This is a genomic window from Rathayibacter sp. VKM Ac-2927 (assembly GCF_022815525.1).
Taxonomy (GTDB): domain Bacteria; phylum Actinomycetota; class Actinomycetes; order Actinomycetales; family Microbacteriaceae; genus Rathayibacter; species Rathayibacter festucae.
Genome location: NZ_JALGRT010000003.1, coordinates 1 through 56,189, shown reverse-complemented (window position 1 = coordinate 56,189; position 56,189 = coordinate 1). Strand labels below are relative to the sequence as shown.

Sequence of the window (56,189 nt, the reverse complement as noted above, 5' to 3'; positions counted from 1 at the left end):
CCTTCACGAGCGACTCGGGGACGTAGCGTCCGCCGAAGTCGCCGAAGTAGGGACCGAGTTCGTCTCGGAGTGCCATGGCAGTGCCGCCTATCGGTGGATCGTGATCAGTGCGCCAGGAAGCCGGCGAGGGTGGAGACGGGGTCGCCGCCGGTGACGAGGGACTCGCCGACGAGGACGACGTCCGCGCCGGAGCGGCGGTAGTGCGCGACGTCGTCGGCCGAGAGGACCGCCGACTCCGCGACCTTGACGGCGTCGGCCGGGAAGCGCTCGGAGAGCCGTCCGAAGAGGTCGCGGTCGAGCTCGAAGGTGGAGAGGTCACGGGCGTTGACGCCGATCAGGCGCGCGCCGAGGTCGGCGGCCCGCTCGAGCTCGTCGCCCGAGTGGGTCTCGACCAGCGGGGTCATCCCGAGCTCGAGGACGAGGGCGTGAAGCTCGGCCAGCACGGGCTGCTCGAGCGCGGCGACGATGAGCAGGACGAGGTCCGCTCCGGAGGCGCGCGCCTCGAGCACCTGGTAGGGCTCCGCGATGAAGTCCTTGCGCAGGACCGGGATCGACACCTTCGCGCGGACGGCCTCGAGGTCGGCGAGGGAGCCCTTGAAGCGGCGCTCCTCGGTGAGGACGCTGATCGCGCTCGCTCCCCCGAGCTCGTACTGCCCGGCGAGCAGCGCGGGGTCGGGGATCTCGGCGAGGGCGCCGCGGGACGGGCTGGACCGCTTGACCTCGGCGATGATCCTGACGCGCTCGGCCGGAGCCAGCGCGGCGAGGGCGTCGAGGGCGGGCGGGCGCTCGGCGGCACGCCGCTCGAGGGCGGCGAGCGGGACGGTCTCGCGACGCCGGGCCGCGTCGGCCAGGGCGCCGGCGGTCAGATCGCCGAGCACTCTACGCGCGCGCCTTCGGGTTGGCCTTCGCGCCGTCGACGCCGTAGCCCAGGCGGGCCAGGATCACGCCGACGAGGAGGCCGACCACGACGAGCCCGGCGGACAGCCAGACGACGAGGGGCAGGTCGAACCAGAAGGCGATCGTGCCGACCGTGAAGCCGACCAGCATGATGACGACGGCCGTCCACGCTGCGGGCGAGTGGCCGTGGTTGTCGTCGTCGTGCTCGGTGCTCATGGCTCTCCTCCTGGACGTGCGTGGGAACCAGAGCAGTCTAGCGGCTCGGGGCCGAAGGGCTCCGCCGCCGGGCGGGGTCTGCGGAGGGCGTGCTCAGCGGGCCGAGGTGGGGTCGTCGCCGCGGGACAGCTCGTCCCAGGAGACGACGGGATCGATGTCGCCGTCGTCTGTCTGCACGGTCGTCGCACCGTGGCCGTAGCCGTCGGCGGGCTCGAACCGGGAGGCGCGCTTCTTCTTCGCGCCGGGCCAGCGCCGGACCGTGACGAGCACGAGCACGCCGATGACCGCGGTCAGCACGCCGGCCACCAGCGCGACGACCGGCCAGGCGGTGACGGAGGACGAGGCGACGAGCGCGGCGACCGACTCCCGGCCCGCGATCGCGGTCGCATCGGTGACCAGCGACGAGCCGGAGCGCACGGGATCGGCGAGCGCGGTCGAGGCGGCCAGGACGACCGAGCCGCCGAGGACGATCTGCAGCAGCCCGAGGACGATGCGGAAGGCCGGCCCGGCGATGGCGAGCGCGGCCGCGAGAGCGAGCCCGGCGAGGGCCAGGGCCGACAGGGCCGGCGCGGCCACGGTGCCGACGACGGAGAGCGCCCGGCCGTCGCCGACGCCCGGGGTGAGCACGAGCGTCGCCCAGGGCTGGGTGGAGGCGGTGAGCTCGAGCGCGGCGAGCAGCACGATCCCGAGGATCGCGGAGTACTTGAGGCGCCGGCCGCTCACGCCTGCGGCCCGAGGTCCGTCACCGGGGCGAGCGGATCGACGTCGAAGCAGGAGTGCTCGCCGGTGTGGCAGGCGGCGCCGATCTGCTCGACCTGCACGAGCAGCGTGTCGGCGTCGCAGTCCAGCGCGGCCCCGCGGACGTACTGGGCGTGCCCGGAGGTGTCGCCCTTCCGCCAGTACTCCCGGCGGGAGCGCGACCAGAAGGTCACCCGGCCCTCGGTCAGCGTGCGGCGCAGCGCCTCGCGGTCCATCCAGCCGAGCATCAGAACCTCGCGCGTGTCGTGCTGCTGGATGACGGCGGGCAGGAGTCCGCTCGCGTCGAAGGTCGCGCGGTCGAGGACCGCGGTGAGGTCGTCGGTGCTCGTCGCGCCATCGGTCGTCGTCTCGGTGCTCATCGGCGGATCTCGATCCCGGAGTCGTCGAGGGCGCGCTTCACGTCGCCGATCGTCAGCTCGCGATTGTGGAAGACGGAGGCGGCGAGCACCGCGTCGGCGCCCGCCTCGATGGCGGGGGCGAAGTGCTCGACGGCGCCGGCGCCGCCCGAGGCGATCACCGGCACGGTGCTCAGCTCGCGCATCGCCGTGATCAGCGGCAGGTCGAAGCCCTGCTTGGTGCCGTCGGCGTCGATGGAGTTGACCAGCAGCTCGCCGGCACCGCGCTCGACGGCCTCGGCCGCCCAGGCGAGGGCGTCGAGCGTCGTCTCGCGGCGACCGCCGTGGGTGGTGACGACGAAGCCGGACGGCGTGGCGTCGCTCCGCTTGACGTCGAGCGAGAGCACGAGCACCTGCGCGCCGAAGACGTCGGCGATCTCGCCGATCAGCTCGGGGCGGGCGATCGCAGCGGAGTTGACGCCGACCTTGTCCGCGCCGTGCGCGAGCAGGCGCGAGACGTCCTCGACGGAGCGCACTCCCCCGCCGACGGTGAGCGGGATGAAGACCTGCTCGGCGGTCGCGCGGACGACCTCGTAGGTGGTGGAGCGGTCGTCGACGGTGGCCGTGACGTCGAGGAAGGTCAGCTCGTCGGCGCCCTGCTCGAAGTAGAGGCGGGCGAGCTCGACCGGGTCGCCGGCGTCGCGGAGGTTCTGGAAGTTGACGCCCTTGACGACGCGGCCGGCGGCCACGTCGAGGCACGGGATGACGCGGACGGCGAGACTCATCGCTCCCCCTCCTAGAGGCGTGCGGCGTGGATCGAGGTGACCAGGATCGCGCGGGCGCCGAGGTCGTACAGGCGGTCCATCACCTGGTTCATGTCGGCGCGCGGCACCATGACCCGTACGGCGACCCACTCGGGGTCGTGCAGCGGCGAGACGGTGGGCGACTCGAAGCCGGGCGCGAGCGCGGTGGCGGTCTCGAGCAGCGCGACGGGGCAGTCGTAGTCGAGCAGCACGTACTCGCGCGCCACGAGGACGCCCTGCAGGCGGCGCAGCAGGACCGGGATGCCCTCGGGCTCGCCCGCGCCGGAGACGAGGACGGCCGTGGACTTCAGGATGACGGGGCCGAAAATCTCCAGGCCCGCCTTCCGCAGCGTGGTGCCGGTCTCGACGACGTCGGCGATCACGTCGGCGACGCCGAGCTGGATGGCCGACTCGACCGCGCCGTCCAAGCGGATGAGGGTGACCTCGACGCCGTGCTCGCGCAGGAAGCGGCCGACGAGACCGGGGTAGCTGGTCGCGACGCGGAGGCCGTCGATCTGCTGCAGCTCGGTGTAGCGGCCGGCCGGACCGGCGAAGCGGAAGGTCGAGTCGGCGAAGCCGAGGCTGGCGATCTCGCGCGCCTCGGAGCCGGAGTCGATCAGCAGGTCGCGGCCGGTGACGCCGACGTCCAGCGCGCCGGAGCCGACGTAGGTGGCGATGTCGCGCGGGCGGAGATAGAAGAACTCGACGCCGTTGCGCTCGTCGACGACGTGCAGCTCCTTGGGATCGCGGCGGCCGGTGTAGCCGGCCTCGGCCAGCATCTGGCCGGCGGTCTCGGAGAGCGAGCCCTTGTTCGGGACGGCGACGCGCAGGAGCGCGGGCGGGGCGGCGGTGCCGGTGGTGTCAGGAGTGGTGGGGGTGGTCGTGGTCACGACGGGACGTCCTCTGGAGGTCGAGGGTGATTCGGTGAGCGGAGGCGCGACGGCGCCTCGGAGAGCGTGGGAGCGCGCGGCCACGTGGCGGCGGCGCACTCCGGCGATCGGGGGGACGCTCACAGATGTCGGTAGACGTCGGCCGTCGTCAGGCCCTTCGCGAGCATCAGCACCTGCAGGTGGTAGAGCAGCTGCGAGATCTCCTCGGCCGTGCGCTCGTCGCCCTCGTACTCGGCGGCCATCCACACCTCGGCGGCCTCCTCGACGATCTTCTTGCCGATGAAGTGCACACCGGCGTCGAGCTCGCGGACCGTGCCCGAACCCTCGGGACGCGCGGCGGCCTTCTCGCCCAGCTCAGCGAAGAGGTCGTCGAAAGTTTTCACCGGGGAAGTCTATACGCGGCGGCGGACCGGCGAGGGCGGCCGGGTCAGTGGCGGTGCAGGAGGGAGGACGCGGTGTCGCGGAGCGCGGCGATGGCCGCCTCCGGGTCGTCGGCGCCGAACACGGCGGAGCCGGCGACGAAGGTGTCGGCACCCGCCTCGGCGGCGATCTCGATCGTGCCGGGGGCGATGCCGCCGTCGACCTGGAGCCAGACGTCGAGGCCGATGCCGTCGACGACCTCGCGCAGCGCGTGCAGCTTCGGCATCGTCTCCGCCATGAAGGACTGGCCGCCGAAGCCGGGCTCGACCGTCATCACGAGCACCTGGTCGAACTCGGGCAGCAGGTCGAGGTAGTCGTCGACCGGCGTGCCGGGCTTGAGCGCGATGCCGGCGCGCGCGCCGATCTCACGGAGGCGGCGCGCCAGCGCGACGGCGTCGCGCGCGGCCTCGGCGTGGAAGGTGACGGAGTAGGCGCCCGTCTCGGCGTAGCCCGGCGCCCAGCGGTCGGGGTCGTCGATCATCAGGTGCACGTCGAGGGGGCGCGGCGACACCTCCTGGAGGCGCTGCACCATCGGCAGGCCGAAGGTGAGGTTCGGCACGAAGTGGTTGTCCATCACGTCGACGTGCACGAGATCGGCCCCGGCGATCCGCTGCAGCTCGGCCTCGAAGTTGACGAAGTCGGCGGACAGGATGCTGGGGTTGATCCGTGCGGGCATGCTCCCCAGCCTAGGCCGGGCGGCCGGGCCGTCAGGCCGGGCTGCGGCGCAGCAGCTGGATGAACATCGCGTCCGTCCCGTGCCGGTGCGGCCAGAGCTGCGCGTGCAGCGCGCCCTCGGCCAGCGGCAGCGGCTCGCGGGTGATGCCGCGGAGGACCGCCGGGGTGTCGACGAGCTCGAAGCCGCCGGGGTGGCGCTCCGCGGCGAGGGCGAGCACGCGCTTCGTCTCGCCGAGGTGCGGCGAGCAGGTCACGTAGGCGAGCAGTCCGCCGGGCGCGAGCGCGGCGAGGGCGGAGTCGAGCAGCTCGCCCTGCAGGGCGGCGAGCGGGGCGACGTCGTCGGCGGTCTTCCGCCAGCGCGCCTCCGGGCGGCGGCGGAGGGCGCCGAGTCCGGTGCACGGCGCGTCGAGGAGGACACGGTCGAAGGCCGCCGGTTGCTCCTCACCGAGGGTGCGGCCGTCACCGGTGCGGACCTCGACGGTCGGGTCGACCGCGGCGAGGGCCTGGCGGACCAGCCCCGCCCGCGCCGGGACGACCTCGTTGGCCAGCAGCGTCGCGCCGCCCGCGCGTGCCTCGGCGGCCAGCAGTGCCGCCTTGCCGCCGGGGCCGGCGCAGAGGTCGAGCCAGCGCTCGCCCGCGCGGACGGGCTCGGCGCGGGAGAGCGCGAGCGCGGCCAGCTGCGAGCCCTCGTCCTGGACGCGCACCCGGCCCTCGTGCACGGGCGCGATCGCCTCGGGGTCGCCTCCGGTGCTGACAAGGCCGACCGGCGAGTAGCGGTCGGGCGCGGCGTCGGGCAGCTCGGCGGGCTCCGCGAGGCCGGGCAGGGCGACGAGGTTCACCCGTGGCGCCGCGTTGTCGGCGGCGAGCAGGGCCTCGAGCTCGTCGGCGGCGCCCTCCGCGGTGAGGGCGCGGCGCAGGGCCTTGACGATCCAGACCGGGTGCGAGGTCGCCGCGGCGATCCGGTCGTCACCCGAGGTCGCCGCGTCCGCGACGCGCTGCTGCCACTCCTCGGCGCTCGAGCGGGTCACCGAGCGCAGCACCGCGTTCGCGAAGGCGACGGCGCCGCGGGAGGAGCCGCCCGCGACCAGCGCGACGCTCTCGTTGACGGCGGCGTGCGCGGCGACGCGGGTGCCGAGCAGCTGGTGCACGCCGAGCCGGAGCGCGTCGAGCACCGGGGCGTCGATGGTCTCGACGGCGCGGCCGGCGGCGAGGGCGATCACCCGGTCGTAGTAGCCGGAGAGGCGGAGAGTGCCGTAGCAGAGCTCGGTGGCCAGGCCCGCGTCGGCCGGCGAGAGCTCGGCGGCGCGGATCCGGGCGGGCAGCACGAGGTTGGCGTAGGCGTCGCCGCCGCTGACCGCGAGCAGGACGTCGTAGGCGACCTGGCGGGCCGGCGCGACGCGGGTGCGGACGCTCATGCGAGCACCGTGCTCTCGCGCAGGCCCCGGGCCCAGGCGGCGCCGGGCATCGCGGTCTTGCCGGCGGGCTGCACCGAGACCAGCTCGACCGCGCCGTCGCCCGTGCCGACCAGGGCGCGACCGGCGTCGAGGAGCACGGCGCCGGGCGCGAGGGGAGCGTCCGTGCGCGCCTCGTGGACGGCGAGCACCTTCAGCCGCGCGTCGCCGACCGTCGTGGACGCTCCGGGCTCGGGCGTGACCCCGCGGACGAGCGCGAGGATCCGCGCGGTCGGCAGGGACCAGTCGATCCGGCCGTCGGTCACGTCGAGCTTGGGGGCGAGCGTGACCTCGCCGGACTGCGGCACGGCGACCGCGGTGCCTGCGGCGAGCCCGTCGACGACCTCGCCGGTCAGGGCGGCCCCGCGCTCGGCGAGCACCTCGAGCAGCTCGCCGGCCGAGCGCCCGGCGACCTCCTCCTCGATCTCGGCGAAGACGTCGCCCGCGTCGAGCTCGGCCACCAGCTGGAAGACGGCCGCGCCGATCCGCTGCTCCCCCGCCATCAGCGCGCGCTGGACCGGTGCCGCGCCGCGCCAGCGCGGCAGCAGCGAGAAGTGCAGGTTGATCCAGCCGAGGCGCGGCACCGCCAGCAGCCGCGCGCGGACCAGGCCGCCGTAGGCCACGATCACGCCGAGGTCGGGCTCGAGGGCCCTGATCCGGTCGGTGACCTCCTCGTCGAGGCGGTTCGCCTTGAGCACCGGCAGGCCGAGCTCCTCGGCGACCGCGGCGACCGGCGACGCCGTGAGCACGCGCTTCCGGCCGACGGGCGCGTCGGCCCGGGTGACCACCGCGACGATCTCGTGCTCGGAGGCGGCGAGGGCGCGCAGGGTGGGGACGGCGGCGGCCGGCGTGCCGGCGAAGACGAGGCGCACGAGGAGCTCCTGAGCGTGGGGTCGAGCGGAGAACTGGTCCGGGAGGGACGGGTCTAGAGGATGTCGGGGTCGTCCAGCCGGACGCGCAGCTTCGGCGCCGGCCGGAAGCGGCCCGGCGTGGTGGGCGGCCGGCGGCGGCGGGTCGCGTTGCGGATCACGGCGGACCGGAGGCGGGCGGCGACCTCCGCCCCGCGAGCGTAGTCGAAGCGCACGATCGCCCGGACGGAGCCGTCCTCGAGCCCGACCGGGCCGAGCACCTCGTGCCGGTCGGCCTCGTCGAGCGCGTCGAGCGCCTCCGTCACCGCGTGCGCGTCGCCGCTGACGGTCGCGAGCCGGACGGCGGGCGGGAAGCGCAGCTCGCGCCGCTCGAACAGCTCGGCGCGGAGGTACTCGTCCTGGCGCCAGGTCGCGAGGGCCGTCGCGAGCCGCCCGGCGACGCCGACCAGCAGCACCGGCGCGCCGGGGCGGGCCAGAGCGGCCGCGTTCGACCAGGTGCGCAGGGCGTCGTCGGCGACGCGCAGGCTCTCCCGCGCGAGCATCCGCTCGCCGTCGAGCAGCAGCACGGCGTGGTAGCCGCCGTCGGCCCGGGGCTCGCCGCCGCGGGTGGCGACGACGAGCGCGGGCGTCCCGGGCACGGTGAGGATCGGGTGGGCGCCGTCCGCGACGACGACCTTGACGCCCGGGAACGCGCGGCCGAGCTCCTCCGCCGTCCGTCCCGCGCCGAGGCTCACCAGGCGCAGCGCCGTCGCCTCGCAGACCGAGCAGTGCCAGTCGGCGGCGATCAGGCCGCACCAGCCGCAGCTCGGCCGCGCGCCGGCGGAGTGCACGGCGAGCGGGCCCTGGCAGCGGTTGCAGCGTGCCACGGTGCGGCAGCGTGCGCAGGCGACCACCGGCGCGTAGCCGGGGCGGGCTACCTGGACGAGCACGGGACCCGAGTCGAGGGCGATCCGCGCCTGCCGCCAGGCGGTCGACGGGATGCGCGCGGCCTGGTCGTGCTCGTCGGCGGCCGTCTGCTGCGCGGTCGGCACGACGTGCGGGCGGCGGGAGGGCCGCGGCTGCACCGGGGCGGCGAAGCCCAGGCCGACCAGCCGCTCCACCTCGACCGTGCGGGTGTTGCCGAGCAGGACCAGCCCGGCGCCGCTCTGCTCCTGCCGGACCAGCGCGACGTCGCGGGCGTGCGCGTAGGGCGCGAGCGGCTCGGCGAAGAGCGGATCGCCGTCGTCCCAGAGCGCGATCAGGCCGAGCGCCGACGAGGGCGCGTAGAGCACGGAGCGGTTGCCGACGATGACCCGCGGCCCGGGAGTGAGGCAGCGCAGGAACGCGGCGTAGCGGCCGGCGCCCTTCTGCCGGGCGTCGAGGCGGACGACCGCGTCCTCGGGGACGTGCTCGGCGAGGGCCTGCTCGAGCTGCTCCTGATCGCGGTAGTCCGGCACCGCCAGGATCGCGTCGCGCCCGGCCGCCAGCACGGTGCGGGCGAGCTCGGCGAGCGTCACCGCCCAGCCGCCGACCCAGGCACCGGAGGCGAGCTGCACCGGCGCAGGCACGGCGTTCACCGCGAGACGCCCGCCGTCGAGGAGGCCGTCGAAGGTCTCCGCGGGATAGCCGGTCACCGCGCCGGGCCCGGTGCCGTCCGCGTCCGGCTCGGCCGGGGTGGGGTCCGCGACCGGCTCGGCCGGGGTGGGGTCCGCGACCGGCTCGGCCGGGCCGGCGTCCGCGTCCGCCTCGGCGAGGGCCGCGAGGTGCGCCCGCTCGACACGCACGTGGCGCCGCGGCACGGCGAGGCGCAGCACGTCGCTCGCTCCCCCGGCGGCGCGGTCGGCGACCCGCCGGGCGAGGGTCCAGACCTCCGGGGTCAGCACGACGAGCGGCGAGACGAGCTCCTCGAGCTCGCTCAGCGCGCCCGCGTGCTCGGAGCCCTCGCCGACCTCGACGACGAACGCGTCCGCGATCCGCCCGCCGGTGCGCAACGGGACGCGGACCCGGACACCCGGCCGCACGCCGTCGCGGAGCGCCTCGGGGACGGCGTAGTCGAGCAGCCGGTCGAGCTGCGGGAGCGGCGAGTCGAGGAGCACGCGCGCGACGCGCCCCTCGGGACCGGTCACCGCCTCCCCCGCCGCGTCGGCGCCTACGAGAGACCCGCGGCGGAGCGGAGGTCGTCGACGCGGTCGAGGCGCTCCCAGGTGAAGTCGGGCAGCTCACGGCCGAAGTGCCCGTAGACCGAGGTCTGCGAGTAGATCGGGCGGAGAAGGTCGAGCGCGTGGATGATCGCGGCGGGACGGAGGTCGAAGACCGAGCGGATCGCCTCGGTGATCTGCTCGTCGGGCAGCGTGCCGGTGCCGAACGTCTCGACGTAGAGGCCGACCGGGGCGGCCTTGCCGATCGCGTAGGCGACCTGCACCTCCATCCGGCGGGCGAGACCCGCGGCGACCGCGTTCTTCGCGACCCAGCGCATGGCGTAGGCGGCCGAGCGGTCGACCTTCGACGGGTCCTTGCCCGAGAAGGCGCCGCCGCCGTGGCGCGCGGCTCCGCCGTAGGTGTCGACGATGATCTTGCGGCCGGTGAGCCCGGCGTCGCCCTGCGGGCCGCCGATCTCGAAGCGGCCGGAGGGGTTGATCAGCAGGCGCACGCCGGAGGAGTCGAGGTCGACGCGCTCGAGCACGGGGCGGATCACGTGCTCCTCGATGTCCGCGTGGATCGTGGCGGTGCTCACGTGCTCGGCGTGCTGGGTGGAGAGCACGACCGTGTCGATCGTCGCCGGCGTCGTGCCGTCGTAGCCGATGGTGACCTGCGTCTTGCCGTCGGGCCGGAGGTAGTCCAGCTCGCCGGTCTTGCGGACCTCGGCGAGGCGCTCCGCGAGGCGGTGCGAGAGCCAGCTCGGCAGCGGCATGTACTCGGGGGTCTCGTCGGTGGCGAAGCCGAACATCAGGCCCTGGTCGCCCGCGCCCTGGCGGTCGAACGCGTCCTCGTCGGAGGCGTCGCCGCGCACCTCGAGGGCGGTGTCGACGCCCGCGGCGATCTCGGGCGACTGCTGCCCGATCGAGACGGAGACGCCGCAGGAGCGGCCGTCGAAGCCCTTGAGCGAGGAGTCGTAGCCGATCTCGACGATGGTGTCGCGGACGATCGCGGGGATCTCGACGTAGCCGGAGGTGGAGACCTCGCCGGCGACGTGCACGAGCCCCGTGGTGACGAGCGTCTCGACGGCGACCCGGCTGCGCGGGTCCTCGCGGAGGAGCGCATCGAGGATGCGGTCCGAGATCTGATCGCAGATCTTGTCCGGGTGACCCTCGGTCACGGACTCGGAGGTGAACAGGCGGAGGGGGCCGGAGGTCATGTCGAGCGTCTCATTCCGTAGGGCGCGGCAGCCGGAGCTGTCTCGATCCGGTGCAGTCCCGCACCGGGCTCGCCCTATCACCGGGGGCGGACCGGGCCAGGGTGACGCCCTAGCGCGCGACCACGTCGAGGACGCGATCGGCGACCGACGCCTTGCTGCCGGAAGCCTCGATCACTATATCTCCGGCCGGATCGAGGACCACCACGGTGTTGCTGTCGCTCTGGAAGCCCTCGGCCCAGCCGACCCTGTTGAGGACGAGCAGGTCGCAGCCCTTGCGGACGATCTTGGCGCGGCCGAGCGCGAGCATCGCGTCCCGGTCGGGCTCGGTCTCGGCGGCGAAGCCGACGATCAGCTGCCCGTCGGTCTTCGCGGCGGAGATCTCGGCGAGGATGTCGGGGTTCTTCACGAGCTCGAGGACGAGGCGGTCGCCCTGCTGCTCCTTCTTGATCTTGGCCTCGGAGACGTCGGCCGGACGGTAGTCGGCGACGGCCGCGGCCATGATCACGATGTCGGCGTCGCGGGCGGCGGCGAGCGCGGCCTCGCGCAGCTCCTGGGCGGTCCCGACGGGGACCACCGTGACGCCCTGCGGCGCCTCGATGTCGAGGTTCGCGGCGAGGAGGGTGACCCTCGCTCCGCGCGCGGCCGCGGCGAGCGCGAGCGCGACGCCCTGCCGGCCGCTGGAGCGGTTGCCGACGAAGCGGACCGGGTCGAGCGGCTCGCGGGTGCCGCCGGCGGTGACGAGGACGCGCAGGCCCTCGAGGTCGCGCCGGGCGGCGGTGGCCCGCGCGTGGACGGCGAGGGCCTCGGCGACGATCGTCGCGGGCTCCTCCATCCGGCCCGGGCCAGAGTCGGCGCCGGTGAGCTGGCCGACGGCCGGGCCGACGAGGTGGACGCCGCGGGAGCGGAGCGTCGCGACGTTCGCGACCGTCGCCGCGTTCGCCCACATCTCGGTGTGCATCGCCGGAGCGACCACGACCGGAGCGGTGCTGGCGAGCACGGTGTTGCCGAGCAGGTCGTCGGCGAGGCCGGTCGCCAGCTTGGCCAGGGTGTGCGCTGTCGCCGGAGCGATCACGATCAGGTCGGCCGCCTGGCCGATCGCCACGTGCCGCACCTCGGCGACGCCCTCGTAGAGCTCGGTGTGCACCGCGTTCCGCGAGATCGCCTCGAGCGTCGGCTTCCCGACGAAGCGCAGCGCCGCCTCGGTGGCCACGACGTGGACGTCGTGGCCCTCGAGGACCAGCGCGCGGACGACTCCGACCGCCTTGTAGGCGGCGATGCCGCCGGTGATCCCGACGACGACGTTCAGCCGTGCGGCCCGTCTCGATGACCGCATGTCGCGGAGCGCCCCCGGTCGGGACTACTCGTCGAGGGGCTCGGCGACCGGACGGGCGACGAGCTTGTCCTCGTTGATCTCGTGCAGCGCGACGGAGAGCGGCTTGTCGTCGATGGTGGAGTCGACCAGCGGGCCGACGTTGTCGAACAGGCTGCCCTCGTGCAGGTCGGCGTAGTAGTCGTTGATCTGGCGCGCGCGCTTGGAGGCGAAGATGACGAGCGCGTACTTCGAGTCGACCTTCGAGAGCAGCTCGTCGATGGGCGGGTCGATGATGCCGAGGTTGTTGGCCATGGTGTCTCCTAGCGTGGCGCGAAGCGCCGATCTGCGGCTCCGGAGCGGCACGGCGCGCGATCACCGGGGAGGGCGATCGGGGCAAGGCCCGGAGGTGGTCGGTGGTCTCGGTCTCAGCGACCCGGATCGGCGGGCGTGCTGTCGGAGCGAGGCGACATCAATTCTACGACCTCGCGGGCCGCTTCGGGCACGGTGCTGTTGACGACGCAGAAATCGAACTCGTCCTGCGCGGCCAGCTCGACCTTTGCGGTGGCCAGTCGGCGCTCCTGCTCCTCCGCGCTCTCGGTGCCGCGGCCGACCAGGCGGCGCACCAGCTCCTCCCAGCTCGGAGGCAGCAGGAAGACGAGCCGGGCGTCGCCCATCCGCTCGCGGACCTGCCGCGCGCCCTGGATGTCGATCTCGAGCATGACCTGGCGACCGGCGGCGAGGGCCGCGTCGATCGGGCCGCGGGGCGTGCCGTAGCGGTAGGCGTTGTGCACCGTCGCGTACTCGAGGAACTCCCCCGCCTCGACCATGCGGTCGAACTCGGCGTCGTCGACGAAGTAGTAGCTGACGCCCTCGATCTCGCCGGGGCGCGGGGCACGCGTGGTCGCCGAGACGGACAGCAGGACGTCGGGGTAGTTCTCGCGGATGTAGCCGGAGACGGTGCCCTTGCCGACCGCGGTCGGACCGGCCAGCACGACGAGCCGGTTGCGCTCGCCGCGGCGCTGGCGCGACTCGCGCTCCTCCAGGAACGCGCCGAGGCCCTCGACCTGACGACGGCCGAGGCCGCCCAGGCGCTTGGACGGCGCGATGCCGAGCTGCTCCATCACCCGGGGCGTCTTCACTACGCCGAGGGCGGGGACGGCGCGCAGCAGCTCGCTGACGCGCATCCGCCCCTCGACGCCGGTCGGGTCCTCCTGCGCGGCGGCGAGCACGGCCGTCGCGAGCCGGTCGCCGGCGGCGACGCCCTTCTTCACCTGGGCGCGGGCGCGGCGCGCGGCGATCGCGGCCTCCGAGGCGGCGCGGCGGTCGACGGCGGGCGGTGCAGGACGGCGCGCGCCGGACGGCGCCTCGGCGGCGGGGTCGATCGGGCTGACGGCTTCAGCGGACAAGGGTCTCCTGGAGGTGTGCGGCTCGGCGGTCGATCTCGGCGGCGATCCCGTCCGGGCCGGCGCCGAGGACACTGCGCGATTCGCTCACGATCGTCGAGGCGGCCAGCGCTCCGAACAGCCGCGACGCGTCCGCGGTGTCGGCGCCCTGGTGGCCGAAGCCGGGCGCCAGCACCGGCAGTGCGGGGCGGAGCGGAGTGCCCGTGCCGATGCCGTAGTCGCCGAGCGCGACCGTGGCCCCGAGCACGACGCCGACCGAGCCGATCGACGAGCGCGCGTGTCCCGCGTTCCAGGATGCCACGTCGGCCAGCACCGCGCGCGCCACGGTCGAGCCGGCGGCGGGCCCGTCCTGCAGCAGCGCGCGCTGCACCGGCCGCGCCTCGGCGTTGGAGGTAGCGGCGAGGACGAAGACGCCCTTGCCCGACTCCTCGGCCAGCGCGAGCATGCCCTCGAGCGAGCCGACGCCCTGGTAGGCGGCGGCCGTCATCGCGTCGGCCTCGAGCGGCGAGCCCGGCCGGAGCCAGGCCTCGGCGTAGGCCGTGACGCTCGTGCCGATGTCGCCGCGCTTCGCGTCCGCGATGACCAGCAGGCCCGCGGCGCGCGCGTCGGCGAGGACGCGCTCGAGCGCCGCGTAGCCCGCGGAGCCGTGCCGCTCGAAGAACGCGACCTGCGGCTTGACCAGGCCGACCCGGCCGGCCGAGGCCTCGACGACCCGCCGGCCGAAGGACTCCAGGCCCGCCGCGCTGTCGTCCAGGCCCCAGGAGTCGAGCAGGAACGCGTGCGGATCGATCCCGACGCAGAGCTGCCCGAACGCGTCGAACGCGGCCTCGAGCCGGGCGCCGAAGGACTCGGCGCCCGGCTGCGCGACGGCGTCCGTCACGCGGTGCGCTCCGCCCGGCGGACCGCGTAGTCCTGCAGGCTCGTCACCTCGAACGGCTCGGCGGCGGCGTCGAGCGAGGCGACGGCCGCGGCGAGCTGGGCGATGGTGGTGAACAGCGGCTTGTCCGCGGCGACCGCGGCGGCGCGGATCTCGTAGCCGTCGGCACGGGAGGCCCCGCCGCTCGGCGTGTTGATCACGACGTCGACCTGGTCGCGGTTGACCAGCTCCACGATCGAGGGCGCGTCGTCGACGGCCTCCTCGCTGTACTTGCGGACGACCCGGGCCTGGATGCCGTTGCGGTTGAGCACCTCGGCCGTGCCCTCGGTGGCGAGGATCTCGAAGCCGAGCTGGCGCAGGCGCAACGCAGGCAGCACGATCGAGCGCTTGTCGCGATCGGCGACCGAGATGAACACGGTGCCGCTGGCGGGCATCCCGCCGTAGGCCGCCTCCTGGCTCTTCGCGAACGCCCGGGGGAAGTCGCGGTCGATGCCCATGACCTCGCCGGTCGAGCGCATCTCGGGGCCGAGCAGCGAGTCGACGATCTTGCCCTCCTTGGTGCGGAAGCGCTTGAACGGCAGGACCGCCTCCTTCACCGCGATCGGCGAGTCCATCGGCACGTCGGAGCCGTCGCGCTCGGGCAGCAGGCCCTCGGCCTTGAGCTCGGCGATGGTCTCGCCGACCATCAGGCGCGAGGCGGCCTTCGCGAGCGGGATGCCGAGCGCCTTCGAGACGAACGGCACGGTGCGCGAGGCGCGCGGGTTCGCCTCGAGGACGTAGAGCACGCCCTGGCCGATCGCGAACTGCACGTTGAGCAGGCCGCGGACGCCGACGCCCTCGGCGATGGCGAGGGTCGCCTCGCGGACCTTGTCGATCTGCTGGCGGCCCAGGGTGACCGGCGGCAGCGTGCAGGCCGAGTCGCCGGAGTGGATGCCGGCCTCCTCGATGTGCTCCATCACGCCGCCGATGTAGAGCTGCTCGCCGTCGTAGAGCGCGTCGACGTCGATCTCGATCGCGTCGTCGAGGAAGCGGTCGACGAGCAGCGGGTGCGTCGCGTCGATGATCCCCTCGTCGGCCATCCGGGCGAAGTAGTCCTCGAGCTGCGGGGAGCCGTAGACGATCTCCATGCCGCGGCCGCCGAGGACGAACGACGGGCGGACGAGAACGGGGTAGCCGATCTCCACCGCGACCTCGAGGGCGCCCCCGAGGTCGGTCGCCGTGCCGTTGCGCGGGGCGAGCAGGCCGGCCTCGTCGAGGATCCGGGAGAACGCGCCGCGCTCCTCCGCGAGGTCGATGTTGGCGGGCGTGGTGCCGAGGATCGGCACGCCCTCGGCCTCGAGGCCGGCGGCGAGACCGAGCGCGGTCTGGCCGCCCAGCTGCACGACGACGCCGACGAGCTCGCCGGACTGCGACTCCGCGTGGATGACCTCGAGCACGTCCTCGAGCGTCAGCGGCTCGAAGTACAGGCGGTCGGAGGTGTCGTAGTCGGTCGAGACCGTCTCCGGGTTGCAGTTGATCATGATCGTCTCGAACCCGGCGGCCGAGAGCGCGAACGACGCGTGCACGCAGGAGTAGTCGAACTCGACGCCCTGGCCGATGCGGTTCGGGCCGGAGCCGAGGATGACGACCTTGCGGCGGTCGGCCGCGACGACCTCGGTCTCCTCGTCGTAGGAGGAGTAGTGGTACGGCGTCAGCGCCGGGAACTCGCCGGCGCAGGTGTCGACCGTCTTGTAGACCGGGCGGACGGCGAGGTCGTAGCGGGTGCGGCGCACCTCGGCCTCGTCGAGACCGCGCAGCTGGGCGATCTGCACGTCGGAGAAGCCGTGGTCCTTCGCCAGGCGCAGGACGCCGGCGTCGAGGCCGTCGTGCTCGCGCACCAGCTCCGCGATCTCGTTGATCAGCACGATCTGGTCGAGGAACCACGGGTCGATCTTGGTCGCCTCGAAGGCCTGCTCGACGCTCGCGCCCAGGCGCAGTGCCTGCTGCACGGTGACGATGCGGCCGTCGGTCGGGGTCTTCGCGATCTCGAGCAGCTCCTCGACCGAGCGCGTCTGATCGCCCCAGTGGAAGGAGGAGCCGCGCTTCTCGAGCGAGCGGAGCGCCTTCTGCAGCGCCTGCGCGTAGTTGCGGCCGATCGCCATCGCCTCGCCGACCGACTTCATGGTCGTGGTCAGCGTCTTGTCGGCGGCCGGGAACTTCTCGAAGGCGAAGCGCGGCACCTTGACCACGACGTAGTCGAGGGTCGGCTCGAAGCTCGCCGGGGTCACCTTGGTGATGTCGTTCGGGATCTCGTCGAGGCGGTAGCCGATCGCGAGCTTCGCGGCGATCTTGGCGATCGGGAAGCCGGTCGCCTTCGAGGCCAGCGCCGACGAGCGCGAGACGCGCGGGTTCATCTCGATCACGATGATCCGGCCGTCGGCGGGGTCGATCGCGAACTGGATGTTGCAGCCGCCGGTGTCCACGCCCACGTCGCGGATGATCCGGATGCCGATGTCGCGCAGCTTCTGGTACTCGCGGTCGGTCAGGGTCAGCGCCGGAGCGACCGTGATCGAGTCGCCGGTGTGCACGCCGACGGGGTCGACGTTCTCGATCGAGCAGACGACGACCGTGTTGTCGGCCGTGTCGCGCATCAGCTCGAGCTCGTACTCCTTCCAGCCGAGGATCGACTCCTCGAGGAGCACCTCGGTGGTCGGGCTCTGGTGCAGGCCGTCGCCGACCATCCGCACGAGCTCGTCGACCGAGTGCGCGAAGCCGGAGCCGAGACCGCCCATGGTGAAGGAGGGCCGGATGACCAGCGGGTAGCCGAGGTCCTCGGCGAAGCCGATCGCCTCCTCGACGGTGTGCGCGATGTACGACTTGGCGACGTCGGCACCCGCGTCCAGCACGAGCTGCTTGAAGATCTGGCGGTCCTCGCCGCGGTTGATCGCCTCGAAGCTCGCGCCGATCAGCTCGACGTCGTACTTCTCCAGGATTCCGAGGTCGTGCAGCTGGATCGCGGCGTTGAGCGCGGTCTGGCCGCCGAGGGTCGGCAGGATCGCGTCGGGGCGCTCCTTGGCGATGATCGCCTCGATCGCCTTCGGGGTGATCGGCTCGACGTAGGTCGCGTCGGCGAAGTCCGGGTCGGTCATGATCGTCGCCGGGTTGGAGTTGACGAGGATGACGCGGACGCCCTCCTCGCGCAGCACGCGGCAGGCCTGAGTGCCCGAGTAGTCGAACTCGACCGCCTGGCCGATCACGATCGGGCCGGAGCCGATGACGAGGACGCTTCTGATGTCTTCCCTGCGGGGCATTACTTCTGCTCTCCGGTGGTCGAGGCGGTGGTGTCGGTCGAGGTGGTGGAGTCTGCGGTGGCGGGCTCGGCGCCGCCCTGCTCGGCCGTGCGCTGCACGACCATGGCGCGGAAGCGGTCGAAGAGGTGGTTCGAGTCGTGCGGGCCGGCCGCCGCCTCCGGGTGGTACTGGACCGAGAACGCGGGGATGTCGAGGCAGCGCAGGCCCTCGACGACCGAGTCGTTGAGGCTGTAGTGGCTGACCTCGACACGGCCGAAGCCCTCGGGCGAGTCGAGCTCGCCGTCGATCGGCGCGTCGACCGCGAAGCCGTGGTTCTGCGAGGTGATCTCCACCCGGCCGGTCAGCTTGTCGAGGACCGGCTGGTTGATCCCGCGGTGGCCGAACGGCAGCTTGTAGGTGCCGAAGCCGAGCGCGCGGCCGAGCAGCTGGTTGCCGAAGCAGATGCCGAAGAACGGCAGGTCGGCGCGGAGCGTGGTGCGCAGCAGGTCGACGTGGCGGTCGGAGGCCTCCGGGTCGCCGGGCCCGTTCGAGAAGAACAGCGCGGAGGGGTCGAGCGCGAGCACCTGCTCGGCGGTCGTCGACTCGGGCAGGACGTGCACGTCGAAGCCGCGCTCGGAGAGGTAGTTGACCGTCGAGGTCTTCACGCCCAGGTCGATCACGGCGACCGAGCCGACGCGCTCGCCCTGCGCGGGCACGGTGTAGCGCTCCTCGGTGGAGACGGAGGACGAGAGGTTCAGCCCCGCCATCTGCGCGCCGCCGAGCACCAGGGCGAGCTGCTCCTCCTCGGGGAGGGCGAGGTCCTCGCCGGAGAAGACGCCGGAGCGCATCGAGCCGAGCGAGCGGATGTGCCGGGTGATCGCGCGGGTGTCGACCCCGGAGATGCCGACGATGCCGTCCTTCTCCAGGTCGTCGTCGAGCGAGCGCTGCGAGCGGAAGTTCGAGACCACACGGGAGGGGTCGCGGACGACGTAGCCGGCGACCCAGATGCGGCGCGACTCCTCGTCCTCGTCGTTCATCCCGGTGTTGCCGATGTGCGGGGCGGTCTGCACGACGATCTGACCCGCGTAGGACGGGTCGGTCAGCGTCTCCTGGTAGCCGGTCATGCCGGTCGCGAAGACGATCTCACCGAGCGTGCGGCCGCGTGCGCCGTAGGCCTGACCCGAGAATCGTCGCCCGTCCTCGAGGACGAGGACGGCGGTGGGTTCGGTGCTGAGGCGTGTGGTTGGCACGGACTAGGAGCCCTTCTGGATCGAGTCGGAGCCGCCGTCGGCGGTTCCGGGGTGGGAGGGGGAGGAATCGGGGCCGGCGAGCCGCTGGAGCTCGTCGACCAGTCGTCGTCGGAGCGCCGGATCGGCCACGCGGAGGTAGCTGTCCACGATCTCCTCGCCGCGCGGCGACCAGGAGAGCACGAGCAGCCCGCCCTCCTCGACCGCGCGGTCGATGGCGTAGGAGCCCTCTCCGGCACCGCGGAGGAGCGCCGCGGGGATCACGGTCTCGCGCTCGCCGACCGGGGCGATCACCACGCCGCGCTCGTGCAGGCGGAGCGTCGCCCGGCCGCGGAAGCCGAGGCCCGGCAGCACCACGCGCTCGAGCGGCTGCTCGAAGCGGGTGGTCGCGACGTAGGGCAGCTCGACCGCCTCGCGCTCGGCGCCGAGCGACGCGGCGGGCACGGCCTCGGGGGCGAGCGCGGCGGAGCGGCGCCGGCGCGCGCGCCAGGACAGCGCCATGCCGATGAAGACGAGGGTGACGGCCGCGGCGATGACGATCGCGATGGCGGTCCTATCCACGGGCGCCCCTCGCTGCCGCGGCGACGGTCGCCGCGTCGACGAGCTCGCCGTCGAGGACGGTCGGGACGCCGCGGTGCAGCGTCGCGACGACGCGGCCCGGCAGCTCCCGGCCGAGGTACGGCGAGTTGGTGCTGCGCCCGCGCAGGTCGCCGGTGGAGAAGCGGCGGCGGACCTCGGGGTCGTAGAGGACGACGTTGGCCGCGGCGCCGACGGCGAGGCCGTGCTGGTAGCCGTCGAGCCGGCCGATCCGCGCGGGGGCGGAGGAGAGCACGCGGGCGACGTCCGTCCAGCTCAGCCGGCCGTCCTCGACGACCGCGGCGTGCACGACGCTCAGAGCGCTCTCGAGGCCGACCATGCCGAAGGCGGCGGCGTCCCACTCGCAGTCCTTCGCCTCGACCGGGTGCGGGGCGTGGTCGGTGGCGACGATGTCGATGGTGCCGTCGGCGAGGGCCTCGCGGAGGGCGAGCACGTCCTCGTCGCGGCGCAGCGGCGGGTTGACCTTGTAGCGGGCGTCGTAGCCCGGGGCGCCGTCGACCCCCGCGATCAGCTGCTCGGAGAGCAGCAGGTGGTGCGGGGTGACCTCGGCCGTCACGTCGATGCCGCGGGCCTTGGCCCAGCGGATCACGTCGACGGAGCCGGCGGTCGAGACGTGGCAGACGTGCAGGCGCGAGCCGACGTGCTCGGCCAGCAGCACGTCGCGGGCGATGATCGCCTCCTCCGCCACGGCCGGCCAGCCCTGCAGCCCGAGGGCGCTGGAGACGGCGCCCTCGTTCATCTGCGCGCCGACGGTGAGCCGCGGCTCCTGCGCGTGCTGGGCGACGACCCCGTCGAAGGCCTTCACGTACTCGAGCGCGCGGCGCATCAGCAGCGCGTCCGAGACGCACTTGCCGTCGTCCGAGAAGACCCGCACCGCGGCACGGCTGCGGGCCATCGCGCCGAGCTCGGCGAGCGACTCCCCCGCGAGGCCGACGGTGACGGCGCCGATCGGGCGGACGGTGGCGTAGCCCGCGTCCTCGCCCAAGCTCTGCACCTGCTCGACGACGCCGGCCGTGTCCTGCACCGGCGAGGTGTTCGCCATCGCGAAGACCGCGGTGAAGCCGCCCGCCGCCGCGGCGCGCGTGCCGGTCAGCACGGTCTCGCTCTGCTCGAAGCCGGGCTCGCGGAGGTGGGTGTGCAGGTCGACGAGACCCGGCAGCGCCAGGAGCCCGTCGGCGTCGATCACGCGCGCGCCGCTCGAGTCGACGTCGGTGCCGATCTCGACGATCGTCCCGCCGTCGATCAGGACGTCGGCCGTCGTCGCGTCGGCGAGCGTCGCTCCCGAGAGGAGGATCCTCGTACCGGTCATCACAGGACCTCCCTTTCACCGGACAGCAGCAGGTACAGCGCCGCCATCCGCACGGACACCCCGTTCGCGACCTGCTCGAGCACCGTGGAGCGGCTCGAATCGGCGGCGGCCGAGGAGATCTCGACGCCCCTGTTCATGGGTCCGGGGTGCATCACGATGGTATCCGGGCCGAGGCGGGCGAGCCGCTCGTCGTCCAGGCCCCAGATGCGCGCGTACTCGCGGCCGTTGGGGAAGAAGCCGCTCGACATCCGCTCCAGCTGGATGCGCAGCAGCATCACCACGTCGGGCAGCCCGGAGTCGATCGCGTCGTCGAGGTCGAAGCGGATCGTGGCCGGCCAGTCGAGCGTGTCGACGGGGACGAGCGTGGGCGGGGCGACGAGGGTGACCTCCGCGCCGAGCGCGGTCAGCAGCCAGACGTTGGAGCGGGCGACCCGCGAGTGCAGGATGTCGCCGACGATCGTGACGGCGACGCCGTCGAGGCTCTTGCCGCGGGAGGCGGCGGCGCCGTGCAGCCGGCGGCGGATGGTGAAGGCGTCGAGCAGCGCCTGGGTGGGGTGCTCGTGCGTGCCGTCGCCGGCGTTGAGGATGGCGGCGTCGATCCAGCCGCTGGCCGCGAGCACGGCCGGGGCGCCGGAGGCGTGGTGGCGGATGACGACGCCGTCCGCGCCCATCGCCGCGAGGGTCTGCGCGGTGTCCTTGAGGCTCTCGCCCTTGGAGACGCTGGAGCCCTTCGCGCTGAAGTTGATCACGTCGGCCGAGAGCCGCTTCGCCGCGGCCTCGAACGAGATGCGGGTGCGGGTGGAGTCCTCGAAGAAGAGGTTGACCACGGTCTTGCCGCGCAGGGTCGGCAGCTTCTTGACCTCGCGGTTCTGCACGTCCGACATGTCCTCGGCGATGTCGAGGAGGCCGATCGCGGTGGCGCGGTCGAGGTCGCGGGTGGAGAGCAGGTGCCTCATTGGGGGCCTCCGTCCGGTGCGGACTCGATCGCGACGAGGTCCTCGCCGTCGGTCTCGACCAGGCGGACGTTGATCCGCTCGCTGAGGCTGCTGGGCAGGTTCTTGCCGACGAAGTCCGCGCGGATCGGCAGCTCGCGGTGTCCGCGGTCGACCAGGGCGGCGAGACGGACGGCCCGGGGGCGGCCGATGTCGCTCAGCGCGTCGAGGGCCGCGCGGATGGTGCGGCCGGAGAAGAGCACGTCGTCAACCAGGACGACGGTGCGGCCGTCGATGCTCGCCGGGACCGCGGTGCGCGCGGGCGTCCGCGTCGGGTGGTGGGCGAGGTCGTCGCGGTACATCGTCACGTCGAGCGAGCCGGAGAACACCGGGTCGGCCCCGGGCTCGATCCTGGCGATCGTCTCGGCGATCCGCCGCGCGAGCGCGACTCCGCGGGTCGGGATCCCGAGGATCACCAGCGACTCCGCGCCGCGATTCGACTCGAGGATCTCGTGAGCGATACGCGTCAGAGCGCGCGTGATGTCAGCGCTGCTGAGCACGATTCGTACCGTCACACCGACCTCCTTCCCCGTCTCTCTGGACGGCCTTAAAGGAAATGCCTCCCCGAGTATAGGGGTCCGCCTGCCGCGGACGTGGAGCGGCGCAGGCGCCGAGCCCTTCCCCGATCATGCTGATCGAGCGGTGAGGCGAAGAACGCAGCGGCGGCCCTTCATGCTGGTCGAGTAGCCCCGCAGGGGCGTATCGAGACCCACCGTCCTCAGGGGGGGCCGATCCGCAGACTCACGTCCTGACGGTGGTGGATCTCGATACGCCCGCTCCGCGGGCTACTCGATCAGCATGCAAAGGGGCCGCCGTGGCGGCGACCTCCATGCTGGTCGAGTAGCGCCGCAGGCGCGTATCGAGACCCGCGGGCGTCAGGCCGTCGCGTGCGACTCGGCGACGGAGGCGAGCAGGCCGTTGATGAAGCCGGCCGAGTCGTCGGTCGAGAGCAGGGTCGCCGCCTCGACGGCCTCGGAGATCGCGACGCCGTCCGGGACCGCGTCGTTGTGCAGGATCTCCCACACGCCGATGCGGAGGATCGCGCGGTCGACGAGCGGCATGCGCGAGAGCGTCCAGCCCTTGGCGAGCTGCGCGATCAGCGCGTCGATCTCGTCGGCGTTGTCGATGACGCCGTCGACGATCTCGCGGGCGTAGAGCCAGGAGGCCTCACGCGCCGGCTCGTTGGCCGCGCGCTCCGCCTCGGAGCGCAGCGATTCCGAGAAGGAGATCTGCCGCACGTCGGCGTTGTAGATGATGTCGAGGGCGCGCTTGCGCGCCTTCGTCCGAGCGCTCACAGAAGGCCCGGCTCAGCTGACGCGGCCGAGGTAGTCGCCCGTGCGGGTGTCGACCTTGACCTTGGTGCCCTGCTCGAGGAAGAGCGGGACCTGGATCTGGTAGCCGGTCTCGACGGTCGCGGGCTTGGTGCCGCCGGTCGAGCGGTCGCCCTGCAGGCCCGGCTCGGTGTAGGTGATCTCCAGCACGACGGAGGCGGGGAGCTCGACGTAGAGCGGGTCGCCGTCGTGCAGGGCGAGGGTGAGGTTCTGGTTCTCGAGCATGAAGTTCGCGGCCTCGCCGACGACGGCCTCGGGGACGGTGATCTGGTCGTAGTCCGAGGTGTCCATGAAGACGAAGTCCGCGCCGTCGCGGTAGAGGTACTGGAAGTCGCGACGGTCGACGTTGGCCGTGTCGATCTTGGCGCCGGCGTTGAAGGTCTTGTCGACGACCTTGCCCGTCAGCACGTTCTTCATCTTGGTGCGCACGAACGCGCCGCCCTTGCCCGGCTTCACGTGCTGGAAGTCGATGACGTTCCAGAGCTGACCGTCGATGCTGAGGACGGTGCCGTTCTTGATGTCGGTGGTAGAGGCCATGCGAAGGGGGATCCGTTTCGTGGAAGTCTGCTGATCGGCCGATCCGGCCAACCCATCGAGTGTAGTCGGTCCGGCCCGCGAGCGGCCGGGCCGCCTCCCCCGGCCGGGCGATGCGTCGTCGGAGCACCCGGAGCAGACTGGAGGGACGCCCACGACCGAGGAGGTCGCATGACCCTCAGCACCGCTCACTCCGGGATCGTCTCCGCGGCGGCCCGCTCGGACTTCTTCGCACCGACGCTCCCGGGCCAGAACATCGTTCCGCCGTGGTTCGCGGTCGTCTTCGCGATCGTGCCGATCGTCATCGTCGCGGTGATCGTCCTGATCATCGTGCTGATCGTCCGCAATGTGCGTCGCGGCCGCCGGCTCGGCGTCGACCCGACCACGATGCAGACGGACATGGCCGCCCGCTACCTCCGCCACGGCATCGGCCCGGCGGGCTCCTCGCTCACCGATCGCCTGGCCGAGCTCGACCGGCTGCGCGCCGCCGGAACGATCAGCGCGGAGGAGCACGCCCGTGCCCGCGAGGCCGCGCTCACCGGCGACCGCGGGCCGGACGACCGGCAGGGCTGACCCCGCCAGTTGCCGCTACGCGCCGATCTCCTGGTACGCCGCGAACAGCAGCGACGTCTCCGGCCCCTGCAGGATGCTCGGGCGAGCGAGGTCGTCGAGCACCACGAAGCGGAGCATGCCCGCGCGCGACTTCTTGTCGCGCTGCATCGCGGCGAGCAGCGTCTCCCAGCGGCCGAGCGGGTAGCTCGTCGGCAGCGTCAGCGACTCGAGGACGCTGCGCTGGCGATCGACGACGGCGTCGCTGAGCGAGCCGGTGAGCCGGGACAGCTCCGCCGCGAACATCATGCCGACCGAGACCGCCGCGCCGTGCCGCCACTGGTAGCGCTCGGCGTGCTCGACCGCGTGGCCGAGGGTGTGCCCGTAGTTGAGGATCTCGCGCAGACCTTTCTCGGTGAAGTCCTCGCTCACCACACGCGCCTTGATGCCGATCGACAGCTCGACCAGGCTGCGGAACTCCTCCGACGTCGGGTCGGTCGCGAGGTCCACGTCCGACTCGATGATGTCGAGGATCCGCGGCTCGGCGATCATGCCGTACTTCACGATCTCGCCGAAGCCGGCCAGGATCTCGTTGCGCGGCAGGCTCGTCAGCACGTCGAGGTCGGCGACGACGGCGCGCGGCGCGTGGAAGGCGCCGACGAGGTTCTTGCCCTCGGCGGTGTTGATGCCGGTCTTGCCGCCGACGGCCGCGTCGACCATGCCGAGCACCGTGGTCGGCACCTGCACGAGGTCGACCCCGCGGAGCCAGGTCGCGGCGACGAAGCCGGCCAGGTCGGTGATCGCGCCGCCGCCGAAGCCGACGACCGCGTCGGTCCGGGTGAAGTCGGACTGACCCATCACCTGCCAGCAGAAGGCGGCGACCTCGACGCGCTTGGCGGCCTCGGCGTCGGGCACCTCGGCGAGCAGCACCTCGTAGCGGTCGAGGAGGCTCTCCCGGATCTCGGCGGCGAGGACCGCGAGGGTCGGCGGGTGCACGATCAGCACCTTGGCCGCTCGCGGGCCGATCGCGTCGGCGAGGCCGTCGAGGAGGCCGCGGCCGACCGTGATGTCGTAGCCGTTCTCTCCGGTGACGGTGAGGGCGGTGGCGCCGTCGTTCATGCTCTTCTTCCGGTCGGGCGGCCGGTGGGGGCCGCCGGTTCTGTGGTGCTGGTGGCTTCGGTGGTGCCGGTGGACTCGGTGGTGCCGGCAGCGGGCGCGCCGACGGCCGCCTCGCGCTCGCGCACCCAGGCGGTCACCTCGGCTGCCAGGGTCGTGATCGGGCGGCGCGAGGAGTCGACGACGGTGTCGGCGAGCGACTCGTAGACGGCGCGTCGCGACTCGAAGATGCGCGTCCAGTCCGCGACGCCGCCGCGCACCAGCGGGCGGCCGGAGCCGAGCCGGTCGCGCACGGCCTCGGCGGTCGTGGTCAGCAGTACGACGGGGACGCCGGCCAGGTCGGCGCGCGTGCCCTCGTCGAGCACCGCTCCCCCGCCCAGACTCAGCACGACGCCGCGGCGGACGGCCTGCTCGACGACGCGGCGCTCCTCCACGCGGAAGGAGGCCTCGCCGTGGAGGTCGAAGTACGCGGCGATCGGACCGTGCCGGCGCACGAACTCCGCGTCGGAGTCGACGAACTCGGCCGCGAGGGCCTTCGCGACCCGCTTGCCGATCGTCGTCTTGCCGGCCCCCATCGGGCCGATCAGGACGACGCGGGCGCGGGCCGCGCCGGTATCGTGACCCGCCATCAGCGGGCCCGCCCAGGTAGGTGCTCGGGCATCAGACGAGACCGAGCGCCGGATCGCTGGCGGCGAGCGTGCGCAGCTCCTCCGGGATCGCGTCGAGGTAGCCCTGCAGATTGCGGCGGGTCTCGGTGACGCTGTCGCCGCCGAACTTCTCCAGCACGGCGTTCGCGAGCACCAGCGCGACCATCGCCTCCGCGACGACGCCCGAGGCGGGCACCGCGCAGACGTCCGAGCGCTGGTGGTGCGCGCCCGCAGCCTTGCCGGTCGCGACGTCGACCGTGCGCAGCGCGTGCGGGACGGTGGCGATCGGCTTCATGCCGGCGCGGACCCGCAGGACGGTGCCCGTGCTCATGCCGCCCTCGGTGCCGCCGGCGCGATCGCTCGAGCGGCCGATGCCGCCCTCGGCGACGAACAGCTCGTCGTGGGCCTCGGAGCCGCGGCGGGTGGTGGTCAGGAAGCCGTCGCCGACCTCGACGCCCTTGATCGCCTGGATGCCCATCAGCGCGGCAGCCAGCTGCGCGTCGAGCCGGCGGTCCCAGTGCACGTAGGAGCCGAGTCCCGGCGGGAGGTCGTAGGCGAGGACCTCGACGACGCCGCCGAGGGTGTCGCCGTCCTCGTGCGCGCGGTCGACCTCGGCCACCATCAGGGCGCTGGTCGCCGCGTCGTGGCAGCGCAGCGGATCGGCGTCCAGCGCGTCGACGTCGGCGGGGGTCGGCAGGGCCGAACCCTCCGGCACGCGGACCGGGCCGATGGCGAGGGTGTGGCTCACGAGGGTGATGCCGAGCTCGCCGAGGAAGCGGCGGGCGACGGCGCCGAGCGCGACACGAGCGGCCGTCTCACGGGCCGACGCGCGCTCGAGGACGTTGCGCGACTCCTCGAAGCCGTACTTCTGCATGCCGACCAGGTCGGCGTGACCCGGGCGCGGGCGGGTGAGCGCGGCGCCGCGCCCCTTGGGCAGCGTCTCGGGATCGCGCGGCTCGGCCGCCATCACGTCGACCCAGCGCGCCCACTCGGTGTTGCCGATGCGCAGCGCGATCGGGCCGCCCGTCGTGCCGCCGTGGCGGATGCCGGACGAGACGTTCAGCTCGTCCTGCTCGAACTTCATCCGGGCGCCGCGACCGTAGCCGAGCTTGCGCCGGGCGAGGTCGGCGCGGACGTCGTCGAGGGAGACGGGGACACCCGCCGGCAGTCCTTCGAGGACGGCGACGAGTTCGGGGCCGTGGGATTCCCCGGCCGTGAGCCAACGGAGCATCCTCCGATTCTCGCACACGCGCCCGACCGGACTCGCGCCCCGCGGGCTCAGGCGGTGGAGTCGGCCGGCAGCGTCGCGCGCATCGCCGCGAGCACCGCGTCCTCGTCCGGCAGCGGCACGGCCGGGTCGCCGCCGGCGAACACCCGCACCTGCAGCAGCGCCTGGTGCAGGAGCATCCCCAGCCCCGACACGACGGGCGAGCCGGCCGCGCCCCAGCGCAGCGCGAGCGGACTCGGCCAGGGCGAGTAGGCCACGTCGAAGAGCGTCGAGGCCGCGACCACCGCATCCGGCACGGCCAGCTCGGCCGACGCGCCGCCCGGCAGCGTCGAGACGAGCAGCGGCGCCGCGTCCGCACCGTCCCAGTCCGAGAACGGGCGGACGTCGAGGGCGACGCCGACGGCGGCGGCGATCGCGGCCAGCGGCGCGGCCTTCTCCGGCGAGCGGAGTGTGACGGTGACCCGCGCCGCGCCCAGCTCGGCCGCCGCGGCGAGGGCGGAGGCGGCGGTCGCCCCTCCCCCGAGGATCTCGACGCGCTCGGCCGAGTGCACGCCGGCCTCGCCGAGCGCCCGGACGATCCCGGCCACGTCGGTGTTGAAGCCGCGCAGGCGGGGTGCGTCGGCGGAGCGGTCGAGCAGCACCGTGTTGACGGCGCCGGTCGCCCGCGCGACCAGGTCCTCCTCGTCGAGCAGCGGCCGCACCGCGTGCTTGAGCGGCATCGTCAGCGACAGGCCGTGCCAGAGCGCGACCGGATCGGCGACGACGGCGGCGAGCGTCGCCTCCGTCGCCTCGACCGCCGTGTAGCTCCAGTCGAGCCCGAGCACCCGGTAGGCCGCCGCGTGCAGCTCGGGCGAGCGCGAGTGCGCGATCGGCGAGCCGAGGACCGCCAGCCGGCGCCCGCCCGGCGCAGGCTCCGCGGTCACTGGTACTCCGGGTGGTCCCGCATCCACGCCTGCCACTGCGCCACCGCGGCGTTGTGCTCCGCATCGGTGGTCGAGTACACCGTCTCGCCGGTCTCGAGGTTCACCGTGACGAAGTAGAGCCAGGTGCCGTCCGCGGGCTGCAGCACCGCCTGGATGGCGACGTCGCCCGGGTTCGAGATCGGCGCGGGCGGCAGGCCGTCGCGCTGGTAGGTGTTGTAGACGTTGCTCGCGTCGTTGCGCTCCGCGTCGGTCGTGGTCACCCGGTCGGTCGCCCCGGTGCCGTAGGCGACGGTCGCGTCCGACTGCAGGCGCCAGCCTTGGTCGAGGCGGTTCTGGAAGACGCGCGCGACCTTCGGGAAGTCGTCCGCGACGCGGGCCTCGCGCTGCACGAGCGAGGCGAAGACGACGGTCCGGTAGCGGTTCTCGACCGGAACGCCCGCCGCGTCGAGCGACTGGTACATCCGGTTCACGAGCGTCTGCAGGATGTCGTGCGCCGAGGTGCCCGGGTCGATGTCGTAGGTCGCCGGGAAGAGGAAGCCCTCGAGGCTCGTCGCCTCGGCGGGAAGCCCGTAGGAGCCCCAGTCCGCGGCCGCGGCCTCGAGGTCGGCGAGGGCGACGCCCGAGCCGTCCGCGATCAGCGGCAGCGCGCCCTTGAGCGAGGTGCCCTCCGGGATGACGAAGGTGTTCGCGAGCCTCGTCGAGTCCGAGTCGAGCAGCGCCGACAGCGCCGCCTTCGCGCTCATCTCCGCCTTCAGCGAGTAGGCACCGGGCTGGAAGACGGGCTCGGGGTTCTCCGCGAGGAGCAGCTCGTAGAATGGCGTGTACGACTTGATGACGCCGTCCGCGACGAGGTTCTCGGCGATGGTGCTGCCGCCGTCGCCCTGGTGGATGGTGAAGACCACCTCGCTGGTGCCGGTGCCGGTGAAGTCGGTCGGCTCCGGCTCCGCGAACAGCGCGCGGACCGGCTCGACGAAGATCGTCACCGCGATCGCGACCAGGGCCACGAAGACGCCGAAGGCGAGGAGCCCGCCGATCAGCCCGCGACGGCTGCGTCGCGGCCTGTTCTCGCGCTTCGCGCGGCGGCGGCGGGTGGAGGGGGCGGCGTCGGGGTGCGCGGCGGCGACGGCTTCTCCGCGGTCGCGCGGGGCGCCGACCTCGGGGCCGGCGAACAGGTGGTCGATCGAGTCGGGCGCCGTCGGCTCCGTCTCAGAAGCGGGGTGCTGCTCCGGGTCGTGCGGGAGCTGACTCTGCTGATCGGCCTCCGCGGCGCGGGCGGCGCGGCGGCTCGGGGGGACGTCGGTCACGGCTGGGTCGTCCTTCGTTCGGTTCGAGCGCGGATCCGGCGGGGGTACCGGACGAGCGCTCGGAATCGATGGCGTGCTGCAGGATCACCACGGCGGCGACCTGGTCGATCACGGCGCGGGAGCCGCGGGTGCTGCGTCCCGAGCGGTGCAGCGCGCTCTGGGCGCTCACCGTCGAGAGCCGCTCGTCCACGAGCCGCACCGGGGCGGTCGGGACGGCGGAGGCGAGGCGCGCCGCGAAGGCGCGAGCGTCGTCCGTCGAGGCCGTCTCGGCGCCCGACAGCGACAGCGGGAGGCCGACGACGATCGCCGACGCGCCGAACTCGGCGGCGAGGGCCGCGATCCGGGCGACGTCGGCGCCGTCCGGCGCCTCCGCGACGCGCGCGACGGTCTCCACCGGCACGGCGAGGAGGCCGTCGGCGTCGCAGCACGCGACACCGATGCGGGAACGGCCCACATCGATGCCGAGCCGGACGCCGAACCTCTCCATCTAGCGCGTCGCCTCCTCGACGACGGCGTCGAGCGCCGCGCCGATGGCGGACACGTCCGAGCCGCCGCCCTGGGCGAGGTCGTCCTTGCCGCCTCCGCCGCCGCCGAGGACACCGGCCGCGCGACGGGCGAGAACGCCCGCCTTCCGGCCGAGCTCGCGGGCGGCGGGGGTGGTCGCCACGATCACGGCGGGCTTGCCGGCGACGTCGGCCGCGAGGGCGACGACCGCCGCGTCCTGGCCGAGGCGCTCGCGCACCGAGATGACGAGCGAGCGGAGCTCGTCGCCCGAGCCGGCCGTGCCGACGTTCTCGGCGACGATCGTCACGCCGTTGATCGAGCGCTTCGTCGCGGCGATCGCGGGGACCCGCTCGGCGAGGGCGCGGGCCTCGAAGGTCGCGATCCGCTTCTCGGCGGCCTTGAGGCTCGCAACGAGCTCGGCGATCCGGTCGGGCAGCTGCTCGCGCGGGGTCTTGAGCGAGGACGAGATGGTGCTGACCAGGGCGCGCTCGGCGACGAGCTCCCTCAGCGCCTCGCGGCCGACGAGCGACTCGACGCGGCGGTTGGTCGAGCCGACCGAGGACTCGCTGATCAGGCTGATCAGCCCGATCTCCGCGGAGGTGCCGACGTGGGTGCCGGCGCACAGCTCGCGCGACCAGGGGCCGCCGATGTCGACGACGCGGACGACCTCGCCGTACTTCTCGCCGAAGAGCGCCATCGCGCCGAGCGCCTTGGCCTCGTCGAGCGGGAGCTCGCGGGTGACGACCTCGAGGTTGTCGCGGATCGCGCCGTTGGCGATGTCCTCGATCTCGCTGCGGGTCTCGAGCGAGAGCGCCTGGTTCCAGGAGAAGTCGAGGCGCAGGTAGCCGGCCTTGTTGAACGAGCCGGACTGGTGCGCCTGCGAGCCGAGGACCTGGCGGAGCGCCGCGTGGATGAGGTGGGTGCCGGAGTGCGCCTGACGCGCACCGCGGCGCCAGTCGCGGTCGACGACGGAGGTGGCGGCGTCGCCGACCCCGACCTCGCCGCTGGCGACCTGGATCTTGTGGCTGATCAGGCCCTTGACGGGCTTCTGCACGTCGAGGACCTCGAGGTCGAAGCCGTTGCCGACGATGCGGCCGGCGTCGGCCTCCTGCCCGCCCGACTCCGCGTACAGCGAGGTCGCCTCGAGGATCACCTCGGCGATGTCGCCGGCGACCGCCTTCTGGACCGCGTGGCCGCCGACGATGAGGCCGAGGATCCGGGACTCCGTGTCGAGGACGTCGTAGCCCGTGAAGAGCGTCTCGCCCTTGGCGCGGAAGTCGGCGTAGACCGAGAGGTCGGCCAGGGCGTTCTTCTTCGACTTCGCGTCGGCCTTCGCGCGGGTGCGCTGCGCCGTCATCAGGGAGTCGAACGCCTCGCGGTCGACACTGAGGCCCGACTCCTCGGCGATCTCGAGGGTGAGGTCGATCGGGAAGCCGAAGGTGTCGTGCAGGAGGAAGGCGGTGTCGCCGGGCAGGGTCGCCGCCTCGGCCTTCTTGGTCTTCAGCACCGCGAGGTCGAGGATCTCGGTGCCGGCCGCGAGCGTGCGCAGGAACGCCTCCTCCTCGCCGTAGGCACTGGTCGACAGGCGCTCGAACTCGGTGGAGACCTCGGGGTAGGCCGAGGCCATCGCGTCGCGCGAGGCGGTGAACAGCTCGGGGAACGTCGCGGTGTCGACTCCGAGCAGGCGCATCGCGCGCACGGTGCGGCGCATCAGGCGGCGCAGGATGTAGCCGCGGCCCTCGTTGGACGGCGTCACGCCGTCGGAGAGCAGCATCAGCGAGGAGCGGACGTGGTCGGCGATGACGCGCATCCGCACGTCGTCCTCGTGCACGGCGCCGTAGCGGCGGCCCGAGAGCTCGGCGGCGCGGTCGAGCACCGGGCGCACCTGGTCGATCTCGTACATGTTCTCGACGCCCTGCTTGAGGAACGCGACGCGCTCGAGACCCATGCCGGTGTCGATGTTCTTGCTCGGCAGCTCGCCGAGGATGTCGAAGTCGACCTTGCTCGTGCCTTGCCCGCGCAGGTACTGCATGAAGACGAGGTTCCAGATCTCGACGTAGCGGTCGTCGTCGGTGGCCGGGCCGCCCTCGATGCCGTAGGCGGGCCCGCGGTCGAAGAAGATCTCCGAGCAGGGCCCGGCGGGGCCGGGCTGGCCGGTCGACCAGTAGTTGGTGTCCTTGTCGAGGCGCTGGATCCGCTCGTCGGGCAGTCCGGCGATCTTCTTCCAGAGCGCGATGGCCTCATCGTCGTCCTTGTAGACGGTGACCCAGAGGTCCTTCTCGTCGAAGCCGAGGTTGCCGTCGCTCTCACTGCCGGTGAGGAGCTCCCAGGCGTAGCCGATCGCCCCCTCCTTGAAGTAGTCGCCGAAGGAGAAGTTGCCGTTCATCTGGAAGAACGTGCCGTGGCGAGGGGTCTTGCCGACCTCCTCGATGTCGTTCGTGCGGATGCACTTCTGCACGCTCGTCGCGCGGTCGAACGGCGCGGGGACGACCCCGGTGAGGTAGGGCACGAAGGGCACCATGCCGGCGACGGTGAAGAGGAGGCTCGGGTCGTCGCTGACCAGGGAGGCGGAGGGGACCACGGTGTGCCCGCGGCTTCCGAAGAAGTCGAGCCAGCGGTTGCGGATGTCTGCGGTCTGCATGGGTTCCGTTACGTTTCGGTCGACCTGGTCGACGCGGGTGTCTGTCGGGTGGTGCGGTTCCAGCGGGTGGTGCGGGTCTGTCGGGTGCGCCGGGACGGGCAGGGCGTCAGCCCTCGCCGATGGCGGCCTTGAGCTCGGCCTCGCGCTGGTGGTAGCCCTCGGAGACGGCGTCGCCGAGCTCCTTCGCCGTGCGGTTGAGGTCCTCGAAAAGACGAGCACCCGCCTCGGTGCGCGCGACCTGGTGCGCGACCGCGAATCCGAGACCGATCCCGATGACGATCAGCACGATGTTCTTCACAGCGATTCCTCCCACAGCGTTTCCTGCTCACGGCAGCCGGCCCGAGGGCGCGGCGACCCCCTCGATTGTAGGGCGCGGGCAGGGGGCTACCTGGAGGACGACCTGCGGGTGCGCCGAGAGCGGCGCGCGGCGCCGCGTCCGACCGCGGCACCCGCCTTGTCGGCGGTGCGGCCGGCGACGAGGACGGCGCGGACTCCTGCGGTGAAGCCGGCGAGCTTGATCAGCGGTCCGCCGATCGTCGCGGCGGTCAGGGCGACGAGCGCGTTGACGTTGCCGGTGACCTCGGCCACGTCCTTCGTGATGGTGTCGACGCGAGCCAGCTGCTGGTTCGCCTCGCGCAGCGTCGACGCCGATTCGTCGAGGATCGGGGTCAGGCCGTCGCTGGCCTGCTTGATGGCCTCGCTCGTGCTGTCGAAGACCCGACCGAGCTTCCAGAGCGGGATCGCGGCGACGGCGACGAGGATCGCGAACACCCCCGCGGCGATGAGCCCTGCGATGTCTCCACCGGACACGATGACCTCCGTTTCGGCGCCGCCGGATGCGGCACCCCAGCCTACCGACGGCGCACGGCGGCCCTGGTCCGGCCGGAGGCGGCACCGGCACGCCTTCGGCACGTGAGAACGGCCCCGGCACGCCGGAACACCCGGAATCCGCGAGCCGGAGCTCGGATCGCGAGCCGGACCGACCTGGCTGCACGGCGGCGGCTGCGCGCCGAGGAGGCCCGGGAACGAGGAAAGGCCCCGGCAGGAGCCGGGGCCTTTCCAACGGGGGTGCGCTGACTAGCGAGCCGCGTAGTACTCGACGACGAGCTGGACTTCGCAGGTCACGGGGACCTCGGCGCGCTTCGGGCGGCGCAGGAGCGTCGCCTGGAGCTTGTCGATCTCGACCTCGAGGTAGCCCGGGGTCTTGGGGAGGACGTCGACGTGTCCGCCGGCGGCCGCGACCTGGAAGGGCTCGGTGCCCTCGGAGCGGGTCTTGACGTGGATGACCTGGCCCGGCTTCACGCGGAAGGAGGGACGGTCGACCGTCTGGCCGTCCACCATGATGTGGCGGTGGGTGACGAACTGGCGGGCCTGCGCCGTGGTGCGGGCGAAGCCCGAGCGCAGGACGAGGGCGTCGAGGCGCATCTCGAGGAGCTCGACCAGGTTCTCACCGGTCAGGCCCTGGGTGCGGCGCGCCTCCTGGAAGGCGATGCGCAGCTGCTTCTCGCGGATGCCGTACTGGGCTCGCAGACGCTGCTTCTCTCGCAGGCGGACCGCGTAGTCGGAGTCGGCCTTGCGCTTCGAGCGGCCGTGCTCACCGGGAGCGTAGGGACGCTTCTCGAGGTAGCGGGCGGCCTTCGGGGTCAGGGGGATGCCGAGGGCGCGCGAGAGGCGCGTCTTCGAACGGGTACGTGAGGTGGTCGACACTGTGGTCCTTCCAGGGTCTGAGAGGTTCGGTCGCAGTCCTCGTCCGCCGGCTCCGGGAGGAGGGCGGGCGCCGAGGTCGTGTCCCCCCGCGGGTGCGGGAGGCAGGGTGACCGCGGTGGCGGACTGCGCGATTCAGAGGGATGCGCTGCTCCGCTCGGCTACAGAGCGGTGGGCAACCTCGCAAGACTACCAGGCGCGGGAGCCCGCGTCACGCGCGGTTCCGGGTCCGCCGTCCCCGACCGTCAGCCGCGGCCTCGGATGATCCGGAGAAGCTTCGCCAGCCGGGCCGACACGTCGCGCTCGTTGCCGTGCTCGGTCGGCGCGTAGTAGCGCGCGCCGCGGAGCTCGTCCGGCAGGTACTGCTGCTCGAGGACGCCGAGCTCGGCGTCGTGCGGGTAGCGGTAGCCCTTGCCGTGGCCGAGCCGCTTGGCGCCCGGGTAGTGCGCGTCGCGCAGGTGCGGCGGCACCCGGCCGGCCTTGCCCGCGCGGACATCGGCGATCGCCCTGTCGATGGCCGTGTAGGAGGCGTTCGACTTCGGGGCGGTGGCGAGGTGGACGACGGCCTGCGCGAGCGGGATGCGCCCCTCCGGCATGCCGATGAACTGGACGGCGTCGGCGGCGGCGATCGCGACGACGAGCGCCTGCGGGTCGGCCATCCCGATGTCCTCGGAGGCCGAGACGATGATCCGGCGGGCGATGAAGCGCGGGTCCTCCCCCGCCTCGATCATCCGGGCCAGGTAGTGCAGCGCCGCGTCGACGTCCGAGCCGCGGATCGACTTGATGAACGCGCTGATGACGTCGTAGTGCTCGTCGCCGTTGCGGTCGTAGCGCAGCAGCGCGCGGTCGACGGCGCGGGCGACCACCTCCACCGTGATCAGCGGGAGCTCGGGCTCCTCGACGACGGCGGGCTCGGCGGAGACGCCCTCGTCCTCGTCCTCCTCCTCCTCGCTCTCGCCCGCGGTCGCCCGCGCGACGCGATCCGCCTCGCGCGCCTCCGACCTCGCGGAGGTGGCGGCGGCCTCGAGCGCCGTGAGCGCGCGTCGGGCGTCCCCGGAGGCCAGCCGGACGATGCTCGCGCGGGCCTCGTCGTCGAGCCGCACCGAGTCGCGGAGCCCGCGCTCGTCGTGCAGCGCGCGGTCGACGAGCAGCCCGAGGTCCTCGTCGTCGAGGGTGTTCAGCGTGAGCAGCAGGGAGCGCGAGAGCAGCGGGGCGATCACCGAGAAGGACGGGTTCTCGGTCGTCGCCGCGATGAGGATCACCCAGCCGTTCTCGACGCCGGGCAGCAGCGCGTCCTGCTGCGCCTTGGTGAAGCGGTGGATCTCGTCGAGGAAGAGGACGGTCGACGTGCCGTAGAGGTCGCGGGTGGAGAGCGCCTCCTCCATCACCTGGCGGACGTCCTTCACGCCGGCCGTGACGGCGGAGAGCTCGACGAAGCGCCGGCCACTGGAGTGCGCGACGGCCTGGGCGAGCGTCGTCTTGCCGGTGCCGGGCGGGCCCCAGAGGATGACGGAGACGGCTCCGCGCTCACCCGTGGTGTCGGCCGCGAGGGCCACCAGCGGCGAACCGGGCGTCAGCAGGTGCCGCTGCCCCGCGACCTCCTCAAGGCTGCGGGGACGCATGCGCACGGCGAGCGGCGTCGCCCCGGAGCGGAGTCCGGCCTGCTGCATGGTCATCGCACCAGCGTAACGACGGCCTCCGACAGTCGGCCCCGGCGCCCGCCCGGCACCCGGCGTCGCGGCGTCCGGCGAGGGCGCGGCGATTCTCGTAGGCTCGACGCGCTCCGCGCTCGCGCGGGGCCGCGCCGGACGCAGGCGCGACGCACGACGGCGGAGGAACACGTGGCCCAGGGCAGGACGAACGATCGCGAGGCGCGCACCCGACTGAGGGCCTACCAGGCGCGGCAGACCCTGCACCGCACGCGCGCCAAGCGCCGGGTCCGCGACAACGTGATCGCGGCCGTCGCGGGCGTCGTCGTGATCGCCCTCGCGGTCGTCGCGCAGCTCCTCTACTTCTCCGGCGGCCCGGGCACCCCGGTCGCCGAGCCGACGTCCTCCGAGAGCGCGACCCCCACGCCGACCCCCGAGGCGACCGGCCAGAACACCGGGGACGTCCCCTCCGCCGACATCGCCGAGGGCCGCGACTGGACCGGCACGATGTCGATCAACAGCGACGAGCTGGGGATCACCCTGGCCGGCGCCGCCGCCCCGCAGGCCGTCTCCTCCTTCCTCTCCCTGTCGCAGTCCGGCTTCTACGACGGCGTCTCCTGCCACCGGCTCACCACCGAGGGCCTCTACGTCCTGCAGTGCGGGGACCCGAACGGCGACGGCACCGGCGGCCCCGGCTACAGCTACGGACCCGTCGAGAACGCGCCCGCCGACGGCGTCTACCCGGCCGGCACGATCGCGATGGCCCGCCAGGGCGGCAACGGCTACAGCCAGGGCAGCCAGTTCTTCGTCGTCTATCAGGACACCCAGCTCCCCGAGGACGCCGCGGGCGGCTACACGGTGGTCGGCCAGGTGACCTCGGGTCTCGATGCGCTGATCGCCGACGTGGTCGCGAAGGGCACGGCGGACGGCTCCGGCGACGGCGCTCCCGCCGAGCCGGTCGCGATCGGCGGCATCTCGCTGCAGTAGCCCTCGCGCGCGCCGCCGACGAGCGGCGCGCGCGACCCGCGGGACCGCGGACGAACGGGGGCGCGGGGAGTGCAATAGGCTTGTCGTCACTGCCCGTTCGCGGCTGAGCGCGGTCGTCGGCCTCCGGCTGTCGAGCACCGAGGCCGAGGGGCGGGACGACAGCGAAAGGCGGCACCCGATGCTGACTCCAGACGGCGACATCGACACCGTGTCCACCCCCGGCACCGTGTCACCCGACGACAGCGCGTCCTCCGAGACGACGGACGCTCCCGAGAGCACCGGCGCCCCCGAGGGCGCCGACGCCCCGGCCGAGACGGACGCTCCCGAGACGGGAGAGGGCTCCCCCGAGACGGCGACGCCCGGATCCGAGACGGCGACGCCCGACGAGGTGGCGGCCCCCGAGGAGGCAGCGGCCTCGGACGAGACGGCGCCCTCCGAGGGCGAGACAACGACCTCGGACGAGACGGCGACCTCCGGCGAGGCAGCGACCGCCGATGAGACGACGGCTCCCGAGAACGCGGCGCCTCCCGTCGTCCCGACGGCTCCCCGCCCGCAGGCGGGCGCCCGGCAGCCGTGGGGCCGCGTGGCCGACGACGGCACGGTCTACGTCCGCGTCGGCGACGAGGAGCGCGAGGTGGGCCAGTACCCCGACGCGACTCCCGAGGAGGCCCTCGCCTACTACGAGCGCAAGTACACCGAGCTCGCCGGGCAGGTCTCCCTGCTCGAGCAGCGGGCCAAGCGCGGCGCTCCGGCGAACGACGTGTCGCGCGGAGTGCAGACGCTCACCGCGGCCATCTCGCAGGCGCACGCCGTCGGCGACCTCGACGCCCTGCAGGCCCGCGTCAGCGCGCTCAGCGGTTCCGTCGAGGATCTGACCGAGCAGCAGGCCGCCGAGACGAAGGCCGCCCTCAGCGACGCGATCGCTCACCGCGAGGCGATCGTCGCCGAGGCCGAGGCGCTGGCCGCCGTCGACCCGGCGAAGACGCAGTGGAAGCAGGCCAGCGCCGCGATCGACGACCTCTTCGCCCGCTGGCAGAGCCACCAGCAGCAGGGTCCGCGCCTCCCCAAGAACGACGCCAACGAGCTGTGGCGCCGCTTCCGCGGAGCGCGCACGACGATCGAGCAGAACCGCAAGGCGTTCTTCGCCGACCTCGACTCGGCGCACCGCGAGGCCAAGCAGGCCAAGCAGTCGCTGATCGATCAGGCCGACGCCCTGGTCTCACGCGGTGCCGAGGCGATCCCGGAGTACCGGGCCCTCCTCGAGCGCTGGCGGGTGGCCGGTCGCGCGGGCAAGCGGTTCGACGACGCCCTCTGGGCGCGCTTCAAGGCCGCCGGCGACGCGATCTACGGCGCGAAGGCCGAGGTCGTCGCGCAGGAGAGCGTCGAGTACACCGAGAACCTCGACCTCAAGCTCGCCCTCCTCGAGGAGGCGGAGCCGCTCCTGCAGGAGCAGGACCGCGAGAAGGCCAAGCGCGTGCTGCTCTCCGTGCAGGAGCGCTGGGACGCCGTCGGCCGCGTGCCGCGCGAGCAGGTGCGCACCGTCGAGGACCGCCTCCGCAAGGTCGAGGCGCACGTGCGCAAGCTCGACGAGGAGCACTGGAACCGCAGCAACCCCGAGCGCAAGGCGCGCTCGGAGGGCCTCGCCTCGCAGCTTACCGCCGCGATCCAGAAGCTGCAGGACGAGCTCGACGAGGCGAAGGCCCGCGGTGACCGCGCCGCCATCGCCCAGGCGCAGGAGGCCCTCGACGCCCGCAAGGTGTGGCTGGACGCCCTGGGCTGATCCCGGCCGGCATGCACGCTGGTCGAGTAGCCGCCGGAGGCGGGGTGTGGAGACCCACTCCTCGGACGATGTGGATCTCGATACGCCCGTTGCGCGGGCTACTCGATCAGCATGAGCACGCGTCCGTGACCGGCATGCTGGTCGAGTAGCCGCCGGAGGCGGGGTGTCGAGAACCGCCCCTCGGACGACGTGGATCTCGATACGCCCGCTGCGCGGGCTACTCGATCAGCATGAGCACGCGTCCGTGACCTGCATGCTGGTCGAGTAGCCGCCGGAGGCGGCGTATCGAGACCCGCCTGTCGCCGGCGGGAACCGCACGGCGATGGTTCTCGCGGATCCGTCCACAGATGTGCTGCGGCTGTCCCGCGGGGACGGCGGCTCGGCCAGCATGGGCGGATGACGCGCCTCCTCCCCTCCGTGCTGCTCCCGGGGCAGCTGCCGCTCGCGGAGCTCTGCGCCGCCCGTCTCGACGGCGAGGTCGTCGCGCTCGACGAGGGCTTCCTCCTCGCCGATCTGCCGGTCGGCCCGGCCGAGCGCGGCGCGGCGCTGCGGGCGGTCGTCCCGGCGAAGGCGGTGGCCGACCGGCTGTCGGCGGCCTGGGTGCACGGCGCGATGCCCGCCGCTCCCCCGGTGCACAGCGCCTCCATCGACCGACGGAACCGGCTGCACCCGCCGATGCTCGCGCGGGTGCGCTTCCACGAGGTGCGGCTCACCGACGAGGACGTCGTGCTCCTCGGCGGCTGCTCCGTCACGACCCCCGAGCGGACCCTGATCGATCTGGCGCGCACCCGCAGCACCTGCGACGACGACCTCCTGCGCAGCCTGGCGGCCGCCACCGGCGTCTCGCTCGAGCGGGTGCTCGAGCGATTGGACAGCGGCCCTCCCGTCTCGAGCCGCCGGATCGCCCTGCTCCGCCTGACCGCGGCGCTCGGCTGACCCGGCCCTGAGCCCGGGTACTGCGCCGGCGGCGCCGGGCGATCAGCCCGCGTTCACCCGGTAGACGTCGTAGACCGCGTCGATCCTGCGGACGGCGTTGAGCACCCGGTCGAGGTGAGTCGTGTCGCCCATCTCGAACACGAACCGGCTGATCGCCAGTCGGTCGCTGGAGGTGGAGACCGTGGCCGACAGGATGTTCACGTGGTGCTCGGAGAGCACGCGCGTGACGTCGCTGAGCAGGCCGGACCGGTCGAGCGCCTCGACCTGGATCTGCACCAGGAAGATGCTCTTCGAGGACGGCGCCCACTCGACGTCGACGATCCGCTCCGGCTCCTTGAGCAGCTCCTGCACGTTGTGGCAGTTGGCCTGGTGCACCGAGACGCCGGCGCCACGGGTGACGAAGCCGACGATCTGATCGCCCGGAACCGGGGTGCAGCACTTCGCCAGCTTGACCAGGATGTCCGGTGCGCCCTTGACCAGGACACCGGACTCGCTGCTGCGACTCCGCGGACGCGGGGAGCGCGGGAGGGTGACCTCGTGCTCGTCCGACTCCGGGTCGCCCTGGATGGTCGCGACGACCTTCTCCAGCACCGACTGCGTGGAGACGTGCCCCTCGCCGACCGCGGCGTAGAGCGCCTCGACGTCGTTGTAGCGCAGCTGGCTGGCCACCTCGGTGAAGGTGTCCTGGCTCATCAGCTTCTGCAGCGGCAGGTTCTGCTTGCGCATGGCCCGCGCGATGGAGTCCTTGCCCTGCTCGATCGCCTCGTCGCGGCGCTCCTTGGTGAACCACTGGCGGATCTTGTTGCGAGCCCGCGGGCTCTGCACGAAGTTCAGCCAGTCCTGGCTGGGGCCGGAGTCCGGGTTCTTCGAGGTGAAGACCTCGACGACGTCGCCGGTGGTCAGCGAGGACTCGAGCGGCACGAGACGCCCGTTGACCTTGGCACCCATGGTGCGGTGGCCGACCTCGGTGTGCACGGCGTAGGCGAAGTCGACCGGGGTCGCGCCCGTCGGCAGGCCGATGACGCGCCCCTTGGGCGTGAAGACGTAGACCTCCTTCGCCCCGATCTCGAAACGGAGGGAGTCGAGGAACTCGTTCGGGTCGGTCGTCTCGGACTGCCAGTCGGAGAGGTGCGCGAGCCACGCGAGGTCGGTGTCGTTCGAACCGGAGGCGACCTTGCCCGTCGCCATCTGCTCCTTGTACTTCCAGTGCGCCGCGATGCCGAACTCGGCGTGCTGGTGCATCTCGTTGGTGCGGATCTGGATCTCGACCGCGCGGCCCTTCGGCCCGATCACCGTGGTGTGCAGCGACTGGTACAGGTTGAACTTCGGCGTCGCGATGTAGTCCTTGAAGCGGCCGGGCATCGGGCTCCAGCGCGCGTGGATCGAGCCGAGCACGGCGTAGCAGTCGCGCACGGAGTTGACCAGCACGCGGATGCCGACCAGGTCGTAGATCTCGTCGAAGTCGCGGCCGCGGACGACCATCTTCTGGTAGATCGAGTAGTACTGCTTCGGCCGGCCCACGACGCGGCCGCGGATCTTTCCCGCCCGCAGGTCCTCGCCGATGAGGTCGATGATGCTCTGGACGAACTCCTCGCGCTGCGGGGTCCGCACCTTCACGAGGCTCTCGATCTCGTTGTAGATCTTCGGGTAGAGCACCGCGAACGACAGGTCCTCGAGCTCCCACTTGATCGCCTGGATGCCGAGGCGGTTCGCCAGCGGCGCGTAGATCTCGAGGGTCTCGGTCGCCTTGCGGGCCGCGGACTCGGCGGGAACGAAGCCCCAGGTGCGCGCGTTGTGCAGGCGGTCGGCCAGCTTGATGATCAGAACGCGGATGTCCTTCGACATCGCCACGATCATCTTGCGGACGGTCTCGGCCTGCGCGCTGTCGCCGTACTTGACCTTGTCGAGCTTGGTGACGCCGTCCACCAGCATCGCGACCTCGTCGCCGAAGTCGGCTCGGAGCTCGTCGAGCTTGTAGTCGGTGTCCTCCACCGTGTCGTGCAGCAGCGCGGCGGCGATGGTCTTCGAGCCGATGCCGAGGTCGGCGAGGATCTGCGCGACGGCCAGCGGATGCGTGATGTACGGCTCGCCGCTGCGGCGCTTCTGGTTCGCGTGCGCGCGCTCGGCGACCGAGTAGGCTCGCTCGATCAGCGCGATGTCGCTCTTGGGGTGGTGCGTGCGCACCGTCCGGACGAGCGTGTCGACCGCCCCGGAGGGCTGTGCGCGCGAGAAGATCCGCGGGACCAGCCGGCGCAGGGCGGCGGTCGAGGACGTGGTCGTGGTGTCGCTCACGCGGAGATCTCCATCGCCTCATTATCGCCCGTCGCGCGGGCGCCGCGTGACCGGTCCGCCGGGAGCGGACAGGCCCGCGATCAGTCGATCCGGCCCGGGCGTCCCTCGCCGTCGACGACGTCGCCGCCGGCGGCGGCCCAGGCCGTCATCCCGGCCTCGATGTTCGCCGTCTCGTAGCCGGCGCCGTCGAGCGCCTGGACGACCATGGCCGAGCGGACGCCGGAGTGGCAGACGACGAGGATCGCCGCGTCCCGTGGGAGCTCGTCCTGCCGCTCGCCGATGCTGCCCATCGGGATGTGGTGCGCTGCCGGCGCATGACCGAGCGCCCACTCGTGCGGCTCGCGCACGTCGAGCAGCCAGACCTCGTCGCGCTCGACGAGGCCGATCGCGTCCGCGGCGGTGACCTGTGCGTAGTCGGCCACGATCAGCCCTGCACGACGGGGGTCGCGGCGCGCTCGCGGGCCGACACGACCCGCTTGTCGTGCTTGCCGATCTCGGCCTCGCCGCTGCGCAGCTGGGCGTAGAGCGGGGCGGCGACGAAGATCGTCGAGTAGGTGCCGACGATGATGCCGATCAGCAGCGCGAGCGAGATGTCGCGCAGCGTGCCGGCACCGAGGACGAAGGCGCCGATGACGAGGATCGCGGCGACCGGCAGGGCCGCGACGATCGAGGTGTTGATCGAGCGCACCAGCGTCTGGTTCTCGGCGAGGTTGACCGTCTCGGAGAAGGTCTTGGTGGTGCTGCCGAGCGCCTCCGCGGTGTTCTCGCGGATCTTGTCGAAGACCACGACGGTGTCGTAGAGCGAGTAGCCGAGGATCGTCAGCAGTCCGATGACCGCCGCCGGCGACACCTCCGTCCCGGTGATTCCGTAGACGCCGGCCACGATCACGAGGTCGTGCAGGAGCGCGACGATCGCGGCGAGGGACATCTTCCAGGTCCGGAAGTACGCCCACATCGCCAGGGCGGCCAGGATCACGAAGATGATCAGGCCGCGGACCGCCTGCTGCGTGACGTCCGAGCCCCAGGCGGCGCCGATGAAGGACGACGCGACCTGCTCCGTCGGGACGGAGTAGGCCTCGGACAGGGCGTTGCGGACCTGGGTCGACTCGTCGGTCGACAGCTGGCTGGTCTGCACCCGGATCGAGTCGTCGCCGACGATCGAGACGCGCGGGACCGCGTCGGGCGAGACCGAGGTGACGGCGTCCGTCGCAGCCGTCTGGTCCAGATTCTCCGGCGCGGTGACCGTGAACTCGGAGCCGCCGGTGAACTCGATGCTGAAGTTGAAGCCACCGCGCGCCGCCGTGCCGAGCACGGTGAGCAGGATGATCGCGATCGAGATGAGGTACCAGGTGCGCCGGCGGCCGACGAAGTCGACCGAGCGCTTGCCGGTGTAGAGGTCGTTTCCGAACTGCGAGAAGCTGGCCATCACGCGTCCTTCCCGTTCGAGTCGTTCGAGGAGCTGCGCGCGGCGGCCGCCTCGGCGGCCTTGCGCTCGGCGATGGTCTGGCGGCGGGCGGCCTCGCGGGCGGCGGAGGAGCCCTTGCCCGAGGCCCCCTTGCCGGCGAGCACGGCGTCCTGCGGACGGAACGCCGCTCGGCCGCGGTAGACCGCGCCGAGTGCGCGCGGATCCAGTCCGGAGGCCTTGTGCCCCTCGGAGAAGAACTTGGTCGTCGCGAGCAGCTGCAGCATCGGGTGGGTGAAGAGGATCACCACCACGAGGTCGATCAGCGTCGTGATGCCGAGGGTGAGCGCGAAGCCGCGGACGCTGCCGACCGCGAGGGCGAAGAGCACGACGGCCGCGAGCAGGTTCACCATGTCGGAGGCGAAGATCGTGCGCAGCGCGCGCCGCCAGCCGGCCTCGACCGAGGACTCGAGTCCGCGGCCGTCGCGCAGCTCGTCGCGGATCCGCTCGAAGTAGACGATGAACGAGTCCGCCGTGATGCCGATCGCCACGATCAGACCCGCGACTCCCGCGAGCGAGAGGCGGAGTCCCTCCCGCCAGGAGAGCAGGGTGACGACGAGGTAGGTGACGATCGCCGCCACCATCAGCGACGCGATGGTCACCGCGCCGAGCACGCGGTACTGCGCGATCGAGTAGACGACGACGAGGATGAGCCCGATCAGGCCCGCGAGCAGGCCGCTGGCGAGCTGGGTCGAGCCGAGCGTCGCGGAGATGCTGTCCGAGCTCTGCACCTGGAAGCCGATCGGGAGGGCGCCGTACTTCAGCTGGTCGGCGAGGGTCTTCGACGACTCCTGGGTGAAGGAGCCGGAGATCTGCGCGTTGCCGTCGGTGATCGCCGCGTTGGTGGACGGCGCCGAGATGACGCGGCCGTCGAGGACGATCGCGAACTGGTTCTGGGCGCCCTGCAGGCCGACGAGGCGCGAGGTGACGTCGCCGAAGGCCTGGGTGCCCTGGTCGTCGAAGGAGAGGTTGACGGCCCAGGTGCCGGTGCTGGCGCCGGAGGACGTCGTCATCAGGCCGTTCGAGGCGTCGGAGATGTCCTCACCGGTGATCTCGACCGGGCCGAGGATGTACTTCGCCGTGTCGTTGTCGTCGCAGGTGATCAGGGGCTGATCGGCCGGCGCAAGGTTCGGGTCCTGGTCGTTGAGGAACGCGCAGTCGAACGAGGTGTACTGCGCCTCGAGCGCCGGCGTGATGTAGGCGAGGTCGCTTGCGCTGGTCGGCGCGGCCGTCGGCTCGGTGGCGAGCGAGGGGTCGACCGGGGTCGGCGTGGGCGAGGCGGTCGAATCGCCGCCGACCGAGCTGTTGGTCGCCTGGCTGGCGACGAGCACCGGGCGGAAGTCGAGCTTCGCCGAGGCCTCGATGCGCTGCAGCGTCGCGTCGTCCGGCGTGCCCGGGATCGAGACGACGATGTTGCTCGAGCCCTGGGTCGTGATCTCGGACTCGGAAACGCCCGCGGCGTCGATCCGCTGGCGGATGATCGAGACGGCCTGCGTCAGCTGCTCGGACGAGACGGTCTGGCCGTCCGAGAGCTGGGGCTGGAGCACGATCTGGGTGCCGCCCTCGAGGTCGAGCGCGAGCTTCGGCGTCCAGGAGCCGCCGCCGAAGGCGACGGCGGCGGCGTTGAGGCCGACGAGCGCGAGGATCAGGACGCCGAGCCAGCTCAGCGAGCGCCGGGCCTTCCGGACGGGGGTTGATGCGGCCACCCAGGGCTCACCTTCTTCTTCGGTCGGCGCCGGCTCTCCGGCCGACGCTGGCTCTGCGGTCGACGTCGATCCTCGCGCAGGGGCCGACCCCGGGGGCCGCGCCTGTCGTCCGATCGACGGTCTTCGGTCCGGGGCGCACCCCGGACGTGGAAGGGCGGGCGGGGCGCCGATGCACCCTGCCCGCCCTGGAGACTACTGCGCGTCGGGCCTGCGGTCGCGCTCGACCGGGTCGACCAGCGGGTCGGACGTGTGCGCGGCGTCGCGCTCGCCGAACGCGGGCGACTCGACGGCCGCCACGGACTCGGGCTCGTCCTCGTCGGCGACGACCGCGTTCTCGGTCGGGTCGATGAGGCGGGCGATGGCCTGGCGGTGGATCGTCAGGAGCGTCCCGGGGGTCGACTCGATGACGATCTTGTTCTCGTCGTCGTCGATCGAGACGACGGTGCCGAACAGGCCGGAGCCGGTCATCAGCTCGACACCGGGGACCAGCCCGGACTTCATCTTCTCCGCGTCGCGCTGCCGCTTCTTGTTGTTGCGGAACATGAAGATGATCATCACGGCGAGAAGCAGGACGAGCAGGATGATCGTCGGATCCATGGGTGAGCCTTCCGGAGTTGAGGGTGATCCGCCGCGCACACAAGGGGTGGCGCATGCGGATCGAGCGGCCCGTCGGGCCTTGAAGATTATAGGTCATCTCCGAACAGGGGCCGCTGGGAGGCCGAGGCGGCTCCCCCGCGCGGATCCACGCCGAAGTGCCGGTAGGCGGCCGGGGTCGCGACGCGGCCGCGCGGCGTGCGGGTGAGCAGCCCGATCCGCACGAGGAACGGCTCGACGACCGCCTCGACCGTCTCCGCCTCCTCGCCGACGGAGACCGCGAGCGTGTTGAGTCCGACCGGTCCGCCGTCGAAGCGGGTGAGCACGATGTCCATCACGGCGCGATCGAGGCGGTCGAGGCCGAGCTCGTCGACATCGTAGAGGTCGAGTGCGGCACGGACCGCGGTGACGTCGGCGCGACCGCCGTGCACGAGCGCGAAGTCGCGGACCCGGCGCAGCAGGCGGTTCGCGATGCGCGGGGTGCCCCGGCAGCGGCCGGCGATCTCGGCGACCGCCTCGCCGTCGATGTCGAGGTCGAGCAGCCGCGCGGCGCGGGTCAGCACCTGGCGCAGCTCGTCCTCGGCGTAGAACTCGAGGTGGGCGGTGAAGCCGAACCGGTCGCGCAGCGGATTCGGCAGGAGGCCCGAGCGCGTGGTCGCGCCGACGAGGGTGAACGGCGCGAGATCCAGGGGGACGGAGGTCGCGCCGGCGCCCTTGCCGACCATGATGTCGATCCGGAAGTCCTCCATCGCGAGGTAGAGCATCTCCTCCGCGGAGCGCGCCATCCGGTGGATCTCGTCGATGAAGAGGATCTCGCCTGGCAGCAGCGAGGAGAGCACGGCGGCCAGGTCGCCGGCGTGCTGGATCGCGGGGCCGCTGGACATCCGCAGCGGCGAGGAGCTCTCCTCCGCCACGATCATCGCCAGGGTGGTCTTGCCGAGGCCGGGCGGGCCGGCCAGCAGGATGTGGTCGGGCGTGCGGCCCTGCATCGCCGCCGCCTTGAGCAGCAGCTCGAGCTGGCCGCGGACCTTGCGCTGACCGACGAACTCGCCGAGGTTCTTCGGGCGGAGCGCCCCCTCGAAGGCGATCTCGGCCTCGGAGGCGACCTCGGGGCCCATCACGTCGTCGCCGCTCACGAGCGCGCCGCCGGACCGAGCCGGGCGAGGGCGAGGCGGAGCAGGGACTGCACGCTCGCGGCGTCGGAGGCCTGGGCGTCGAGCAGGATCTCGTCGACGACCTCGGCGGCGACGCGCTCGGGCCAGCCGAGGCCGACGAGCGCCGAGAGCACGCTCTGCGCGGCCGTCGCACCCGGCCCGGAGCCGCGGGCGGCGCGCGGGCGGACGGCGAGCTTGCCCGCGAGCGACAGGATGATGAGCTTCGCGGTCTTGGGGCCGATGCCGGAGACCTTGCGGAAGACGGCGTCGTCCTCGTCGGCGACGGCCTGGGCGATGCGCTCGGGCTCCACCGCGCCGAGCACGCCGAGCGCGGACTTGGGGCCGACGCCGGTGACGCCGATCAGCAGCTCGAAGATCTCGAGCTGCTCCTCGTCCGGGAAGCCGTAGAGGGTCAGCGAGTCCTCGCGGACGATCAGCGTCGTCGTCAGCACGGTCTCGTCGCCGACCCGCAGCTCGAGCGCGTGCTGCGGCGTGACGTTGACCGCGTAGCCGACGCCGTGGACGTCGACGACGGCGAGGCTCCCGCGAGCGGAGAGGACGGTGCCGCGGAGGGAGGAGATCACCGCGTCAGTCTAGAGGCTCGAACAGGCGTTCGAGTGGCGGCCTCCGCGGCGCGCCAGGCCCGCTGGGCCGCGGTCTCCCCCTCGGCGGCGGCGGGGCCCGCGGCGATCGGCCCGCGCCAGGCGTGGCAGACGGCGAGGGCGAGGGCGTCGGCCGCGTCGGCCGGCTTCGGCGGGGCGTCGAGCCGGAGGATGCGCTGGATCATCGTGGTGACCTGACGCTTGTCCGCCGCTCCGTAGCCGGTGACCGCGGCCTTGACCTCGCTGGGCGTGTGCATGCCGACGACGAGGTCGCGGCGGGCGGCCGCCACCAGGGCGACGCCGCTGATCTGGGCGATGCCCATCACCGTGCTGACGTTGTTCTGCGCGAAGACGCGCTCGATCGCGACGGCCTCGGGCCGGTGCTCGTCGAGCAGCGCTTCGATCCCGTCGCCGAGGGCGAGCAGCCGGCGTTCCAGTGGAGCATCGGTGGGGGTCCGGAGGACGCTCACGTGCACGAGCGTCGCGCGCCGGTCGCGGCCGACGTCGACGATGCCGACGCCGCACCGGGTGAGCCCCGGGTCGATCCCGAGGACGCGCATCAGCGCGCCCGCCCGGGACGAGCCGGGGTCACCGGGTCACTCCTCGTCGTTCTCGAGCTCGGCCCGGACCTCGGGCGTGATGTCGAGGTTCGTGTAGACGTTCTGCACGTCGTCCGAGTCCTCGAGCGCGTCGATCAGGCGGAAGACCTTGCGGGCCGTCTCGGCGTCGGCCTCGACCTGCAGCGAGGCGACGAACTCGACGTCGGCGGCGTCGTAGTCGATGCCGGCCTCCTGGAGGGCCGTGCGCGCCGGGACCAGCTCGGCGGCCTCGGTGCGGACCTCGAAGGACTCGCCGTGGTCGATGACGTCGTCGACGCCGAAGTCGAGGACCGCGCCGAGCACGTCGTCCTCGGTCACGCCGTCGCCGTGCGGGACGGTGATGACGCCCTTGCGCGCGAAGTTGTAGGCGACGCTGCCCGGGTCGGCCATGGTGCCGCCGTTGCGGGTCATCGCCGTGCGGACGTCCGCCGCGGCGCGGTTCTTGTTGTCGGTGAGGCACTCGACGAGCAGCGCGATGCCGTTCGGGCCGTAGGCCTCGTACATGATCGTCGTGTAGTCGATGACCTCGCCGGTGAGGCCCGCGCCGCGCTTGATCGCGCGGTCGATGTTGTCGTTCGGGACCGAGGTCTTCTTCGCCTTCTGCACGGCGTCGACGAGCGTCGGATTGCCGGACATGTCGGCGCCGCCGATCTTGGCGGCCACCTCGATGTTCTTGATCAGCTTGGCGAAGGACTTCGCGCGGCGCGAGTCCTTGATCGCCTTCTGGTGCTTGGTCGTGGCCCACTTGGAATGCCCGGACACGGTGCTCCCTCGGAAATCTCGTTCGTGCGACTCCCTCGGGCGCCGCTGATGGCTGGTCCAGTGTAATCGAGCACCGGGCGGGGCGGCCCGAGCCGCGCCCGAGGGCGGGATGCCGTGGTGCTCCTCGCCCTGGGTGCCGTCCGCCGGAAGAGCGGTCGAACTGCACGAATCCGGCCAGGCCTGCGTCCGCTGCCAGGAATGACCATGTGCAGTCGGGTCTGCGGAAGGGTTGCCGCGGGGCGGACCAGGCCGCCGCGCAGCCGAGACGAGAACGAGGACCGCGATGACGAACGACCCGCAGAGGGACGGCACGACCGGGCAGGACGGGGCTCGTCCTCCGGGGATCGGGCGCCGATCGGCGCTCGCGGTCGCCTGGACGGTCCCGGTGATCGCGGGAGCCGCGGCGGCCCCCGCGGCCTCCGCCTCCACGCCGCCGAAGGAGGACGGCACGTTCCTCGGTGTCTGGCTCGTCTCCGACGGCCTGGAGTCCTCGCGGGCCTTCCGCGTCGAGGTGTACCTCGACGGGACCGGGACCCCGGGCACCCCGGTCGTCCTCCCCCAGGACGCGGTGGTGCGCGTCACCTGCTCGAACCACGACGTCGCCGTCTGGGCGGACGGGATCGTTCCCGAGGGGCCGCGGGCCGGCTCGATCACGATCCCCGCCGGGGTCTACCCGACGGTCGGGGCGTACACGATCGGCGACAGGAGCGTGGTGGTCACCGCCCCGTACCCGGGGCCGCAGACCGTGTGCGAGCTCGCCGCCGAGCCGCGGGGACGGTTCGCGGTGGAGGCGAAGGTGACTCGCGGGCCCACCTATCGTGGCCCCGACCCGTACGCGGTCGGCATCTACGGCCGCCCGTCCGCGGTCGTCGTCTTGGAGTTCTGAGAGGCCTCCGAGTCGCAGAGAACTGTCACCGGTTCGGCGGGGCGGAGTCCGCGCGGAATCGAGCCATCCGGCACCGTTCCCGCCAGAGATTCGGCACGCTTCACGCCCGGTCGACAGAGTGTCCGAGGCGAGGCAGCCCCCTGAGTCCAGTCGACGCGACCGAGAACGAGGACACCGATGACACCCGATCAGCACCACTCACCGAGCGACGATCGCCCCACATCGATCCCGCCGGGAGTCGCGCGCCGTACCGCGATCGCCGCCGCGTGGACGACGCCGGTGATCGCCGCCGCGGTCGCCGCGCCCGGCGCCTCCGCGTCCCCCGTCGGAGCCGGGATCTTCGCCGGTGTGTCGATCAGCTCCAGCCTCGGAGAAGGCCGCTTCTTCGTCCTCGTCCTCCTCAACACGACTGCGACGACGACCACGACGGACGTCGTCTTCGGAGAGGACGTCCGGGTGGACATCGCCGCTGAGCACGACGTCGCGTCCTGGGGCGAGGGGGTCGTCGCCGACGGTCCACGCAGCGGTCATCTCGTGATCCCGGCCGGCTCGCACCCGGTCACGAACAGCTACGAGACCGAGGGGAGACTCGCTGCGGAATTCACGAGGGTCTGCTTCTGCGAACTCACCGCCTCCCCCAAAGGCAGCTTCACCGTCTCGGCCACGGTGACCCGAGGGCCTCTTTATCAGGGGTCGGACCCCGCCGTGAAGGCTCAGTACGGGAGCTCGTCGGCCGTGGGCACGGTGACGATCTGACGAGTCGGATCCGCGCGCTCGGGTTCTCCGATCGCGCCACCGGCACCTTCTCCGCCAGCGATTCGTCACTCGCCGCTCCTCGTCGACAGGGTGTCGGGCGAGCCGGGCAGTCCCCGCCGTCCCATCGACGCGAACGAGGGCGAGGACACCGATGACACCTGATCAGAGACACCCGGATGCCGGCGATCCCCGTCCGTCCGATCCTGCGGGAGTCGCGCGGCGGACCGCCGCCACGGCCGCCGAGACGGCGCTGGTGGTCGCCGCGACGGCCACCGTGACCCGCGGCCCCGTCCACTTCGGGCCCGATCCCGCCGCCGTCCGGCTGTTCGGAGCGACGTCCTCGACGGAGACGGTGCAGAACTGACGGGCGCGCTACTTCAGCAGTCGGGACAGCACGCGGTCGGCCAGCGGCTTGCCGCCGGTCTGGCAGGTAGGGCAGTACTGCAGCGTCGAGTCGGAGTAGATCACCTGGCGGATCGTGTCGCCGCAGACCGGGCAGGCCTCGCCGGTGCGGCCGTGCACGCGCATCCCGAGCTTCTTCTCGCGCTTGAGGTCCGCGGCATGCAGGCCCTCCGCCCGGCCGAGCGCCTCCTCGAGGGTGTAGCGGAGTGCGGAGTACAGGCGGTCGAGCTCGTCGGGCGTGAGCGAGGCCGGCTTGAACGGCGACATCTTCGCGACGTGCAGGATCTCGTCCGAGTAGGCGTTGCCGATGCCCGCGATCCGGGACTGGTCGCGGAGGACGCCCTTGAGCTGGGCGCGGCCCGCGGTGGCCAGGATCGCCCCGAGGATCTCGCGGGTGAACTCGGGGTCGAGAGGATCCGGACCGAGCCGCTCGACGCCCGGGACGTCCCGCGGGTCTCTCACGATCGAGATCGCCAGGCTCTTCTTCGTGCCGGCCTCGGTGATGTCGAAGCCGGAGCCGTCGTCGAGGATCAGGCGCGCGGCGAGCGGGCCGCGGCCCGGCTTCACCGGCGCGGTCGGCCGCTCGGGGCGCCAGCGCACCCAGCCCGCGCGGGCCAGGTGCAGCAGCACGTGCACGTCGCCGATGGCGAGGTCCAAGAACTTGCCGTGCCGGCTCACCCCGTGCACCGTCTCCCCCGCGAGCGAGGACGGCGGGATCGCGACGGTCTTCAGCGCGGAGATCGCGAACACGTCGAGTCGCTCCAGCACGCGGCCGCCGAGGCGCTCGTCCAGGTCTCGCGCGAGCGCGTGCACTTCGGGGAGTTCGGGCATGCCCCTACTGTGCCGCGCCGAAGCGGGTGGCCGCGACCTTGCGCAGGAACAGCTCGTGGAAGCGGTAGTCGCCGGTGATCTCGGGGTGGAACGAGGTGCCCAGCAGGGCGCCCTGCTCGACGGCGACGACCCGGCCGTCGGCCAGGGCCGCGAGGGCGTGCGCGCGCTCCCCCAGCTCCTCGACGACGGGGGCGCGGATGAAGACCGCATGCATCGGCGGGTCGCCGATGCCGTCGATGTCGAGGTCGGTCTCGAAGGAGTCCAGCTGGTTGCCGAAGGCGTTCCGACGGACGGTCACGTCCAGGCCACCGAAGCTGCTCTGGCCGTCGATGCGGTCGAGCACGCGGTCGGCGAGCATGATCAGTCCGGCGCAGGTGCCGTAGACCGGCAGACCCGCGGCGATCGCCTCCTTCACCGGCTCGGCGAGGCCGAACAGGCGCGAGAGCTTGTCCATCACCGTGGACTCGCCGCCGGGGATCACGAGACCCGCGACCGACGCGAGCTCGGACGGACGGCGCACCAGCACCACCTCGGCGCCGAGCTCGCGCAGCACGTGCGCGTGCTCGCGGAAGTCGCCCTGCAGGGCGAGGACGCCGACGCGAAGCCCCGCGAGGGACCCCCGGGTCCCGTCCTCGCCCGCGACGGGCGCGCTCTCGCTACCAGCCACGCTCGGAGAGGCGGTGCGGCGCGGGCACGTCGGCCACGTTGATGCCGACCATCGCCTCGCCGAGACCGCGGGACGCCTCGGCGACCACCTTGGCGTCGTCGAAGAACGTCGTCGCCTTGACGATCGCGGCGGCGCGCTTCGCGGGCTCGCCCGACTTGAACACGCCGGAGCCGACGAAGACGCCGTCGGCGCCGAGCTGCATCATCAGCGCGGCATCGGCCGGGGTGGCGACGCCGCCGGCGGTGAAGAGCACGACGGGGAGCTTGCCGGTCTGCGCGATCTCGGCGACCAGCTCGTAGGGAGCCTGCAGCTCCTTCGCGGCGACGTAGAGCTCGTCCTTCGTCAGGGACTTGAGGCGGTTCACCTCGGCCGAGATGGTGCGGATGTGCTTGGTGGCCTCGGAGACGTCGCCCGTGCCGGCCTCGCCCTTCGAGCGGATCATCGCCGCACCCTCGGTGATGCGGCGCAGGGCCTCGCCGAGGTTGGTGGCGCCGCAGACGAAGGGAACGGTGAAGTTCCACTTGTCGATGTGGTTCACATAGTCGGCCGGCGAGAGGACCTCGGACTCGTCGATGTAGTCGACGCCGAGCTCCTGGAGGATCTGCGCCTCGACGAAGTGGCCGATGCGGGCCTTGGCCATCACGGGGATGGAGACGGCGGCGACGATCCCGTCGATGAGGTCGGGGTCGCTCATCCGCGCGACGCCGCCCTGCGAGCGGATGTCCGCAGGGACGCGCTCGAGCGCCATCACGGCGACGGCTCCGGCGTCCTCGGCGATGCGCGCCTGCTCCGCGTTGACGACGTCCATGATGACGCCGCCCTTGAGCATCTCGGCGAGCCCGCGCTTGACGCGGCTCGAGCCGAACTGCTCCGAGGCGGAGGAGGACGTGGGGGTGGTGTCGGTCATGTTCGCGAGTCCTGTTCTGTGCGGCGACTTCCGCCGACGGCAGCGTCCAGTCTACGAGACGGGACCGGGCGGCATCGGCGCTGGACAAGGCGGGCGGGGCGGGTCTCGAGACGCGGCAGTGGGGCTGGTCGACGAGCATGAGGCGCCGCCACGCCGCTGCCCGACAGGCATCGGGCGCCGGTGCGGGCCCACACGACCAGCAGGGGGCCCACCATGCTGATCGAGTAGCCCGCAGAGCGGGCGTATCGAGATCCACCGGCACCGGGACTGGAGTCTGCAGACTCGGCCTGCTGACGACGGTGGGTCTCGATACGCCCCTGCGGGGCTACTCGACCACCATAGGTGGCCGCTGCGCGACTACTCGAGAGGCGGCGGGCTAGGGGCGGGGCCAGGCTGCGGCGAGGCTCGCGCGGACGTCGCCGAGGAGCTGGGGCAGGGCCTTGGTGCGGGCGATGATCGGGAAGAAGTTGGCGTCGGTCGCCCAGCGCGGCACGACGTGCTGGTGCAGGTGGGCGGCGATGCCGGCGCCGGCGACGGCGCCCTGGTTCATGCCGAGGTTGAAGCCGTCGTTGTTCGAGACCTCGCGGAGGACGCGCATCGCCGTCTGGGTGAGCGCGCCGATCTCGGCCACTTCCTCGGGAGTGGCCACGTCGTAGAGCGGGATGTGCCGGTACGGGCAGACCAGGAGGTGGCCGGAGTTGTACGGGAACAGGTTCAGCAGGACGAAGGCGTGCTCGCCGCGCGCGACGATCAGCGCCTCCTCGTCGCTCAGCGTCGGCGCGACGCAGAACGGGCAGTCGTCGTCGCCCGGCTGGCCCTTCCGGATGTACACCATCCGGTGCGGGGTCCACAGGCGCTGGAACTCGTCGGGGACGCCGGCGAGGTGCGCGGAGGACTCGGCGCCCTCGGGGACGGCGTCGTCGAACGGCTCCCCCACCGCTAGACCTGGGCCTTGGTCGCGATGGCCTCGCGGATCCGGGCGACGGCGTCGGCGACGGGGATGCCGTTCTCCTGGGTGCCGTCGCGGAAGCGGAAGCTGACCGCACCGGCGTCGCGGTCCTTCTCGCCGACGATCAACTGGAACGGGACCTTCTGCAGGGTCGCGTTGCGGATCTTCTTCTGCATCCGGTCACTGGAGTAGTCGATCTCGGCGCGGACGCCGGCCTTCTTCAGCTGACCGACCACGTCCTCGAGGTAGGGCAGGTACTCGTCGGCGATCGGGATGCCGACGACCTGCACCGGCGAGAGCCAGACCGGGAACGCTCCGGCGTAGTGCTCGGTGAGGATGGCGAAGAAGCGCTCGATCGAGCCGAAGAGGGCGCGGTGGATCATCACCGGCCGCTTCTTCGAGCCATCGGAGGCGGTGTACTCGAGCTCGAAGCGCTCGGGCTGGTTGAAGTCGAGCTGGATCGTCGACATCTGCCAGGTCCGGCCGATGGCGTCGCGGGCCTGGACCGAGATCTTCGGGCCGTAGAACGCGGCTCCACCCGGGTCGGGGACCAGCTCGAGGCCGGACTCGACGGCGACGGCGCGCAGCGACTCGATCGCCGACTCCCACTGCTCGGGGTCGCCGACGAACTTCGGGTTGCCCTCCTGGTTGGTGGAGAGCTCGAGGTAGAAGTCGTCGAGGCCGTAGTCGCGCAGGACCTGGAGCACGAACTCGAGGTTGCGGGTCAGCTCGGCCGACACGTCCTCCTGCGTGACGTAGATGTGCGCGTCGTCCTGGGTCAGCCCGCGGACGCGGGTGAGGCCCTGCAGGGTGCCGCTCTTCTCGTAGCGGTACACGGTGCCGAACTCGGCCAGGCGCAGCGGCAGCTCGCGGTAGCTGCGCCCGCGCGAGCGGAAGATCAGGTTGTGGAACGGGCAGTTCATGGGCTTCAGGTAGTAGTCCTGGCCCTGGCGGGTGACGGTGCCGTCCTCGTCCTGCAGCTCGTCGAGGTGCATCGGGGGGAACATTCCCTCGGCGTACCACTGCAGGTGGCCGCTGGTCATGAAGAGGTCGCCCTTGGTGATGTGCGGAGTGTAGACGAGCTCGTAGTCGTGGGCGAGCAGCTGCTCGCGCATGTACTGCTCGATCTCGTAGCGGATGATGCCGCCCTTGGGGTGGAAGACCGCGAGACCGGAGCCGATCTCGTCCGGGAACGAGAAGAGGTCGAGCTCGTGACCGAGCTTGCGGTGGTCGCGGCGGGCGGCCTCCTCGAGGCGGGCCTGGTGCGCGCGCAGCTCGTCCTTCGTCGGCCACGCGGTGCCGTAGACGCGCTGCAGCTGCGGGTTCTTCTCCGAGCCCCGCCAGTAGGCCGCGGCGTTGCGGGTCAGCGCGTAGCCGTTGCCGATCATCCGGGTGTTGGGCAGGTGCGGGCCGCGGCAGAGGTCCTTCCAGACCGTCTCGCCGGTGCGGGGGTCGACGTTGTCGTAGATGGTGAGCTCGGCGCCGCCGACCTCGACCGACTCGCCGTCGGCGCCCGCGCCCTTGAGGCCGATCAGCTCGAGCTTGTACGGCTCGGCGGCCAGCTCGGCGCGCGCCTCGTCCTCGGTGACGACGCGGCGCACGAAGCGCTGGCCCTGGCGGATGATGCGGTCCATCGCCTTCTCGAGCGCCTTCATGGCCTCGGGCGTGAAGGGCTCGGTGACGTCGAAGTCGTAGTAGAAGCCGTCGGTGACGGGCGGGCCGATGCCGAGCTTCGCCTCCGGGTTGCTCTGCTGCACGGCCTGCGCGAGCACGTGCGCGGCGGAGTGGCGGAGGATGCTCAGGCCGTCGGGCGAGGAGATCAGGACGGGCTCGATGCTGTCGCCGGGGACGACGTCGGCGGCCAGGTCCTTCAGCTCGCCGTTGACGCGGATCGCGACGACCGCCCGGTCGGTGAAGTGCGTGAACCCCGTGCCTGCCTCGGTGACGACGGCGGCGTCGGCGGTGGGACGGGACGATTCGGGGACGTTCGACGATGCGTTCGACACGCGCGGGTGCTCCTCTGGGGCTGGGGGACCCCTCGACTTTAGTCGTCGGCGCGGCCGCCTCGACGCGGCGACGCGGGCCCGGCGGTGGCCACCCGGGCCGCGCCGGGCTTACCGCGCCCCGGCGCG

57 protein-coding genes (1 of these 57 running past the window's edge) are annotated in these 56,189 nt (G+C 72.6%); 7 read left to right on the top strand and 50 right to left on the bottom strand.

Annotated features, from left to right (window positions below; genetic code table 11):
* The 25 genes from trpB to efp form a co-directional block, all read right to left on the bottom strand.
* Window positions 1-76, bottom strand: the start of a protein-coding gene (gene trpB, locus MT353_RS09420) for a tryptophan synthase subunit beta (protein ID WP_123446237.1). The gene continues 1,136 nt to the left of window position 1, outside the view; 76 of the gene's 1,212 nt are visible here — the first part of the coding sequence; the start codon lies at window positions 74-76; the stop codon falls past the left edge of the window.
* 28 nt (window positions 77-104) lie between these two features.
* Window positions 105-878, bottom strand: coding sequence for an indole-3-glycerol phosphate synthase TrpC (gene trpC / locus MT353_RS09415; protein ID WP_243624259.1), 774 nt, complete (start codon window positions 876-878; stop codon window positions 105-107).
* A gap of 1 nt (window position 879) precedes the next feature.
* The gene (locus MT353_RS09410) at window positions 880-1,113 is read right to left on the bottom strand and encodes a DUF6704 family protein (RefSeq protein WP_123446235.1); all 234 of its coding nucleotides are present in this window, start codon (window positions 1,111-1,113) and stop codon (window positions 880-882) included.
* A gap of 93 nt (window positions 1,114-1,206) precedes the next feature.
* Window positions 1,207-1,836 (bottom strand): Trp biosynthesis-associated membrane protein, encoded by a 630-nt coding sequence (locus tag MT353_RS09405; protein ID WP_243624258.1) that lies wholly within the window; start codon window positions 1,834-1,836, stop codon window positions 1,207-1,209.
* Complete coding sequence (gene hisI, locus MT353_RS09400; protein ID WP_243624257.1) at window positions 1,833-2,231, bottom strand: phosphoribosyl-AMP cyclohydrolase; 399 nt, start codon at window positions 2,229-2,231, stop codon at window positions 1,833-1,835. Before hisI ends, MT353_RS09405 begins: the two co-directional genes overlap by 4 nt.
* Window positions 2,228-2,992 (bottom strand): imidazole glycerol phosphate synthase subunit HisF, encoded by a 765-nt coding sequence (gene hisF / locus MT353_RS09395; RefSeq protein WP_123735821.1) that lies wholly within the window; start codon window positions 2,990-2,992, stop codon window positions 2,228-2,230. Before hisF ends, hisI begins: the two co-directional genes overlap by 4 nt.
* 11 nt (window positions 2,993-3,003) lie before the next feature.
* The gene (gene hisG / locus MT353_RS09390) at window positions 3,004-3,900 is read right to left on the bottom strand and encodes an ATP phosphoribosyltransferase (protein ID WP_308197483.1); all 897 of its coding nucleotides are present in this window, start codon (window positions 3,898-3,900) and stop codon (window positions 3,004-3,006) included.
* Between the two features lie 119 nt (window positions 3,901-4,019).
* Window positions 4,020-4,283 (bottom strand): phosphoribosyl-ATP diphosphatase, encoded by a 264-nt coding sequence (locus tag MT353_RS09385; protein ID WP_055791842.1) that lies wholly within the window; start codon window positions 4,281-4,283, stop codon window positions 4,020-4,022.
* Window positions 4,284-4,327: 44 nt separating this feature from the next.
* Window positions 4,328-4,996, bottom strand: coding sequence for a ribulose-phosphate 3-epimerase (rpe, locus tag MT353_RS09380; RefSeq protein WP_243624256.1), 669 nt, complete (start codon window positions 4,994-4,996; stop codon window positions 4,328-4,330).
* A 31-nt stretch (window positions 4,997-5,027) separates the two neighbouring features.
* Window positions 5,028-6,410, bottom strand: coding sequence for an RsmB/NOP family class I SAM-dependent RNA methyltransferase (locus MT353_RS09375; protein WP_243624255.1), 1,383 nt, complete (start codon window positions 6,408-6,410; stop codon window positions 5,028-5,030).
* Window positions 6,407-7,318 carry a methionyl-tRNA formyltransferase gene (gene fmt / locus MT353_RS09370; RefSeq protein WP_243624254.1) on the bottom strand — a complete coding sequence of 304 codons (912 nt, stop codon included), beginning with the start codon at window positions 7,316-7,318 and terminating at the stop codon, window positions 6,407-6,409. The genes MT353_RS09375 and fmt overlap by 4 nt, the downstream gene beginning before the upstream one ends.
* A gap of 53 nt (window positions 7,319-7,371) precedes the next feature.
* Window positions 7,372-9,420, bottom strand: a complete 2,049-nt coding sequence (locus tag MT353_RS09365; RefSeq protein ID WP_243624253.1) for a primosomal protein N' — start codon at window positions 9,418-9,420, stop codon at window positions 7,372-7,374.
* Window positions 9,421-9,443: 23 nt separating this feature from the next.
* On the bottom strand, window positions 9,444-10,649 hold the full coding sequence (gene metK / locus MT353_RS09360; protein WP_127886900.1) for a methionine adenosyltransferase: 1,206 nt from the start codon (window positions 10,647-10,649) through the stop codon (window positions 9,444-9,446).
* Window positions 10,650-10,758: 109 nt separating this feature from the next.
* Window positions 10,759-11,955 (bottom strand): bifunctional phosphopantothenoylcysteine decarboxylase/phosphopantothenate--cysteine ligase CoaBC, encoded by a 1,197-nt coding sequence (coaBC, locus tag MT353_RS09355; protein WP_243600282.1) that lies wholly within the window; start codon window positions 11,953-11,955, stop codon window positions 10,759-10,761.
* 51 nt (window positions 11,956-12,006) lie between these two features.
* Entirely contained in the window at window positions 12,007-12,273 is a 267-nt protein-coding gene (gene rpoZ / locus MT353_RS09350) for a DNA-directed RNA polymerase subunit omega (RefSeq protein WP_123446225.1), read from the bottom strand.
* A 113-nt stretch (window positions 12,274-12,386) separates the two neighbouring features.
* Window positions 12,387-13,343, bottom strand: coding sequence for a guanylate kinase (gmk, locus tag MT353_RS09345; RefSeq protein ID WP_243624693.1), 957 nt, complete (start codon window positions 13,341-13,343; stop codon window positions 12,387-12,389).
* A 13-nt stretch (window positions 13,344-13,356) separates the two neighbouring features.
* Window positions 13,357-14,244, bottom strand: coding sequence for an orotidine-5'-phosphate decarboxylase (gene pyrF, locus MT353_RS09340; RefSeq protein ID WP_243599948.1), 888 nt, complete (start codon window positions 14,242-14,244; stop codon window positions 13,357-13,359).
* On the bottom strand, window positions 14,241-17,531 hold the full coding sequence (gene carB, locus MT353_RS09335) for a carbamoyl-phosphate synthase large subunit (protein ID WP_243624252.1): 3,291 nt from the start codon (window positions 17,529-17,531) through the stop codon (window positions 14,241-14,243). The genes pyrF and carB overlap by 4 nt, the downstream gene beginning before the upstream one ends.
* Window positions 17,531-18,760, bottom strand: a complete 1,230-nt coding sequence (gene carA / locus MT353_RS09330; RefSeq protein ID WP_243624251.1) for a glutamine-hydrolyzing carbamoyl-phosphate synthase small subunit — start codon at window positions 18,758-18,760, stop codon at window positions 17,531-17,533. Before carA ends, carB begins: the two co-directional genes overlap by 1 nt.
* Window positions 18,761-18,763: 3 nt before the next feature.
* Window positions 18,764-19,318, bottom strand: coding sequence for a hypothetical protein (locus MT353_RS09325; protein WP_243624250.1), 555 nt, complete (start codon window positions 19,316-19,318; stop codon window positions 18,764-18,766).
* The gene (locus MT353_RS09320; protein ID WP_243624249.1) at window positions 19,311-20,663 is read right to left on the bottom strand and encodes a dihydroorotase; all 1,353 of its coding nucleotides are present in this window, start codon (window positions 20,661-20,663) and stop codon (window positions 19,311-19,313) included. Before MT353_RS09320 ends, MT353_RS09325 begins: the two co-directional genes overlap by 8 nt.
* On the bottom strand, window positions 20,663-21,619 hold the full coding sequence (locus MT353_RS09315; protein WP_123704396.1) for an aspartate carbamoyltransferase catalytic subunit: 957 nt from the start codon (window positions 21,617-21,619) through the stop codon (window positions 20,663-20,665). Before MT353_RS09315 ends, MT353_RS09320 begins: the two co-directional genes overlap by 1 nt.
* Window positions 21,616-22,170, bottom strand: coding sequence for a bifunctional pyr operon transcriptional regulator/uracil phosphoribosyltransferase PyrR (pyrR, locus tag MT353_RS09310; RefSeq protein WP_243624248.1), 555 nt, complete (start codon window positions 22,168-22,170; stop codon window positions 21,616-21,618). The genes MT353_RS09315 and pyrR overlap by 4 nt, the downstream gene beginning before the upstream one ends.
* 360 nt (window positions 22,171-22,530) lie before the next feature.
* Entirely contained in the window at window positions 22,531-22,950 is a 420-nt protein-coding gene (gene nusB, locus MT353_RS09305; RefSeq protein ID WP_123446217.1) for a transcription antitermination factor NusB, read from the bottom strand.
* Window positions 22,951-22,962: 12 nt separating this feature from the next.
* Window positions 22,963-23,523 carry an elongation factor P gene (efp, locus tag MT353_RS09300; RefSeq protein ID WP_243599944.1) on the bottom strand — a complete coding sequence of 187 codons (561 nt, stop codon included), beginning with the start codon at window positions 23,521-23,523 and terminating at the stop codon, window positions 22,963-22,965.
* Window positions 23,524-23,691: 168 nt separating this feature from the next.
* On the opposite strand from efp, the gene MT353_RS09295 reads away from it, so the two are divergent.
* Window positions 23,692-24,093: a hypothetical protein gene (locus MT353_RS09295; protein ID WP_243616249.1), complete on the top strand. Its 402-nt coding sequence runs from the start codon at window positions 23,692-23,694 to the stop codon at window positions 24,091-24,093.
* A 15-nt stretch (window positions 24,094-24,108) separates the two neighbouring features.
* Here the strand turns inward: MT353_RS09295 and aroB are convergent, their stop codons facing one another.
* The 11 genes from aroB to MT353_RS09240 all read right to left on the bottom strand — a co-directional run bounded on the left by aroB (window position 24,109) and on the right by MT353_RS09240 (window position 35,812).
* Window positions 24,109-25,188, bottom strand: coding sequence for a 3-dehydroquinate synthase (gene aroB, locus MT353_RS09290; RefSeq protein WP_123446214.1), 1,080 nt, complete (start codon window positions 25,186-25,188; stop codon window positions 24,109-24,111).
* A complete protein-coding gene (locus tag MT353_RS09285; protein WP_243599942.1) occupies window positions 25,185-25,814 on the bottom strand; it encodes a shikimate kinase in 630 nt (209 codons plus the stop codon). Before MT353_RS09285 ends, aroB begins: the two co-directional genes overlap by 4 nt.
* A 31-nt stretch (window positions 25,815-25,845) precedes the next feature.
* Window positions 25,846-27,063 carry a chorismate synthase gene (gene aroC / locus MT353_RS09280; RefSeq protein WP_243624247.1) on the bottom strand — a complete coding sequence of 406 codons (1,218 nt, stop codon included), beginning with the start codon at window positions 27,061-27,063 and terminating at the stop codon, window positions 25,846-25,848.
* 47 nt (window positions 27,064-27,110) lie between these two features.
* Window positions 27,111-27,983, bottom strand: a complete 873-nt coding sequence (locus MT353_RS09275; protein ID WP_243624246.1) for a shikimate dehydrogenase — start codon at window positions 27,981-27,983, stop codon at window positions 27,111-27,113.
* Window positions 27,980-29,287, bottom strand: a complete 1,308-nt coding sequence (mltG, locus tag MT353_RS09270) for an endolytic transglycosylase MltG (protein WP_243624245.1) — start codon at window positions 29,285-29,287, stop codon at window positions 27,980-27,982. The genes MT353_RS09275 and mltG overlap by 4 nt, the downstream gene beginning before the upstream one ends.
* Window positions 29,190-29,774, bottom strand: a complete 585-nt coding sequence (ruvX, locus tag MT353_RS09265) for a Holliday junction resolvase RuvX (RefSeq protein WP_374204704.1) — start codon at window positions 29,772-29,774, stop codon at window positions 29,190-29,192. The genes mltG and ruvX overlap by 98 nt, the downstream gene beginning before the upstream one ends.
* The gene (alaS, locus tag MT353_RS09260; RefSeq protein ID WP_243599939.1) at window positions 29,775-32,432 is read right to left on the bottom strand and encodes an alanine--tRNA ligase; all 2,658 of its coding nucleotides are present in this window, start codon (window positions 32,430-32,432) and stop codon (window positions 29,775-29,777) included.
* A 106-nt stretch (window positions 32,433-32,538) separates the two neighbouring features.
* Complete coding sequence (locus MT353_RS09255; RefSeq protein WP_123446208.1) at window positions 32,539-32,730, bottom strand: hypothetical protein; 192 nt, start codon at window positions 32,728-32,730, stop codon at window positions 32,539-32,541.
* Between the two features lie 86 nt (window positions 32,731-32,816).
* Window positions 32,817-33,242 (bottom strand): DUF948 domain-containing protein, encoded by a 426-nt coding sequence (locus MT353_RS09250; protein ID WP_123446207.1) that lies wholly within the window; start codon window positions 33,240-33,242, stop codon window positions 32,817-32,819.
* A gap of 267 nt (window positions 33,243-33,509) precedes the next feature.
* A complete protein-coding gene (gene rpsD / locus MT353_RS09245; protein ID WP_123446206.1) occupies window positions 33,510-34,139 on the bottom strand; it encodes a 30S ribosomal protein S4 in 630 nt (209 codons plus the stop codon).
* 242 nt (window positions 34,140-34,381) lie between these two features.
* Window positions 34,382-35,812 (bottom strand): replication-associated recombination protein A, encoded by a 1,431-nt coding sequence (locus MT353_RS09240; protein ID WP_243616246.1) that lies wholly within the window; start codon window positions 35,810-35,812, stop codon window positions 34,382-34,384.
* Window positions 35,813-35,977: 165 nt separating this feature from the next.
* Between MT353_RS09240 and MT353_RS09235 the strand changes: the two genes are divergently transcribed.
* The 3 genes from MT353_RS09235 to MT353_RS09225 all read left to right on the top strand — a co-directional run bounded on the left by MT353_RS09235 (window position 35,978) and on the right by MT353_RS09225 (window position 39,488).
* The gene (locus MT353_RS09235) at window positions 35,978-36,772 is read left to right on the top strand and encodes a peptidylprolyl isomerase (protein WP_243616245.1); all 795 of its coding nucleotides are present in this window, start codon (window positions 35,978-35,980) and stop codon (window positions 36,770-36,772) included.
* A 178-nt stretch (window positions 36,773-36,950) separates the two neighbouring features.
* Complete coding sequence (locus MT353_RS09230) at window positions 36,951-38,552, top strand: DUF349 domain-containing protein (protein WP_308197518.1); 1,602 nt, start codon at window positions 36,951-36,953, stop codon at window positions 38,550-38,552.
* 396 nt (window positions 38,553-38,948) lie between these two features.
* On the top strand, window positions 38,949-39,488 hold the full coding sequence (locus MT353_RS09225; protein WP_243624244.1) for a type IV toxin-antitoxin system AbiEi family antitoxin: 540 nt from the start codon (window positions 38,949-38,951) through the stop codon (window positions 39,486-39,488).
* A gap of 42 nt (window positions 39,489-39,530) precedes the next feature.
* Here the strand turns inward: MT353_RS09225 and MT353_RS09220 are convergent, their stop codons facing one another.
* From MT353_RS09220 to MT353_RS09180, 9 genes are all read right to left on the bottom strand, one after another.
* A complete protein-coding gene (locus MT353_RS09220) occupies window positions 39,531-41,780 on the bottom strand; it encodes a bifunctional (p)ppGpp synthetase/guanosine-3',5'-bis(diphosphate) 3'-pyrophosphohydrolase (protein WP_123446201.1) in 2,250 nt (749 codons plus the stop codon).
* A gap of 80 nt (window positions 41,781-41,860) precedes the next feature.
* Window positions 41,861-42,202, bottom strand: coding sequence for a rhodanese-like domain-containing protein (locus MT353_RS09215; protein ID WP_243624243.1), 342 nt, complete (start codon window positions 42,200-42,202; stop codon window positions 41,861-41,863).
* A 2-nt stretch (window positions 42,203-42,204) separates the two neighbouring features.
* Window positions 42,205-43,206 carry a protein translocase subunit SecF gene (gene secF / locus MT353_RS09210; RefSeq protein ID WP_243624242.1) on the bottom strand — a complete coding sequence of 334 codons (1,002 nt, stop codon included), beginning with the start codon at window positions 43,204-43,206 and terminating at the stop codon, window positions 42,205-42,207.
* A complete protein-coding gene (gene secD, locus MT353_RS09205; RefSeq protein ID WP_123733042.1) occupies window positions 43,206-44,948 on the bottom strand; it encodes a protein translocase subunit SecD in 1,743 nt (580 codons plus the stop codon). The genes secF and secD overlap by 1 nt, the downstream gene beginning before the upstream one ends.
* A gap of 192 nt (window positions 44,949-45,140) precedes the next feature.
* The gene (yajC, locus tag MT353_RS09200; RefSeq protein ID WP_243624241.1) at window positions 45,141-45,545 is read right to left on the bottom strand and encodes a preprotein translocase subunit YajC; all 405 of its coding nucleotides are present in this window, start codon (window positions 45,543-45,545) and stop codon (window positions 45,141-45,143) included.
* A gap of 86 nt (window positions 45,546-45,631) precedes the next feature.
* On the bottom strand, window positions 45,632-46,660 hold the full coding sequence (gene ruvB, locus MT353_RS09195) for a Holliday junction branch migration DNA helicase RuvB (RefSeq protein ID WP_123446196.1): 1,029 nt from the start codon (window positions 46,658-46,660) through the stop codon (window positions 45,632-45,634).
* Between the two features lie 14 nt (window positions 46,661-46,674).
* Window positions 46,675-47,280 (bottom strand): Holliday junction branch migration protein RuvA, encoded by a 606-nt coding sequence (gene ruvA, locus MT353_RS09190; RefSeq protein WP_123704431.1) that lies wholly within the window; start codon window positions 47,278-47,280, stop codon window positions 46,675-46,677.
* Window positions 47,277-47,858 carry a crossover junction endodeoxyribonuclease RuvC gene (ruvC, locus tag MT353_RS09185; protein WP_243624240.1) on the bottom strand — a complete coding sequence of 194 codons (582 nt, stop codon included), beginning with the start codon at window positions 47,856-47,858 and terminating at the stop codon, window positions 47,277-47,279. The genes ruvA and ruvC overlap by 4 nt, the downstream gene beginning before the upstream one ends.
* Window positions 47,859-47,894: 36 nt before the next feature.
* Window positions 47,895-48,659, bottom strand: coding sequence for a YebC/PmpR family DNA-binding transcriptional regulator (locus tag MT353_RS09180; protein WP_123446193.1), 765 nt, complete (start codon window positions 48,657-48,659; stop codon window positions 47,895-47,897).
* A 283-nt stretch (window positions 48,660-48,942) separates the two neighbouring features.
* Between MT353_RS09180 and MT353_RS09175 the strand changes: the two genes are divergently transcribed.
* The 3 genes from MT353_RS09175 to MT353_RS09165 all read left to right on the top strand — a co-directional run bounded on the left by MT353_RS09175 (window position 48,943) and on the right by MT353_RS09165 (window position 50,665).
* Complete coding sequence (locus MT353_RS09175; protein WP_243624239.1) at window positions 48,943-49,545, top strand: hypothetical protein; 603 nt, start codon at window positions 48,943-48,945, stop codon at window positions 49,543-49,545.
* Between the two features lie 177 nt (window positions 49,546-49,722).
* On the top strand, window positions 49,723-50,301 hold the full coding sequence (locus tag MT353_RS09170) for a hypothetical protein (RefSeq protein ID WP_243624238.1): 579 nt from the start codon (window positions 49,723-49,725) through the stop codon (window positions 50,299-50,301).
* 151 nt (window positions 50,302-50,452) lie between these two features.
* Window positions 50,453-50,665, top strand: a complete 213-nt coding sequence (locus MT353_RS09165) for a hypothetical protein (RefSeq protein ID WP_243624237.1) — start codon at window positions 50,453-50,455, stop codon at window positions 50,663-50,665.
* Window positions 50,666-50,673: 8 nt separating this feature from the next.
* Here the strand turns inward: MT353_RS09165 and MT353_RS09160 are convergent, their stop codons facing one another.
* From MT353_RS09160 to thrS, 5 genes are all read right to left on the bottom strand, one after another.
* A complete protein-coding gene (locus tag MT353_RS09160) occupies window positions 50,674-51,534 on the bottom strand; it encodes an Fpg/Nei family DNA glycosylase (RefSeq protein WP_243624236.1) in 861 nt (286 codons plus the stop codon).
* 4 nt (window positions 51,535-51,538) lie between these two features.
* Window positions 51,539-52,201 (bottom strand): pyridoxal 5'-phosphate synthase glutaminase subunit PdxT, encoded by a 663-nt coding sequence (gene pdxT / locus MT353_RS09155; RefSeq protein WP_308197517.1) that lies wholly within the window; start codon window positions 52,199-52,201, stop codon window positions 51,539-51,541.
* Entirely contained in the window at window positions 52,191-53,108 is a 918-nt protein-coding gene (gene pdxS, locus MT353_RS09150) for a pyridoxal 5'-phosphate synthase lyase subunit PdxS (protein ID WP_159984516.1), read from the bottom strand. Before pdxS ends, pdxT begins: the two co-directional genes overlap by 11 nt.
* A gap of 376 nt (window positions 53,109-53,484) precedes the next feature.
* Window positions 53,485-54,045, bottom strand: a complete 561-nt coding sequence (locus tag MT353_RS09145) for an HIT domain-containing protein (RefSeq protein ID WP_243624235.1) — start codon at window positions 54,043-54,045, stop codon at window positions 53,485-53,487.
* Window positions 54,046-54,047: 2 nt separating this feature from the next.
* Window positions 54,048-56,063, bottom strand: a complete 2,016-nt coding sequence (thrS, locus tag MT353_RS09140) for a threonine--tRNA ligase (RefSeq protein WP_374204703.1) — start codon at window positions 56,061-56,063, stop codon at window positions 54,048-54,050.
* Window positions 56,064-56,189: the final 126 nt, after the last annotated feature.

What these genes read in the sequence shown, in the direction of transcription:
- MT353_RS09410 (WP_123446235.1), bottom strand. Translation starts at nt 1,113, where the DNA reads ATGAGCACCGAGCACGACGACGACAACCACGGCCACTCGCCCGCAGCG.
- secF (WP_243624242.1), bottom strand. Translation starts at nt 43,206, where the DNA reads ATGGCCAGCTTCTCGCAGTTCGGAAACGACCTCTACACCGGCAAGCGC.
- MT353_RS09225 (WP_243624244.1), top strand. Translation starts at nt 38,949, where the DNA reads ATGACGCGCCTCCTCCCCTCCGTGCTGCTCCCGGGGCAGCTGCCGCTC.
- MT353_RS09320 (WP_243624249.1), bottom strand. Translation starts at nt 20,663, where the DNA reads ATGACCGGTACGAGGATCCTCCTCTCGGGAGCGACGCTCGCCGACGCG.
- hisI (WP_243624257.1), bottom strand. Translation starts at nt 2,231, where the DNA reads ATGAGCACCGAGACGACGACCGATGGCGCGACGAGCACCGACGACCTC.
- MT353_RS09170 (WP_243624238.1), top strand. Translation starts at nt 49,723, where the DNA reads ATGACACCCGATCAGCACCACTCACCGAGCGACGATCGCCCCACATCG.
- hisF (WP_123735821.1), bottom strand. Translation starts at nt 2,992, where the DNA reads ATGAGTCTCGCCGTCCGCGTCATCCCGTGCCTCGACGTGGCCGCCGGC.
- pdxS (WP_159984516.1), bottom strand. Translation starts at nt 53,108, where the DNA reads ATGACCGACACCACCCCCACGTCCTCCTCCGCCTCGGAGCAGTTCGGC.
- ruvB (WP_123446196.1), bottom strand. Translation starts at nt 46,660, where the DNA reads ATGGGCCCCGAGGTCGCCTCCGAGGCCGAGATCGCCTTCGAGGGGGCG.
- ruvX (WP_374204704.1), bottom strand. Translation starts at nt 29,774, where the DNA reads ATGGAGAGGTTCGGCGTCCGGCTCGGCATCGATGTGGGCCGTTCCCGC.
- rpe (WP_243624256.1), bottom strand. Translation starts at nt 4,996, where the DNA reads ATGCCCGCACGGATCAACCCCAGCATCCTGTCCGCCGACTTCGTCAAC.
- yajC (WP_243624241.1), bottom strand. Translation starts at nt 45,545, where the DNA reads ATGGATCCGACGATCATCCTGCTCGTCCTGCTTCTCGCCGTGATGATC.
- rpoZ (WP_123446225.1), bottom strand. Translation starts at nt 12,273, where the DNA reads ATGGCCAACAACCTCGGCATCATCGACCCGCCCATCGACGAGCTGCTC.
- aroC (WP_243624247.1), bottom strand. Translation starts at nt 27,063, where the DNA reads ATGCTCCGTTGGCTCACGGCCGGGGAATCCCACGGCCCCGAACTCGTC.
- carB (WP_243624252.1), bottom strand. Translation starts at nt 17,531, where the DNA reads ATGCCCCGCAGGGAAGACATCAGAAGCGTCCTCGTCATCGGCTCCGGC.
- MT353_RS09285 (WP_243599942.1), bottom strand. Translation starts at nt 25,814, where the DNA reads ATGGCGGGTCACGATACCGGCGCGGCCCGCGCCCGCGTCGTCCTGATC.
- efp (WP_243599944.1), bottom strand. Translation starts at nt 23,523, where the DNA reads ATGGCCTCTACCACCGACATCAAGAACGGCACCGTCCTCAGCATCGAC.
- MT353_RS09295 (WP_243616249.1), top strand. Translation starts at nt 23,692, where the DNA reads ATGACCCTCAGCACCGCTCACTCCGGGATCGTCTCCGCGGCGGCCCGC.
- MT353_RS09160 (WP_243624236.1), bottom strand. Translation starts at nt 51,534, where the DNA reads ATGCCCGAACTCCCCGAAGTGCACGCGCTCGCGCGAGACCTGGACGAG.
- metK (WP_127886900.1), bottom strand. Translation starts at nt 10,649, where the DNA reads ATGACCTCCGGCCCCCTCCGCCTGTTCACCTCCGAGTCCGTGACCGAG.
- MT353_RS09230 (WP_308197518.1), top strand. Translation starts at nt 36,951, where the DNA reads ATGCTGACTCCAGACGGCGACATCGACACCGTGTCCACCCCCGGCACC.
- alaS (WP_243599939.1), bottom strand. Translation starts at nt 32,432, where the DNA reads ATGCAGACCGCAGACATCCGCAACCGCTGGCTCGACTTCTTCGGAAGC.
- MT353_RS09240 (WP_243616246.1), bottom strand. Translation starts at nt 35,812, where the DNA reads ATGACCATGCAGCAGGCCGGACTCCGCTCCGGGGCGACGCCGCTCGCC.
- MT353_RS09175 (WP_243624239.1), top strand. Translation starts at nt 48,943, where the DNA reads ATGACGAACGACCCGCAGAGGGACGGCACGACCGGGCAGGACGGGGCT.
- ruvC (WP_243624240.1), bottom strand. Translation starts at nt 47,858, where the DNA reads ATGCGCGTCCTCGGGATCGACCCGGGGCTCACCCGGTGCGGCGTCGGC.
- aroB (WP_123446214.1), bottom strand. Translation starts at nt 25,188, where the DNA reads ATGAACGACGGCGCCACCGCCCTCACCGTCACCGGAGAGAACGGCTAC.
- MT353_RS09165 (WP_243624237.1), top strand. Translation starts at nt 50,453, where the DNA reads ATGACACCTGATCAGAGACACCCGGATGCCGGCGATCCCCGTCCGTCC.
- MT353_RS09375 (WP_243624255.1), bottom strand. Translation starts at nt 6,410, where the DNA reads ATGAGCGTCCGCACCCGCGTCGCGCCGGCCCGCCAGGTCGCCTACGAC.
- MT353_RS09315 (WP_123704396.1), bottom strand. Translation starts at nt 21,619, where the DNA reads ATGAGGCACCTGCTCTCCACCCGCGACCTCGACCGCGCCACCGCGATC.